This is a genomic window from Pseudomonas sp. P1.31 (assembly GCF_001269815.1).
GTDB lineage: Bacteria > Pseudomonadota > Gammaproteobacteria > Pseudomonadales > Pseudomonadaceae > Aquipseudomonas > Aquipseudomonas rustica.
Genome location: NZ_LHVN01000044.1, coordinates 340,681 through 397,622, shown reverse-complemented (window position 1 = coordinate 397,622; position 56,942 = coordinate 340,681). Strand labels below are relative to the sequence as shown.

Below are 56,942 nucleotides of genomic sequence, written 5' to 3'. Positions count from 1 at the left end.
GACCATTTTCTGGATCTGTGTGGTGATCGGGATCATCGTCTTCGGCGCCATGTTCTGGTCGATGATGGTGCACCGCCGTTCTACCGGGCAGGTCGCCGCAAAATTCCACGAAAGCACCACCGTCGAGATTCTCTGGACCGTCGTACCGTTCCTGATTCTGGTAGCGATGGCCGTGCCGGCGACCGCCACCCTGATCAAGATGTACGACACCAGTGAGCCGGATATCGATATCCAGATCACCGGTTATCAGTGGAAGTGGCACTACAAATACCTGGGTCAGGACGTCGAGTTCTTCAGCAACCTGGCCACCCCCGCCGAGCAAATCCACAACAAGGAAGCCAAGGGCGAGCACTACTTGCTCGAGGTCGATAAGCCGTTGGTGCTGCCGACCGGGGCCAAGGTGCGCTTCCTCGTGACCTCCGCCGACGTTATCCACTCGTGGTGGGTGCCGGCCTTCGCGGTCAAACGCGATGCGATTCCGGGGTTCGTCAACGAGGCGTGGACGCGCATCGACAAGCCCGGCATCTACCGTGGCCAGTGCGCCGAACTGTGCGGCAAGGATCACGGCTTCATGCCGATCGTGGTCGAGGTCAAGGAGAAAGCCGACTACGACAAATGGCTCGCCGAGCGCAAAGCCGAAGCCGCGCAGCTTAAAGAGCTGACCAGCAAGGAATGGACCCTCGACGAACTCAAGGAACGCGGCGACAAGATTTATCACACCACTTGCGTGGCCTGTCACCAGGCCGAAGGTCAGGGCCTGCCGCCAATGTTCCCGGCGCTCAAGGGCTCGAAAATCGCCACCGGACCGAAAGAAGGCCACTTGAGCATCGTCTTCCACGGCAAGCCCGGCACCGCCATGGCGGCGTTCGGCAAGCAGCTGTCGGAAGTCGATATCGCAGCGGTCGTGACCTACGAACGTAACGCCTGGGGCAACAACAAGGGCGACATGGTCACGCCAAAAGAAGTGCTGGAGCTGAAACAGGCGGAAAGCAAATGAGCCGGTCTATCGCGTACTTCGTGAACCGGCCGGGGCAGCGCGCCCCGGCCTGCCCCGCCCACTCACGTACAGGAGACCGGCCATGAGCGCAGTCATCGATGACCATGGTCATGCCGACCACGCCCACGGCCCCGCCAAAGGCCTGATGCGCTGGGTGCTGACCACCAACCACAAGGACATCGGCACGCTATACCTGTGGTTTGCGTTCTGCATGTTCCTGCTCGGCGGTACGTTCGCGATGGTGATACGCGCCGAACTGTTCCAGCCGGGGCTGCAAATCGTCGAGCCGGCGTTCTTCAACCAGATGACCACCATGCACGGTCTGGTGATGGTCTTCGGTGCGGTGATGCCGGCCTTCGTCGGCCTCGCCAACTGGATGATCCCGTTGATGATCGGCGCGCCGGACATGGCCCTGCCGCGGATGAACAACTTCAGCTTCTGGCTGTTGCCGGCGGCGTTTCTGATCCTGGTGTCGACCCTGTTCACCCCCGGTGGCGGGCCGAACTTCGGCTGGACGTTCTACGCGCCGCTGTCGACGACGTACGCGCCGGAAAGCGTGACCTTCTTCATCTTCGCCATCCACTTGATGGGCATCAGCTCGATCATGGGCGCGATCAACGTGATCGCGACCATTCTCAACCTGCGCGCCCCCGGCATGACGCTGATGAAAATGCCGCTGTTCGTCTGGACCTGGCTGATCACCGCATTCCTGCTGATCGCGGTGATGCCGGTACTGGCCGGGTGCGTGACGATGATGCTGATGGACATCCACTTCGGCACCAGTTTCTTCAGTGCCGCCGGTGGCGGTGATCCGGTGTTGTTCCAGCATGTGTTCTGGTTCTTCGGGCATCCCGAGGTGTACATCATGATCCTGCCGGCCTTCGGCGCCGTCAGCTCGATCATCCCGACCTTTTCGCGCAAGCCGCTGTTTGGCTACACCTCGATGGTTTATGCGACGGCGAGCATTGCCTTCCTGTCGTTCATTGTCTGGGCGCACCACATGTTCGTGGTCGGCATTCCGTTGGTGGGCGAGTTATTCTTCATGTACGCGACGCTGCTGATCGCGGTGCCGACCGGGGTGAAAGTGTTCAACTGGGCCAGCACCATGTGGCAAGGCTCGCTGACCTTCGAGACGCCGATGCTGTTTGCCGTGGCGTTCGTGATCCTGTTCTCCATCGGCGGTTTCTCCGGGCTGATGCTGGCCATCGCCCCGGCGGACTTCCAGTATCAGGACACCTACTTTGTCGTCGCGCACTTCCACTACGTGCTGGTGCCGGGGGCGATCTTCGGGATCTTCGCGTCGACCTATTACTGGCTGCCGAAATGGACCGGCCACATGTACGACGAAACCCTCGGCAAGCTGCATTTCTGGCTGTCGTTTGTCGGCATGAACCTGACCTTCTTCCCGATGCACTTTGTCGGATTGGCGGGGATGCCACGACGGATTCCGGACTACAACCTGCAATTCGCCGACTTCAACATGGTCTCGTCGATCGGCGCGTTCATGTTCGGCGCGACGCAGATTTTCTTCCTGTTCATCGTGATCAAAACCATACGCGGCGGCCCGCCAGCACCGGCCAAGCCTTGGGATGGCGCGGAAGGTCTGGAGTGGAGCGTGCCGTCACCGGCGCCGTACCACACCTTCACCACACCGCCGGAAGTGAAATGAATATCCAGCCTTTTGTGAAATTGGTGCAGAGGCACAGATCCCCTGTGGATGCTCACAAATCTTCTTTGGATGCACACAAAGCCCCTGTGGATGTTCAAAGATATTTGTTGGATGCAAATAGAGCCCCTGTGGATGCTCACAGATATTCTCTGGATGCACACAGATCCACTGTGGCGAGGGGATTTATCCCCGATGGGCTGCGAAGCAGCCCCAAAACCTGCAACCAAGGTGTATCAGGCACACCCCATGCGCCGGCTTTACGACTGCTGCGCAGCCGGTCGGGGATAAATCCCCTCACCACAAAGGTATTGCCAGGCAACGGTAATCACCGGGGAGGTGGAAGCCATGGCTGATTCGATCTCGATGAAGAAACTCGTCACCCGCCTCCTCGGTGTCGTGGTAGCGATGTTCGTTTTCGGCTTTGCCCTGGTGCCGATCTACGACGTGATGTGCAAAGCCTTCGGCATCAACGGCAAGACCGGTGGGCAGTACGAGGGTGAGCAAGTGGTCGACACTTCGCGCCAGGTGCGCGTGCAGTTTCTGTCGACCAACAACGTCGACATGCCGTGGGATTTTTATCCCAAACATGACGAACTCACCGCCAATCCCGGCGCAGTCAACGAGATGATCTTCATCGCGCGCAATCCCACCGACAAACCGATGAGTGCGCAAGCCGTGCCGAGCATCGCGCCAAGTAACGCGGCGGCGTATTTCCACAAGACCGAATGCTTTTGCTTTACCCAGCAAGTGCTGCAGCCCGGTCAGCAGATCGAGATGCCGGTGCGCTTCATTGTTGACCGCGACATGCCCAAGGATGTGAAGCACCTGACGCTGTCCTACACGCTGTTCGATATCACCGCCCGACATCCGCCAGTGGCTGTAAACACTGGCGGTTGAGCGTGCCCGATAAGGAGAACAATAAATGGCAACTCATGAGCATTATTACGTTCCGCCGCAAAGCAAATGGCCGATCATTGCGACCTTCGGCATGGCGATCACCGTGTACGGCCTGGCCGTCTGGTTCAACGATCTAAAGGCGGCGCGCCCGGAATCCCACGGCCCGTACATCTTTTTCGTCGGTGGCCTGTTGCTGGCGTACATGCTGTTCGGCTGGTTCGGCGCGGTGATCAAGGAAAGCCGCGCGGGACTCTACAGCGCGCAGCTGGATCGCTCGTTTCGCTGGGGCATGAGTTGGTTCATCTTCTCCGAGGTGATGTTCTTCGTCGCCTTCTTCGGTGCGCTGTTTTACGTGCGCCACGTCTCCGGCCCGGCGCTCGGCGGCGAAGGCACCAAAGGCATCGCGCATATGCTCTGGCCGAACTTCCAGTTCACCTGGCCGCTGCTGCACACACCGGATCCGAAACTGTTCCCGCCACCGAAGGACGTCATCAGCCCGTGGGGCCTGCCGCTGATCAACACGATCCTGCTGGTCAGCTCCAGTGTGACCATCACCATCGCCCACCATGCCTTGAAAAAGGGCCATCGCGGCGCGCTGAAAATCTGGCTGGCGATCACCGTGCTGCTCGGTTGCGCGTTTCTCGGTTTCCAGGCTGAGGAATACATTCACGCCTATCACGAACTGGGGCTGACCCTCGGTTCGGGCATTTATGGCGCGACGTTCTTCATGCTCACCGGTTTCCACGGCGCCCACGTGACCATCGGCACGATCATTCTGTTTGTGATGCTGATGCGGATCATGAAGGGCCACTTCGACAACGAGCACCAGTTCGGCTTCGAAGCGGCGAGCTGGTATTGGCACTTCGTCGACGTGGTGTGGATCGGCCTGTTTATCTTCGTTTACGTACTTTAACAACAGCTGCAAGCCACAACAAAAGCTGCAAGCTGCAAGCTTCGAGCTTCAAGGCAAAGCGGTAAGGCTTTTAACTTGTAGCTTGCCGCTTGCCACTTGCAACTAGTGTCTACCACGGTGCATGCGAGACCAATTGGCCGCTGTAAAAGCCCCAGGCGATCAAGCCGACGGTGGCAGCGGCCAATGCCACCCGAACACTCAAGGCGATGACCAGGCGATTGGAACTGCTGTCGTCCTTGACCAGGAAAAACAGGCCGCTGAACAGGCTGATCACCGTGGCAATCAGCATCAGGACGATCGCTGTTTTGAGCATGGGAAGAACTCCGGGGGACAGGCGATGCAATTGAGTATAGCGAGCGCAACGACTGACTTTGTGGCGCGGCCATGAAGCGCTTTCGTCCGGGCGTGATTCCGACCGTGGTGGTGGCGTTATTGCTGCCGCTATTGGTGTCTTTGGGCTTTTGGCAACTGAGCCGGGGCGCCGAGAAAACCGCCCTGCTCGCCAGTTACGCCGAACGTCGCGCGGCCGAGCCGATGGCCAGCACCGAGTTGCCACACACATCCGATCCGGCCTATCGCCGCGTGCATCTGCACGGCCAGTTCGATGCCGCGCACAGCTTGCTGCTGGATAACCGCCAGCGTAACGGCAAGGTCGGCGTCGAGTTGCTGCAACCGTTTCAGGATCAACGCAGCGGTTTGTGGCTGCTGGTCAATCGCGGCTGGTTGCCGTGGCCGGATCGCCGTGTACCGCCGCAATTCACCACGCCCACTGAGGCGTTGAATATCGATGCCTGGGTCTACGTCGCCCCCGGCGCAACTTTTCAGTTGCACGCTGATCCAGTCAGCAGCACCTGGCCACAAACCATCACCGCCGTCGAACCCGCCAAGCTGTGGCAAACCCTCGACCGCGACGGCTTCGCCTACGAATTACGCGCCGAACCCGGCCCGGCCAGCTACGAGGCCGATTGGCCGGTGGTTGCGATGGGCCCGGAAAAACACCTCGGTTACGCCGTGCAGTGGTTCGCCATGGCCACCGCCCTGCTCGGCCTCTACGTCTATTTGGGCTTGCACAACGCAAAGGAGAAACACCATGGGAACGGCCATGAATCCACCCAGCATGTCTGAGGCGAAACCTGCCGCCAGCCGCCGTCGCGGGCGCGTTCAGCTGCTGCTGATCTTGCTCGGCGTGATCGGCCCGATGGTGCTCGCCACCGGCATGTACAAGTTGCAGTTCTGGGTCCCGGACGGACGCAGCTATCACGGTGAACTGATCGGCAACGGCCAGACCCGCGCCGACCTCGGCGTGCAAGCCGATGAGGAGCGCTGGCAGATCCTGGTCACCGCACCGAAGGATTGCGCAGTGGACTGCCAGCAATTGGTGTATCTGGCGCGGCAGATTCAGATCGGCCTCGGTCGCGATGCCGGCCGCGCCAGCCATGCCCTCGCCGTTGCGCAACCGGTCAGCACTGATTACGACGCCAAGCTCAACCGCGAATATCCACAGCTGCAACGCTATCCGCTGGACGCCGCTGTGTTCAGTAAAACCACGGGCGACAAAGCCACGCCGCAACTGTGGATCATCGACCCGCACGGCAATCTCGTGCTGCGTTACGAGCCGAATGTGAAAGGCAAGGATCTGCTCAACGACCTGCGTCACCTGCTGAAACTGTCGAACATCGGATAAGGGCATCGTCATGGCCAAACCTGGATTTCGCCTCGCGCTGTTTGCCACCCTGCTGGCCCTGATTGTGGTGCTGCTCGGCGCGTATACGCGCCTGACCCACGCCGGCCTCGGCTGTCCGGACTGGCCGGGCTGCTACGGGTTTATCAGCGTGCCGAAAAGCGAAGCGCAACTGGCCCATGCCGAACTGCATTACCCCGATTCGCCGGTGGAGGCGCACAAGGGCTGGAACGAGATGATCCACCGCTACTTCGCCGGCACCCTCGGCCTGCTCATTTCGATTCTGGCCGGGCGCGCGTGGGTTAACCGTCGCCATCCGGGGCAGCCATTGAAGCTGCCACTGTTTCTGCTGGCGGTGGTGTTTGCGCAAGCGGCGTTTGGCATGTGGACGGTGACGCTCAAGCTCTGGCCGCAAGTGGTAACCGGGCATTTGCTTGGCGGTTTTGCGACGTTGAGTCTGCTGTTTTTGCTGACCTTGAGATTGTCCGGCGTGTTGCCGGCGCTGACCGTGCCCAAGCGTTTGCAGTATTGGGCGACGGCGGGATTGTTGTTGGTGATTGGCCAGATCGCGCTGGGTGGCTGGGTCAGCTCCAACTACGCGGCGGTGGCGTGTATCGACTTCCCAACCTGCCACGGGCAGTGGTTGCCACCGGCGGATTTCGCCAACGGCTTTCACCTGACTCAACACATCGGCCCGAATTATCTCGGCGGGCAACTCGACAGCGATGCGCGCACGGCGATTCACCTGACTCACCGTATCGGCGCGTTGCTGGTGACGTTGGTGCTGCTCGGTCTCGCCTGGCAACTAAAAGTGGTTGGCATGACGCGGTTGGCCGGTCTGGTTCTCGTCGCCCTCGCGGCGCAGATCACCCTCGGCATCAGCAACGTGTTGTTCCATCTGCCGCTGCCGGTAGCTGTCGCGCATAACGCCGGCGGAGCCGCGTTGTTGCTGACCATGGTGCTGGTCAATTACCACGCGCGCACCAGTCTGGTTCGAGTCAAACAACCGGTGCTCGCGCGCTGGCGCCTGAGCCCGCGTAAACACTCGGCCGCGCCCATCACTATTAAAGGAGAAACGCCGTGGCGATTCTGATTGGCGAACGTCCGCATCAGGCAATCTGGCGTGATTATCTGGAACTGACCAAACCGAAAGTCGTGGTGCTGATGCTGATCACCTCGCTGGTCGGCATGTTCCTCGCGACCCGCGCCGGGGTGCCATGGACGGTGCTGGTGTTCGGCAATCTGGGGATTGCGCTGTGTGCCGGTGGCGCGGCAGCGGTCAATCATGTGGTTGATCGGCGCATTGATGCGGTGATGGCGCGTACGCATAAACGGCCGTTGGCCGAGGGCCGGGTTTCGCCCGCAGCGGCGCTGACCTTTGCGTTGGTTCTGGCGCTGCTCGGTCAGGCGTTGTTGCTGACCTTCACCAATCCGCTGACGGCGTGGCTAACGCTCGCTTCGCTTCTCGGTTACGCGGTGATCTACACCGGTTTCCTCAAACGTGCGACGCCGCAGAACATCGTCATCGGTGGCCTCGCCGGCGCCGCTCCGCCTCTGCTCGGCTGGACTGCCGCCACCGGCCACGTCAGCGCCGAACCGTTGTTGCTGGTGCTGATCATCTTCGCCTGGACGCCGCCGCACTTCTGGGCGCTGGCGATCCATCGCAAAGAGGAATACGCCAAGGCCGACATCCCGATGCTGCCGGTCACCCACGGCGAGCACTACACCAAAGTGCACATTCTGCTGTACACCTTCGCGCTGCTGGCGGTGAGTCTGCTGCCTTACGTGATCCACATGAGCGGCGTGCTCTACCTGATTTGCGCGCTCGCTCTGGGCGCAAGGTTTCTGCAATGGGCCGTGGTGCTGTACCGTGGCACTCGGCCGCACGCGGCGATCAACACCTTCAAGTACTCTATTTGGTACTTGTTTCTGCTGTTCATCGCCCTGCTCGTAGACCACTACTTACTGTTGAACCTATGACTCGAACCCAGAAAACCGTCTTCATCCTCGTCGCCGTGATCGCGCTGATCCTCGGCCTGACCGTCAACAAAGTGCTGAGCGGCAAGGGCCAGGGCGACCCGACTGCGCTGATCGATGCCGGCATTATTCTGCTGCCGCAGAGCAGGAATCTACCGGACGTAACGATGACCGATCAGGACGGCAAACCGGTGGCGATCAATGAGTTGAAAGGTAAGTGGAGTCTGTTGTTCTTCGGCTACACCTTCTGCCCGGACATCTGCCCGACCACCCTCGCACAGCTGCGCCAGATCAAGAGTGAACTGCCGAAAGACGCCGTGGATAAGTTGCAGATCGTGCTGGTCAGCGTTGACCCGAACCGCGATAACCCGAAGCAGTTGAAGCAATATCTGGGCTACTTTGATCCGCAGTTTGTCGGCCTGACGCCGACTTCGATTGAAGAGCTGCAGAAGGTGGCGAATGCGGTGAGTATTCCGTTTATTCCGGCGGATACCAGTAAGCCGAATTACACGGTGGATCACAGCGGTAACCTCGCGGTGATTGGCCCGGATGGCACCCAGCGTGGGTTTATTCGTGCGCCATTGAACAACGCCAAACTGGTTGCGCAACTCCCGGTCATGCTAAACCGCAAATAAGTCACCAATGGACGCACCGAGAACCCTTTGTGGCGAGGGGATTTATCCCCGATGGACGGCGCAGCCGTCCCAATACCCCTGAATGCAGCAAACCAGTTAGCGCGCAAATGCTGCATTTGGGGCTGCTGCGCAGCCCATCGGGGATAAATCCCCTCACCACAAATTTAGTGCTACCGGAGCGGTATTTCAGACACAAAAAAGGGACGCCAGTGGCGTCCCTTTTTTCGTTGCAGCAATCTAAATCAGAACGCCGGCAGCACCGCGCCTTTGTACTTCTCGGTGATGAATTGCTTCACTTCCGGGCTGTGCAGCGCAGCAGCGAGTTTCTTCATCGCCTCACTGTCCTTGTTGTCCGGGCGGGACACAAGGATGTTCACGTACGGCGAGTCATTACCTTCAATCACCAGCGCATCCTTGGACGGATCGAGCTTGGCTTCCAGCGCGTAGTTGGTATTGATCAGCGCCAGGTCAACCTGAGTCAGCACGCGCGGGATGGTCGCGGCTTCCAGTTCACGGATTTTCAGGTCTTTCGGGTTGGTCGCGATGTCTTTGACGGTCGACAGGATGTTGGTCGGATCCTTCAACGTGATCACGCCAGCCTTGGCCAGCAGCAACAGCGCACGGCCGCCGTTGGTGGCGTCGTTCGGGATCACCACGTTGGCGCCGCTTGGCAGGTCTTTCAGATCTTTGATCTTGCTCGAGTAAGCACCCAGCGGCTCCAGGTGCACACCGGTCACGGCGACCAGATTAGTGCCTTTGGCCTTGTTGAACTCATCGAGGTACGGCTGGTGCTGGAAGAAGTTGGCGTCCAGACGCTTTTCGGCGACCTGTACGTTCGGCTGAATGTAGTCGGTGAAGACCTTGACCTTCAGATCCACGCCTTCTTTGGCCAGGGCTGGCTTCACGAACTCGAGGATTTCTGCGTGCGGCACCGGGGTGGCGGCAACGGTCAGGGTTTCGGCGTGGGCCGAGAATGCTGCAACGGCAGCGAAAGCAGCGATCAGTTTTTTCATTCAGCTAACTCCTTATGAGGCGCCCGTCTGGCGCCTGCCAGCGAATGGCCGGCTCATCTGTTCAATACAAAAACCGCTTATTTGCGCGAGAAATGCACGACCAAACGGTCGCCCACCATCTGCAGCACTTGCACCAGAATCAGCAGCAACACCACGGTGACGATCATCACGTCAGTCTGGAAACGCTGGTAGCCGAAACGGATCGCCAGGTCACCCAGACCACCGGCGCCGACCACACCGGCCATTGCCGTGTAGGAAACCAGTGTAATCGCCGTCACCGTAATCGCTGCATAGATGCCCGGACGGGCTTCTGGCAGCAATGCGTTGAGAATGATCTGCCGCGTGGTCGCGCCCATGGCCTGGGTCGCTTCGATGATGCCGCGATCGACTTCACGCAGCGCGGTTTCCACCAGACGCGCGAAGAACGGCGTGGCACCCACCACCAGCGGCGGAATCGCACCGGCCACGCCCAGCGACGTGCCAGTGATCAGCACGGTGAGCGGGATCATCACGATCAACAGAATAATGAACGGCAGCGAACGCAGGATGTTCACCGCCAACGACATGATCGCGTAGAGAACGCGGTTTTCCAGCAACTGGCGCGGGCTGCAGAGAAACAGCAGCACGCCCAGCGGCAGGCCGAGCAACACGGTGAACAGCAGCGAGCCGCCGAGCATCATCATGGTGTCGTTGGTCGCCAGGCCGATTTCCAGCCAGTCGATGTTCTGGAAGAACAGCTTGATGGCTTCTATCGCGGCGTCGTAGTTCTTGATTGCAGCGTCGAACATTTCCATTAACGCAGCACCTCCATGTGGACATCAGCGGCGGTGAAGCGGGCGAAGGCCGCTTCCATGTCGCCACCGGTGACGGCCAGGGTCAATTGCCCGTAGGGGATGTCTTTGATGCGGTCGATACGACCGGCGAGGATGCTGTAGTCGACCCCGGTTTCCCGGGCGACGGTACCGAGCAACGGTGCGTAGGTCGCTTCGCCCTGGAAGGTCAGACGGACGATACGGCCCGGCACGTGCGCGAAATCATCACGCTGCTCGCCTTCATCGACCTGCTCGTCTTCCTGAACAAAACGCTTGGTGGTCGGGTGCTGCGGATGCAGGAACACATCGGCCACCGAACCTTGCTCGACGATCACGCCAGCGTCCATCACCGCTACTTGATCGCAAACACGACGGATCACGTCCATCTCGTGGGTGATCAGGACGATGGTCAGTTTCAGCTCGCGGTTGATCTCGGCCAGCAATTGCAGCACCGAAGCGGTGGTCTGCGGGTCGAGGGCACTGGTGGCTTCGTCGCACAGCAGAATCTTCGGCTTGGTCGCCAGAGCGCGGGCGATGCCGACGCGCTGCTTCTGGCCGCCGGACAATTGCGCCGGGTACTTCTTGGCGTGGTCAGACAAACCAACGCGCGCCAGCAGTTCAGCCACACGCTGATTGATCTCGCTGGTCGACAACTCACCGGCCAGGGTCAGCGGCAACGCAACGTTGTCGGCGACGGTCTTCGAGGCCAACAGGTTGAAGTGCTGGAAGATCATCCCGACTTGCTGACGGAAACGGCGCAGGCCTTTGGCGTCGAGCGCGGTGACTTCTTCACCGTCGACGAAGATCTTGCCGCCGCTGGAATCTTCCAGGCGATTGATCAGACGCAGCAGAGTACTTTTTCCCGCACCGGAATGGCCGATCAGGCCGTAGACCTGACCGTTCTCAATCGAGAGACTGGTCGGGTGCAGCGCGGGAATATCCTTACCGGCGACGCGGTAAGTCTTGTGGACGTTTTGAAACTCGATCACGTAGCGAACCTTGTGGGGCGCGTTAGAAAAGGATCAGCGGTTAGCCGGGCGCGCATTTTAGCCTGTCCGTATAGAGGTTCTTAGCATTTATTTCGCAATTAACCTTCGATTTGGCAATAACAAGATCAAAGGTCATAAAAAAGGAACGCTCCGAGCGCCTCATCAGTCACTAAGTAAGCGACTTGAAAACCCTGGGTGCCGTGCCCGGGAACCACTCAAGAGTCCCCGGCAAACACGGGGTCAACCGAGGAGTTTACGACTGATGAGCAAGAAGCCTACGTCCGACAAAAGCCAGATGGCCGGAACCGATGCCCCGGATCGAGCCAACACCAACGCCAAACTCGACAGCCTGGAGAAATTTCGCTCCGACGCCACTGGCCAAGCCCTGCGCACCAATCAGGGCGTCAAGATTGCTGACAACCAGAACACCCTGAAGGCCGGCCCGCGCGGGCCATCGCTGCTTGAAGACTTCATCATGCGTGAAAAAATCACGCACTTTGACCATGAACGCATCCCGGAGCGCATCGTCCACGCGCGCGGCACTGGCGCCCATGGTTTCTTTCAGGCTTACGAGAACCATTCGACACTGACCAAGGCCGGTTTCCTACAGGATCCGGGGAAAAAGACGCCGGTGTTTGTGCGCTTTTCCACGGTGCAGGGCCCGCGTGGCTCCGGCGACACCGTACGCGACGTGCGCGGTTTCGCGGTGAAGTTCTTCACCGATGAAGGCAACTTCGACCTGGTCGGCAACAACATGCCGGTCTTCTTCATTCAGGACGCGATCAAGTTTCCCGACTTCGTCCACGCAGTGAAACCCGAGCCGCACAATGAAATCCCTACCGGTGGCTCTGCCCACGACACCTTCTGGGATTTCGTCTCGCTGGTGCCGGAATCGGCGCACATGGTTATCTGGGCGATGTCCGACCGGGCGATCCCGAAAAGCCTGCGCAGCATGCAAGGCTTCGGCGTGCACACCTTCCGGCTGATCAACGCCGAAGGCAAATCGCGCTTCGTCAAATTCCACTGGCGCCCGACTGCCGGCACTTGCTCGCTGGTCTGGGACGAGGCGCAGAAGCTCGCCGGTAAAGACACCGACTACCATCGCCGCGACCTCTGGGAAGCGATCGAGATGGGCGACTACCCTGAATGGGAGCTTGGTGTGCAGATCATCGAGGAGGAAAACGAGCACGACTTCGATTTCGACATCCTCGACCCGACCAAGCTGATCCCCGAAGAAATCGTGCCGATCACGCCGCTGGGCAAAATGACCTTGAACCGTAACCCGGACAACTTCTTCGCCGAGACCGAGCAGGTTGCGTTCTGCCCTGGCCACATCGTGCCGGGCATCGACTTCTCCAATGACCCGCTGCTGCAAGGTCGGTTGTTTTCCTACACCGATACGCAAATCAGCCGACTCGGTGGGCCGAACTTTCATGAGCTGCCGATCAACCGCCCGGTCGCGCCCTTCCACAATGGCCAGCGCGATGCGCAGCACCGTACGGTGATCGACAAGGGTCGTGCCTCTTACGAGCCGAACTCGATTGATGGCGGCTGGCCGAAAGAAACCCCGCCTGCCGCGCAGAACGGTGGTTTTGAAAGTTATCCAGAGCGTATCGACGCGAACAAGATCCGCCAGCGCAGCGAGTCGTTCAGCGATCACTTCTCTCAGGCAACGTTGTTCTTCAACAGCATGAGCGACCACGAGAAAGAGCACATCATCGCGGCCTATAGCTTCGAGCTGGGCAAGGTTGAACGCGAGTTCATCCGCGCGCGCGAGGTGAACGAGATTCTGGCCAACATTGATCTGGAACTGGCCAAACGCGTCGCGGCCAACCTGGGTCTGCCTGCGCCTACCAAAGGCACGGTGGATGCGCGCAAGGTGTCGTTCGATCACTCGCCAGCGCTGAGCCAGGCGAATCTGCTGCCAGAGAACATTAAAACCCGCAAAGTGGCGATTCTTGCTGCCAACGGCGTCGATGGTGCGGCGATTGATGCGATGAAGAAGGCATTGGCGGCGGAAGGTGCGCACGCCAAATTGCTCGGCCCGACTTCGGCGCCGGTGAAAACTGCGGACGGAAAAATGTTGCCTGTGGATGCTTCGATGGAAGGCATGCCGTCGGTGATTTTCGATGCGGTGTTTGTGCCGGGCGGCGCGGCGTCGGTCAAAGCGTTGAGCGGTGACGGCGTGGCGTTGCACTACGTGCTGGAGGCTTACAAGCATTTGAAGGCGATTGCATTGCAGGGTGATGCCAAGCAATTGCAGGATCTGCTGAAACTGGAAGCGGATGCCGGGTTGTTGCAAGGCAAGGATGTACCGGGGCTGACCAAGCCGTTCTTTGCTGCGATTGGGCAGCATCGGGTTTGGGCTCGTGAGCCTAAGGCCAAGGCCATTCCAGCTTAAGATCTTCGTTGGTTGAAAGGACGCTTTCGCGAGCAAGCTCGCTCCCACAAGGGTTCTCCTATAAACACAAATTTTGTGTTCACTGGAGATCCCTGTGGGAGCGAGCTTGCTCGCGAAGCTTTTTAAGGTTTACGCGGACTAAGAACCATCTGCGCCGGCACGGTGCGCACGATCTGCTTCTCGATCTTCAGATCAAAATCCGGGTTGAGCTTCTTGACCCGCTTGGTCAGCAACGTCGACAACCAAGGATAGTCATTCGTCCGTGGTGCCTGAATCGTCACCCCACACTCATAATTCACCACATCGGCGGCGATCGCATCCAGTTGGCGGCGAAGTTTGTGGCTATCGGTGATGTTCAGCGCAACCGTGGTGCTCTCGGCGGTCGGATCGATCACCTTGGCTTTCGGCTTGGCCTCAGCGGCCAGCAGCGCTGCTTCAGCCTTCTCCAGCTCAGCCTTGCGCGCTTCAGTAATCGCGCCGTTGACGCCACCGGTCAGCGCCGGCGCTTTCGGCATCAGCACGCGGGCACGGCTCAGCGCCGTAGCGGCGGCATTCACATCACCCTTCTGCAACACAATCTGGCTGCGACGCAGATACGCTTCGGCCAATTGCCGCTGGTATTGCTCAAGGGATTGATCGTTTGGGGTTTCTTTCTGCAAAGCGGCCAATTGGTCTTCAGCGGTGGCCAGTTCGCTGCTGGCCAGGCTTTGCTCCAGCTGTGCGATGGCCGTAGCCCGCGCATCGGGGGCTTCAACCACCGGTGGAGTACTTTGGCAGGCGCCCAGCAGCACTGAAAATGCGACAAGGAGCAGATAACGGGAGGCGAACGGCTTCATTCCTGCGACTCTCTATTTGCGCAAAAAGCGGCCAAGTCTACACCCCACGACGGGGCAGAACAAAACTCAGCAGAAACAGTGCGGCCGCCGTCACAACGATTGACGGGCCTGCCGGGGTGTCCTTGAACCATGACAAAGCAAGGCCGCCACACACCGCGACCATACCCAGCAGGCTCGCTCCGACCGCCATTTGCTCCGGCGATCGGGCGTGACGCTGTGCCGCAGCCGCCGGAATGATCAGCAGTGAAGTAATCAGCAACACACCGACGATTTTCATCGCCACCGCGATCACCACCGCAATCAACAACATCAGCGCCATGCGCAGACCTGCAACCGGCAGGCCTTCGACCTTGGCCAGCTCTTCATGCACGGTGATCGCCAGCAATGGCCGCCACAATGTCACCAGCAACACCAGCACCGCCGCGCTGCCGCCGAGGATCCACGCCAGATCAATCGGGCTGATCGCCAGCAGGTCGCCGAACAGATAAGCCATCAGGTCGATCCGCACTTCATGCATGAAGCTTAGTACCACCAGGCCGAGAGAGAGCGTGCTGGGTGCGAGAATTCCCAAAAGCGTGTCAGACGCCAGCGGTTGGCGCTGTTGCAAAGTCACCAAAAGCACCGCCAGCAGCAGGCAGCCTACGGTGACCGCGACCGTCGGGCTGACATCCAGCAAAAAGCCCAGCGCCACACCGAGCAACGCGGCATGGGACAGGGTGTCGCCGAAATAGGCCATGCGCCGCCAGACCACGAACGAACCCAGCGGACCTGCAACGATCGCCAGCGCCAGACCTGCAAGCAGGGCATACAACAGAAAATCAGCCATGCTTGCAGTTGTCTCCATGAACGTGAGGTTGGCCAATCACCGGCCCTTTGACCACCGAACCGTGCAGGTCGTGAGCGTGGTCGTGATGGTGGTGATAGACCGCCAGGCTCTGCGCGTTCTTGCCGAACAGCTCGACAAACGCCGGATCGCCGCTGACCTGCTCGGGATGCCCGGAGCAGCAGACGTGACGGTTGAGGCAGACCACCTGGTCGGTGGTGCTCATCACCAGATGCAAATCGTGGGACACCATCAACACGCCGCAACCATGGCGATCGCGCAGACGGGTAATCAGGCTGTACAACTCGGCTTGCCCAGCGACGTCGACGCCTTGCACCGGCTCGTCGAGCACCAGCAATTCCGGCTCGCGCAGCAATGCCCGCGCCAGCAATACGCGCTGCATTTCACCGCCGGAAACACTTTGCACCGGGCTGTCGATGACGTGCTCGGCGCCGACTTCTTTCAACGCGGCCAGCGCACGCGGACGGTCAACGCCCGGCACCAGCCGTAGAAAGCGCAGCACCGACAGCGGCAAGGTCGGATCGACGTGGAGTTTTTGCGGCATATAGCCGACGCGCAGCTTCGGCTTGCGCCAGACGCTGCCGCTGTTCGGCTTCAACAGCCCGAGCACGGCGCGCACCAGCGTGGTCTTGCCGGCGCCGTTGGGGCCGATCAGTGTAACGATCTGCCCCGGCTCGACGCTCAGCTCGATGTTGTCCAGCACAGTCTGCCCGGCAAACGTGACGGCGACCTGTTCCAGACGGATCAGCGCATTGCTCATCAAGCCCCCTGGCAACCGGAGCACAGACCGACGACTTCGACGGTCTGCGCTTCGACGATGAAACCAACGTCTTTGGCGCTGTTGATGATCGCGTCGCTGATCACTTTTTGCTCAAGTTCGATGGCGGCGTGGCATTCGCGGCAAATCAAGAACTGGCCCTGATGCGCGTGCTCCGGATGGACGCAGCCTACGAAGGCGTTCAGCGAAGAGATGCGGTGCACCAGGCCGTTTTCCAGGAGGAAATCCAGCGCGCGATACACGGTTGGCGGCGCGGCGCGACGGCCGTCCTGCTCGCTGAGCACGGCGAGAATGTCGTAGGCGCCCAGCGGCTTGTGGCTTTGCCACACCAATTCCAGCACCCGGCGGCGCAACGCGGTCAGGCGCAAGCCTTTCTGGGCGCACAAGGTATCGGCCTCGGACAAAGCGCTGTGCACGCAATGTGAGTGGTCGTGGGGACGGCTGGCAATCGGTGTAATAGGCATGGGCGGCGACGAGTTTTGATAGAGACGTTATTATGTTACCCGTTCTCGCCTCCTTGAGTGGTCATCGTGTCCCGACTTTTTTCTGTTTTTGTGGCTTTTGTCGCCAGTTTTCTGCTGATCGGTTCGGCTCAGGCCGAGGTCAAAGTCCTCACCAGCATCAAGCCGTTGCAGCTGATTGCAGCGGCCGTGCAGGACGGTGTGGCGATTCCCGAAGTGCTGCTGCCGCCGGGTGCCTCGCCGCACAATTACGCGCTGCGGCCATCCGACGTACGGAAGGTGCAATCGGTCGATCTGCTCTACTGGATCGGCCCGGACATGGAAGGATTCCTGCCGCGCGTGCTGAACGGTCGTACGCTGCCGAGCGTGGCGGTGCAGGATCTGCCGGGGATGAAGCTGCGGCGTTTTGCTGAAGACAGCCACTCCCACGCCGAAGAGGCCGACGAGCATGATCACGATCATCGCCCGGGCACACTGGATGCGCATTTGTGGCTGTCGCCGGTGAATGCGCGAGTGATCGCCGACAAGATGGCCGCAGACCTCAGCGCTGCCGACCCGGCGAATGCCGAGCGCTATCAGAGCAATGCCAAGGCGTTTGATGAGCGTCTGGATGCACTGGATCAGCGTTTGAAGCAGCGTCTGGCCAGCGTTGAAGGCAAGCCGTACTTCGTCTTTCACGAAGCGTTTGATTACTTTGAAGAGGCTTACGGCCTGAAACACACCGGGGTGTTCAGCGTGGCCGCCGAAGTGCAACCGGGCGCGCAGCATGTCGCGGCGATGCGCAAGCGTTTGCAGGAAGTCGGCAAAACCTGTGTGTTCAGCGAGCCGCCGTTGCGTCCGCGTCTGGCGGAGACGCTGGTGGCGGGTTTGCCGGTGAAACTGGCTGAGCTGGATGCGTTGGGCGGGTACACCCCGGCGACGGCTGAGGGGTATGAGCAGGTGTTGGAAAAGTTGGGTAATGATTTGGCCGGGTGCCTGGAATCTCTGTAAACCCATAGAAAAAGATCGCAGCCTTCGGCAGCTCCTACAGGTGATTCCATGTAGGAGCTGCCGAAGGCTGCGATCTTTTGATCTTAAAGCGCGAAAGGCAAAGGTGTATGAACCTGCTGCCGCTGCGCCAAGCGCTGCTCAAATTCCCGCGGATCGTGAATCAACACATCCTGCCCGGCAAACTGCTCAGCCGCGATCAACCGCGACAGCCAGAACCGCACACACGCCACGCGCAGCATCGTTGGCCACAACTCAGCCTCCGCCGCCGTGAACGGCCGTAGCGCCGCATAAGCGCCAAGAAACGCGCGGGCACGCGGGCCATCGATCAAACCTTCTTCGTCCGAACACCAGTCGTTCAAGGCAATCGCCACGTCGTACAGCATCGGCCCTGAGCAGGCGTTGTAGAAGTCGATCAGCCCGGTCAGGTGCGTGCCTTCGAACATCGCGTTATCGCGAAACAAATCCGCATGAATGTTCGCCCGAGGCAACGCGAGAATCTTCTCTTTGCGCTCGCTGATTTCATCCAGCGCCTTTTGCAGCAAGGCCCGTGGCTCATCGCTCAGGTGCGAGAGAAACGCGTTGCCCTCTTCCAGCATCCAGTCGAGGCCACGATCGGTCTTGCGCTTGATCATGCGCTCGCCCTGCGTCGCCAGGTGCAGATGCGCCTGCAATTCGCCGACCTGCACGCAATGCTGGGCATTGGCGACTTTGATGTGTTTGCCCGACAGGCGCGGTTGCAGCAGCGCCGGTTTGCCTTTCAGCTCACGTAACGCCACGCCGTCTGTGGTGCGAAGTGCGTACGGCACCGGCAGATCAGCTTCGTGGAGCACGTCGAGCAGGTCGATGAAGAACGGCATCTCCTGCACCGGGCCGCGCTCGACCAGGGTCAGGACAAATTCGCCCTGCTCCAGGCTGATAAAGAAATTGGTGTTTTCGCTGCCGGCGGCGATCCCCTGGAAATCAAGCAGACGGCCTAGCCCGTAAGGGGCGAGAAAGGTTTCCAGCTCGGGCCGAGCCAGGGGCGTGAACACAGACATGTTTTAACTGCCAGTACGGGCGCCGCCAATTGCGGCGCCGGGTGAATTAAAAACTTACTTCCATTCGAAAATCTTCCATGACGGAATCAGCATATCCGGCTGATCCGAGCGGATGAAGTTGGCATCCGTCCCGTCGGCACGCACCAGAAAGTACGGCGGAAAGCCTTTCTGGGTCACTTTGATCGCATAGAGGAAACCGTTCTGGCGGTACTCCTGAATGGTCTTGTCGCCTTCCGTGCGGATGGTAACTTCCGGCTCCCCTGTCGGTGCATCATCCGCCGCTATCGCGGCCAACGGTGAGGCAGCAATCAGACCGACCAGCAGCAAGCGATTTAACGTACGCATGATAACCTTGTCCCTTTGTCGTCAACGGTCCCGCTATTCTAGCGCCGGACCCGCCGAAAAGGTTGATCCTGCTCATGAGCCAAGCCCCCCTCGTCCTGGTGGACGGTTCGTCTTACCTGTACCGCGCCTTTCACGCGCTGCCACCACTGACCACTTCCAAAGGCCTGCCGACCGGTGCGGTCAAAGGCGTGCTGAACATGCTCAAGAGTCTGCGCAAGCAGTACCCGGATAGCCCGTTCGCCGTGGTGTTCGACGCCAAGGGTGGGACATTTCGCGATGAGATGTACGCCGAATACAAAGCCAATCGCCCAAGCATGCCCGACGACATGCGCGTGCAGATCGAGCCGCTGCACCAGAGCGTGATCGCCCTCGGTTTCCCGCTGCTGTGCGTGGAAGGCGTCGAGGCTGATGACGTGATCGGCACCCTCGCCCGCAGCAGCGCGGCGGCGGATCGTCCGGTGATCATCTCCACTGGCGACAAGGACATGGCGCAACTGGTCGATGGCCACATTACCTTGGTCAACACCATGTCCGGTAGCTCGATGGACGTGGAAGGCGTGAAGGAGAAATTCGGCGTCGCACCGGAGCAGATCATCGATTATCTGGCGCTGATGGGCGATTCGTCCGACAACATTCCAGGCGTTCCGGGCATCGGCCCGAAGACCGCTTCCGGCTTGCTGGTCGGCGTCAACGGTGGCCTCACCGAGTTGTACGCCAATCTCGACATCGTCCCGACCCTGCCGATTCGCGGCGCGAAAACCCTGCCGGCCAAGCTCGAAGAGCACAAGGAGATGGCATTCCTCTCCTATCAACTGGCGACGATCAAGATCGATGTGCCGCTGGACGTCGAACTCGACGATCTGCAAATGGGCGCAGAAGACCCGGCCAAGCTCTACGAGCTGTACTCGCTGCTGGAATTCAAAAGCTGGATCAATGATCTGGATCGCGACGCCAAACGTCTGGAATTGAGCGCGGCCAGCGAGCCTGCGTCGGCTGGCGATCTGTTCAGCGCGCCAGACATCGAAACTCCTGCTGCTCCGACCGAAGCGGCGTACGAAACCATCCTCGATCAGGCACGTTTCGACGTCTGGCTGGAAAAACTCAACAACGCCAAGCTGTTCGCCTTCGACACCGAAACCACCGGCATCGATGCGCAGCAGGCGCAATTGGTCGGCCTGTCGTTCGCCGTGCAGGCCAACGAGGCCGCGTACATTCCGCTGACCCACTCCTACATCGGCGTGCCAGAGCAGCTGGATCGCGACACCGTGCTGCGTGCACTCAAGCCGATTCTGGAAGATCCGAGCAAGCTCAAGGTCGGCCAGCACGCCAAGTTCGACATGAATATCCTGGCCAACTGCGCCATCGGTGGTGATCAGAGCCAAGGCATCACCGTGCGCGGCATCGCCTTCGACACGATGCTTGAGTCCTACGTGCTCAACTCCACCGCGACGCGCCACGACATGGACAGCCTCGCGCAGAAGTATCTGGATCACACCACCGTGAGCTTCCAGGACATCGCCGGCAAAGGCGCCAAGCAGCTGACTTTCGACCAGATCGCGCTGGAACAGGCCGGCCCGTACGCCGCCGAAGACGCCGACATCACCCTGCGTCTGCACCAGACTCTGTTCGAAAAACTCAGCGCGATCCCGAGTCTGGCCAGCGTGCTGACCGACATCGAAATCCCGTTGGTGCCGGTGCTGGCGCGCATCGAACGCCAGGGCGCGTTCGTTGACGCGGAGCTGCTCGGCATCCAAAGCATCGAGTTGGGCAACAAAATGGTCGCGCTGGAGCGCGAAGCGTTCGAGATCGCCGGGGAAGAATTCAACCTCGGCTCGCCAAAGCAGTTGGGCGTGATTCTCTACGAGAAACTCGGTCTGCCAGTGCTGAAGAAGACCGCCAAGGGCCAGCCGTCCACCGCTGAAGAAGTGTTGGCGAAACTCGCCGAAGACGATCACCGCTTGCCGAAGGTGCTGATGGAGCACCGCTCGATGAGCAAGCTGAAAAGCACTTACACCGATCGCCTGCCGGAGCAGATCAACCCGCGTACCGGGCGTATCCACACTTCGTATCATCAGGCGGTAGCGTCGACCGGTCGCTTGTCCTCCAGCGATCCCAACCTGCAGAACATTCCGGTGCGCACCGCTGAAGGTCGTCGTATCCGTCAGGCGTTCGTCGCGCCGAAAGGCTACAAACTGCTGGCGGCGGACTATTCGCAGATCGAGCTGCGGATCATGGCGCACCTGTCCAAGGACGAAGGCCTGATGAACGCCTTCCGCAACAATCTTGACGTGCACACCGCGACCGCTGCCGAAGTGTTCAAGGTCGAACTGCACGAAGTCAGCTCCGATCAGCGCCGTGGCGCCAAGGCGATCAACTTCGGCCTGATCTACGGCATGGGCGCGCAGAAGCTCGGCAAGGACATCGGCGTCGACACCAAGACTGCCAAGGCTTACATCGACACCTACTTCGCCCGCTATCCGGGGGTTCGCGAGTACATGGATCGCACCCGCGCGCAGGCGGCGGATCAGGGTTATGTCGAGACGTTCTTTGGCCGTCGTCTGTATTTGCCGGAGATCAACTCGAACAAGCCGCAGGAACGCGCTGCCGCCGAACGCACGGCGATCAACGCGCCGATGCAGGGCACCGCTGCCGATATCATCAAGAAAGCCATGGTGGCTGTTGATGAATGGCTGGCGACGTCCGGGCTGGACGCTCGCGTCATCCTGCAGGTACACGATGAATTGGTGCTGGAGGTTCGCGAGGATCTGGTCGAGCAGGTCAGCGCCGAAATCCGCGTGCACATGAGCGAAGCGGCGAAACTGGATGTACCGCTGCTGGTCGAAGTGGGTGTGGGCAACAATTGGGATGAGGCTCACTGAGCCAGTTGATGTCGGTCGCCGCGACATAGCGTCGCGGCAAACCCGATAAATCCTGCTTATTTCGAAAAGCGCTTGGGGTTATTCCAAAGCTTTTCGAAAATAATCTGAACTAATCTGGAAGATCACTACTCAGAGTTACTGAATGGCTGGTGAAGCCCTTCAATGCTCCTATGTTGTGTTAAGTGTTGGCAGATATCTGAACCCCGCCCTAGCGGTTCGGAACTTAAACCCCGGAATTTCTCCCTCCCCAATGAAATCCGGGGCTTTTTTTGCCCAAAATTTGTCTGTAGCGCGTTCATGCTGCGTTGAAAGCGCAGCTCAAATGCTCATTTAGTTTCCCTAAACTCCGCTTTTCACTGCCCTTTCGCCTTGCCTGAACACACTACAAACAAATTTCCATATCCCGACTTACTCGGCTGCCGTCTCGGCGCCTTTGTCTGCCAGTTCCATCCAGCCGGCCAATACAGTGTAGGCCTCTTCCAGGCCCATGCGTTTTGGTGCAGAGAAGAGCTGGATGGTGACCAGATCACCCCAGCCTTTGCGAATTTCCGACTGCACTTTGAGCAGGGTGTTTTTGGCTGCGCCGTAGGTCAGTTTGTCGGCCTTGGTCAGCAGGATGTGCATCGGCATGCCGGCCGCAACGGCCCAGTCGAGCATGAGCAGGTCGAAGTCGGTCATTGGATGACGGATGTCCATCATCAAAATCAAACCCTTCAAACTCTCGCGGCCACCGAGGTAAGCCTCAAGGTGACGCTGCCAGTGCATCTTCAGCGGGATCGGTACTTTTGCATAACCGTAGCCCGGCAGGTCGACCAGACGGCGATCTTCGTCTAGCTTGAAGAAGTTCAACAGCTGTGTGCGACCCGGCGTTTTCGAGGTGCGCGCCAGGCTGGCGTGAGTCAATGTGTTCAGTGCGCTGGATTTGCCGGCGTTGGAACGGCCGGCAAACGCGACTTCGAAGCCTTCGTCGTCAGGGCATTGATCGACTTTGGCGGCACTGAGCATGAACGTGGACTGTTGGCACAGGCCGAGGATGGGATTCTTGAGTTGCATGGGATTTCCGATGTGGGCGGCGCCGGGATTGGGCGCGGAACGCGGTGTCGCTTCCGTTTCAGTGACGCCAGTATATAATGCCGCAGATTTTGTGTGTGCTTTGTCCCAGCGAAGGATGAAGTTCACGAGAGCGACAGACTTTGATTGCGCATTAGAACGCAGAACGCTCTCAACCCTGAAAAGGTCGTTTTATGACGAAATGGCTGCTGGCTGCCGGAGTCTTGATGCCGCTTTACAGCGCACAGGCTACACAGGATCCGGAAGCTGTGTACAACCGTGTTTGTGGTGCCTGTCATTCCGGCCAACTACCCATGGCGCCCAAAAGAGGCGATCAGGAAGCTTGGACGCCGAGGTTGGCGAAAGGTATGGAGACGCTGGTGCAACACGTGACCCAGGGTTTCAAGGCGATGCCGCCGCGTGGTTTGTGCATGGACTGCAGTGCCGAGGATTACCAAGCCATCATCCTTTGGATGAGCGAGTAAACCCGGTCCATAACTTAACCCTTAGCCGTAGTTGGATTAGCTGATGAACAAATTGATCGTGAGTCTGCTGTTGACCGTGGGAATCTCAGGCTTCGCCCATGCTGCCGGTGATGCCGCAGCGGGCCAGGCAAAAGCGGCCGTTTGCGGAGCCTGCCATGGCCCGGACGGCAACAGCATGGCGCCAAACTTTCCAAAACTGGCCGGTCAAGGTGAACGCTACCTGACCAAGCAACTGCACGACATCAAATCGGGCAAGCGCACCGTTCTGGAAATGACCGGGCTGCTGACCAACCTGAGCGATCAGGATCTGGCCGACATCGCCGCCTACTTCGCCAGCCAGAAAGGCAGCGTCGGCGCCGCCGATCCGAAGATCGTCGCTCGCGGTGAAGCGCTGTTCCGTGGCGGCAACCTCGCCAAAGGCCTGCCAGCCTGCACCGGTTGCCACTCGCCGAATGGCGCTGGCAACGCCGCTGCCGGCTTCCCGCACCTGGGTGGCCAACACGCTCAATACATCGCCAAGCAGCTGACCGATTTCCGCAAGGAAGAAGGCGGCCGTACCAACGACGGCGACACCATGACCATGCAGACCATCGCCAAGCGCTTGAGCGACGAAGATATCGCAGCGGTCTCCAGCTACATTCAGGGTCTGCACTAAGCGCCGGGGCGAGCGTTGGATGAAGGCTGAAGATCAAAAGATCGCAGCCTTCGGCAGCTCCTACGGGGGGGTTGCGTGATTCATTGCAGGCGTTGATATCTCCGGCAATGTTAACGCTCGATTAATCCGTCGCAGCAAGTATAAAAAGGGTGGCTTTGGCCGCCCTTTTTTGTGGCCGCTGCCGTTACACTACAGAACTCATGCCCGCCAGGATCTGTCTGAAAACAGGTCGCGCGAGGCGACCAAAATTGTCCAGGAGTAAAGCATGCGTAATCTGATCATCAGCGCCGCTCTCGTCGCTGCCAGCCTGTTCGGCGTCACCGCCCAAGCCGCCGAAGCCCCAGCCGCCCCTTACGTGGAACTGGCCAACCCGGTACCGGTTGCAGAGCCTGGCAAGATCGAAGTGGTCGAGCTGTTCTGGTACGGCTGCCCGCACTGCTACGCCTTTGAGCCAGTGATCAACCCGTGGGTTGAAAAACTGCCGTCCGACGTCAACTTCGTACGTATCCCGGCGATGTTCGGCGGCCCGTGGGACGCTCACGGCCAAATGTTCCTGACCCTGGAAGCCATGGGTGTCGAGCACAAGGTTCACGCGGCGGTTTTCGAAGCCATCCAGAAACAACACAAGAAGCTGACCGACAAGAACGACATGGCTGACTTCCTCGCCACTCAAGGCGTGGACAAGGACAAGTTCCTCGCCACTTTCGACTCGTTCGCCATCAAAGGTCAGATCGTAAAAGCTCGCGAACTGGCCAAGAAGTATGAAATCACTGGCGTTCCAACAATGATCGTCAACGGCAAGTACCGCTTTGACATCGGCTCTGCCGGTGGTGCCGAACAAGCGCTGCAACTGGCTGACCAACTGGTCGCCAAAGAGCGAGCGGCAACCAAGGCTGCAGCCAACTAAGCGCCGCCCCCGCCATGCGCCGCTGGAAGTCTGAACGCATCGTTGGCCTGCATGATCCGCAGGTCAACGAGCATCACCTGGAGTCCACGGGCCTGCCCGCAGACCAACGTCTGCGCCTGCTCAGTTTCAATATCCAGGTGGGCATCAGCACCGAGCGCTATCGGCATTACCTGACCCGTAGCTGGCAGCACCTGCTGCCGCACAACGGTCGCTCAGGCAATCTGCAAAAGATCGGCGACTTGCTCGGCGACTTCGATCTGGTCGCCTTGCAGGAAGCCGATGGCGGCAGCCTGCGTTCGGGTTACGTCAATCAGGTCGAACACCTGGCCCAGCTCGGCGCCTTCCCTTACTGGTATCAACAACTCAATCGCAACCTTGGCCGACTGGCCCAGCACAGCAATGGCGTGCTCAGTCGTCTGAAGCCGTCGGCGATTGAAGATCACCCGCTGCCCGGCCCGAAAGGTCGCGGCGCAATTCTGCTGCGTTTCGGCGAAGGCCCGGAAGCGCTGGTGGTGGTGATGATGCATCTGGCCCTCGGCGCGCGAACCCGCAGCCTGCAACTGGCCTATATTCGTGAACTGATCGGTGGCTACAAACACCAGGTGTTGATGGGCGACATGAACACCCACGCCAGCGATCTGCTACAACATTCTCCGTTACGCGATCTCGGCCTGCTGGCCCCGCAGGTGGAAGCGACATTCCCCAGCTGGCGTCCTCAGCGTTGCCTTGATCATATTTTGCTCAGCCCGACCCTGACCCTGGAAAAGGTCGAAGTGCTGGCGCATCCCATTTCCGATCACCTGCCGGTCGCGGTAGAGATTCGTCTGCCGGGTTCGCTCACGGCTGATGCATTGCCCGCGTTGAGTCCTGCCCCTCGCGGAACCCCTGAATGAGCGACGAAGCCCAGCGCTGGAAAGAGAAATACCTCAAAAGCATCGAACAACAGGACAAACTCGAACGCCGCTGGGCCGCCAGGCTCGACCTGCTGCGGCGCGGGCTGGTGCGTAGCACATTGGCGGCTGAAGGCACCGACAAGGTCGTTGATCAGTGCATGAAAGAGATGCGCGACGTGGTGCGCACCGACGACATGGACGCCGGCCTCGCCGCCCTGCTGCCGCGTCTGGAAAAAGCCGTGCTCGACTCCGAGCAACGCCGCGAAACCCGCATCGATCAGGTCAGCACCGCGCTGACAGCGCTGGTGACGCAACTGCAAGCCTTGCCGCTGCCTCGCGAAGTCGCGCAACCGTTGAAAAAATTCGCCAAGCAACTGGATGGCCGCGTCGGTTCGGCGCGGGAGATGCCGTTGCTGCTGAGTGAGCTCAGTGGTTTGCAGGGTAAAGCGTTGAGTCAGCTGGACGCGCCTGCTGAACCTGAGCGGCCGGGATTGTTGCAGCGTCTGTTTGGTGGTCGTGACAGCGATGAAGCGCCGGCAACAGAAGCGCCCGCCCCGGTTCAGGTTGCTCAACCGGTCGCTGCACCCGAGCCGATTGCGCCTACCGCAACCATTGAACCGGTAAAAGCTGCGCCTCCGATCCAGGAAGCCCCTTGCGTTGCGATCACTGAAACACCCGCTACGGCGATTCAGGCAGAACCGGACGTCTTCGCCTTCGTACCGCCAACCGTCGCCAGCGAAGCCGTCAGCGCTCCAGCCGAAGTCATCGCCGTCGAGCCGGAACCGCAGGTCATTGCCGCCCCTGCCCCCCACGTTGCCTTCAACCCCGACGAACTGATCCACCACAGCGATCCGTCCCAGCTGATCCTCGACAGCCTGCCGCTGCCCGAACCCATCGCCCAGGCACTGGCCGCGATCGACCCGGAACAACCCGAGCAAGACATTCTTTTTTCTCTGCCGGACACCCCGGAGCCGTCCTACAGCTCCGTGGCCAAACACATCGAAGACACCCTGATCGGCCTGCTCGACGACCTGACCCTGCCCGAACGCCATCGCCCGCAAGCCGAGGCGATGCGCGAGCGGCTCAAGCACGGTCTGAACTGGTACGAACTGATCCCGATCCTCGATGATCTGGCGACTTTGATGCTGGCGATCACCGACAGCGGCCAGCACGAATTCGAAGCCTATCTGCAACAACTCAACGAACGCCTTGAAGCGTTCCAGAGCAATCTGCAAGCCGCCAGTGACGGCCATGCCGATAACAGCTCGGCGGCGCGGGCGATGGACACGCAAATCCGTGAGCAGGTCGACGGTTTGCAGACCAGCGTGCAGGAGGCGGCGGATCTGGATGACCTCAAGCAAGTGCTGGAGAATCATCTGGAAGGCCTGCTCGGCACCATGGATCAGCACCAGAAGCAGCGCGACGCCCGCGAGCAGGAAGTGGCGACGCGGCTCAAAGGCCTGTCCGAGCGCGTGGCGCACATGGAACAGGAAGCCCAAGGCTTCCGCGAACACCTTGAGGAACAACGCCAGAAAGCCCTGATCGACCCGCTCACCGGTCTGCCCAACCGCGCCGCGTGGAGCGAACGCCTTGAGCATGAAATCAAGCAGTGGCAGCAGCACGGCAACACCCTGAGCCTGGCGATGCTCGATCTCGATCACTTCAAGCGCATCAACGACAACTACGGCCACTTGGCCGGCGACAAGGTGCTGAAGATCATCGCCACTGTGTTGCGCAAACGCCTGCGCGCTTCCGATTTCATTGCCCGTTTTGGCGGTGAAGAGTTTGTGCTGTTGCTGCCGGCTACGCCGCCAGCGCTCGGCGCGAAACTGTTGGAAACGCTGCGCGCAGCGATCGAGGCCTGCCCGTTCCACTTCAAGGGCGAACGCGTGACCATCACCATTTCCATGGGACTGGCATCGTTCAAGGCTGGAGAACACAGCGATCTGGTGCTGAAAAGAGCCGATCAGGCGCTGTACCGGGCGAAAAACGCAGGACGCAATCGGGTCGAGCTCGGCTGAGCAATTTGTTCCATTTTGTTTAAATCCGCCCGCTGACCGTCGAGACGCAAGGCAGTACGTTACACTGTTGCATTACTGTCTTGCGTGTATTGCCCTCAGCCATGAATTTTTTTTCCCTCCTCGCGTCGCTGCTCGTTCTGGCCGGTTGTGCCAGCGCCCCGCGTTACGACACCAGCCACCCTTCGGCCAATTACGACAGCCGCATTCAGTTCGTGATCGTCCATTACACCTCGGCTTCGCTGGAGCGTTCGCTGCAATTGCTGACCCACGGCGAAGTCAGCAGCCATTACCTGATCAGCGATGACAAGAACGCGACCGTCTACAAGCTGATGGATGAAAACCAGCGCGCCTGGCACGCCGGCGAAAGCCAATGGCAGGGCCGCACCTGGCTCAACTCCAGCTCGATCGGCATCGAAATCGTTAACCCGGGCTTCAAAGACACGCCAACCGGCCGCCTCTGGTATCCGTACAGCGAAGCGCAGATCCAAGGGCTGATCGCCCTGCTCAAAGACATCAGCAAACGCAACGGCATCAGCCCGCGCCACATCATCGGCCACAGCGACATCGCGCCGTTGCGCAAACTCGATCCGGGCCCGCTGTTCCCGTGGAAGCGTCTGGCGGCCGAAGGCCTTGGCCTGTGGCCCAATGAACAAGCGGTGGCTCGCCAGGAGGCGCTGTTCAACAGCGGCGAACTGCCAAGCATCAGCTGGTTCCAGGGGCAACTTGCGCACCTTGGTTACGACACACCGCAGACCGGCGAACTCGACGTCGCCACCCGTCACGTCCTCGCCGCATTCCAGATGCACTACCGCCCTTCGCGCTTCGATGGCACCCCGGACGCGCAAACGGCAGCGTTGTTGTTGGTACTTAATCAGACAAAATAATGACGCCCGCCCGACGGTCAGGGCGAAATCGCAATCAGCAGCTATAACTCATTGGTAATTCTTCGGATATTCCATATGGTTGCTAACCGAGAGACGCTGCGAAGCTGGTTTTATCGCCCCTGGTTTTTGGCGACGATCGCGGCTGTCCTCAGTGCCAGCCTGCTGATCGCCGGCGGTATGTTCTTTGCGATGCATCAGGTCGAGCAAAGCGAAAGCCGGGAAATGAACGCGCAAGGCGAACGTTTCCTCGCCCGCCTCGAACAATTGTTCGGCCAGTTGCGTGAAAGTCTCGACGACCTCGAAGCACAGCCGTTGCGCAGTTGTAACGGCGACATGATTGCCACCCTGCAGCAAGTCACCTTCAACTATCGCTTCGTCTATGAAGCCGCCTACAGCGATGGCACCCGAACCTGTTCCAACCGTCCGCGTCAGGAAGGTTTGACGGTTGCTCGCCAACCCGACATCAAAGGCCCGACCTACAGCTATTGGCTGAACACCACCACCGAGCCCGATGAAAACCGTGCGGCGCTTATGCTCGGGCGCGGCAATTTTCGCGTGGCCACTTCGCGCGGACATTTGACCGACATGGTCGACCTGTCGCCCGGCAGCAGCCTGCTGGTGGTGCTCGATCACGGCACGCGGGCAATTCCGGTACTCGGCACAGAGCAGGCCTGGCCGCCAACCGAGCACTGGCCACCGAAAAACCGCGAGGCGCTGCAAGTCACGCAAACTCGCCTTGTCTACCGCATGCCCACCGACAACCCGGAATATCAACTGGTGCTGATCTCGCCGCGCAGCGGCATGCACATTCCCGCCGTCTGGTGGTGGATGGTGCCAGCCTGCCTCTTGCTCGGCGCACTGGCCGGGTTCCTGGTGTTTTTGCTGGTGCGCCAGCGTCAGTCGATAGACGCCGAGCTGCACGGCGCGATTCGCCGTGGCGAGTTGCAGGTGCTCTATCAGCCGATCTTCGACCTCGACAGTCGCAACTGCGTCGGCGCTGAAGCCTTGCTGCGTTGGCGGCGCCCGGACGGCACGCTGACCAGCCCTGACCTGTTTATCCCGATGGCGGAGAACACTGGGCAGATCAGGCAGATGACCGACTTCGTTCTCCAGCGTTTGCTGGAGCAACTCGGTCAGCTCCTGCGCGCCAACCCACAGCTGTACATCTCGGTGAACCTCGCAGCGTGCGATGTGATGGTGCCGCGCATCGGCCAGGTCATGGCGCGCCTGCTGACATTGCATCGGGTGGCCGCGCGGCAGATTGCCTTCGAAGTGACTGAACGTGGTTTGATCGATGTGGTGGTCGCGCGGGAAAATCTGCAAGCCCTGCGCGACGTCGGGCACCAAGTGCTGATCGACGATTTCGGCACCGGCTATTGCAGCCTCGCCTACCTGCAAACCCTGCCGGTGGACTGCCTGAAAATCGACAAAGCCTTTATCGACGCGCTCGGCCATGACGCCGCCAGCAGCGGCGTTGCCCCGCACATCATTCACATGGCGCAGGCACTGGATCTGAAGGTGATTGCCGAAGGCATTGAACTGGAATCGCAAGCCGAGTTGCTCAGCAGCGAAGGAGTGAAATTTGGTCAGGGCTGGCTGTTCGCCCATGCCTTGAGCGCGGTGCAGTTTATCGAACTGATCACCCGAGGCCGACGACTCGCTGGCCGTCGCATGGACGACGAAGCCTAGACTGCCAACGCCATGTAGAACTGCGTGCCCTGCCCCGGCCGCGAATACACGCCCATGCGCCCGCCATGTAACTGCACGATTTCCTTGCACAGCGCCAGACCAAGCCCGGCGCCGCCCTTCTTGCGCCCGACCTGCACGAACGGTTCGAAGATCCGCCCCTGCTGGCCGTAGGCAATCCCTTCGCCGTTGTCTTCGACGCTGATGATCACCCGCTCGCCATGCCGACGGGCCTGCAAACGGATCTGGCCGTCGCGGGCGGTATGGCGCAAGGCGTTGTCGATCAGGTTGTCGAGCACGCGATCGAGTTGCGCCTGATCGGCTTGCAAACGCGGCAACGGGCCTTGCAACTCGACATTGAGGGCAATGCCCTTCGCCGCCGCTGAATCGGCGAACCGCAGCTGCGCCTGCTCGAGCAAATCTTCGATTGAGCATGGTGCCAGCGTGAGTTTCTGCAAACCGTTCTGGTAGCGCGAAAAGTTGAGCAAGTCGTTGATCAACTGCATCAGGCGCTGCATTTCTTCGTTCACGGTGTCGAGCAGATCAGCCTCGCGCGACTCCGGCGGAAATTTCGCCCGTTCGCGGAACAGGCCGAACGCCATGTGCATGCCGGTGACCGGCGTGCGCAATTCGTGGGAAGCGCGCAAGACGAACTCACTGCGCACCCGCTCGAACGCACGCTGCTCGGTGACGTCGTGCAGCACCATCACCGCGCCGAGGATATGCCCTTGGGTGTGGCTGACCGGTGTCAGGCTGTATGTCAGCAGACGCGATTCGCCATCGACCTCGATACTCAAATCTTCCGGTGCGCGCTCCAGCGTGCCGCCGCGCAGCACCAGTTGCAGCTGAGCGTCCAGCTCAGGCCTTCCGAGCGCGGTGCCGAGGCCTTGGCCGAGACGATCGTCCTCCCAGCCCAATTGGCGCTGCGCCACCGGGTTGAGGTGTTCCAGATGGCCTTGGCGGTCGATCATCAACAAGCCGTCGTCGATGCTGTCGAGCACCGCCTGCAAACGTTGCTGACCGGCGAGCAACTCGTCGACGTTGGTCGCTTGATGTTCGCGCAGTGCTTCGGCCATCAGCCCGAAACGCCGGGACAACAGGTTCACTTCCATCGCCGAGGAAATCGGCAGGGTCACTTCAAAGTTGCCCTGCCCGATGTTGTCGGCGGCTTTCGCCAACACTTCGATTGGCGCACCGAAGCGTCGCGCAATGCCGTGAGCGGTGACGAAACCAATGATCAACACCGCCAGCCCGACCAGCCCCAGCAGGCCGGCAACCAGCAACGCCCGTTCGCGGGCGGCGTGTTGCACGGCATTAATGTTGTCCAGCGCATGCTTGTGCTCGGTGATCAAACCGTTGCGCAGCGCATTGAAGCGTTCCCTGAAGTTGGCATTGCTGCTCAACGCGGTCGCCGGGTCACGGGACAGGTCAAACGCCTGCAGAAAACTTATGTAATCCGCTTTGGCCTGGCTGAAACCGTACTGGCGATCATCGTCACCGCGTTCCTGGGCGATGCCTTCATCGAGCAGCTCGAAGTAATGCTGTTTGGACGCTTCGAACGCGGCGTCATCCGGCTTTTCGGCCAACATGAGGATCAGTTGATCACCCAGCGTTTGCCGCATCTTCAGGCCCAGATCAAGGGTGACGAAGTTGTTGCGCAACAGCGCTTCCTGCGAGCCGGCCATCTGCATCACGCTGACCAGCCCGAGCAGAAGCCCGAGCAACGCCACGGTGATCAAGGCGGAAATGCTCAGGAACAACCGTGTGCGCAACTTCATCGCCAGTTTCATCGCCCGGCACTCACAGGTTGTACTGCTTGCGCTTGCGATACAGGGTCGAGGCGTCGATGCCGAGGGTTTTCGCTGCTTGATCCAAGGTGCCGGCGGTGGCGAGAACCGCGCCGATGTGGGCTTTTTCCAACTCATCCAGGCTCAGCGCGGCGCCAACCCGTGGTGCGTTGTTGGCTGGCTGCTCGGCCATGCCGAGGTGGCTGATTTCCACGCGTTCCTGCGGGCAGATGATGCTTGCCCGCTCGACCACGTTGCGCAGTTCACGAATGTTGCCCGGCCAGCGGTAACCCAGCAGTGCTTCACGGGCCTCGTCGCTGAAACCGCGTGCAGGACGCGCGTACTCTTTAACGAAGCGCGCCAGGAAGCGATCGGCCAAGGTCAGGATGTCCTCGGCGCGCTCACGCAGCGGCGGCAAGTGCAGGGTAATGACGTTGAGGCGATAGAGCAGGTCTTCACGGAAGCGACCGTCGCGCACCATGTCTTCCAGATTGAGGTTGGTCGCCGCGAGAATTCGTACATCGGCGCGACGGGTAACCGGATCCCCTACCCGCTCGTATTCCTTGTCTTGAATAAAACGTAGCAATTTTGGTTGCAACGTCAGTGGAAAATCGCCGATCTCGTCGAGAAACAGCGTGCCGCCGTCAGCTTGATTGACGCGACCCAGCGTGCTTTCACTGGCACCGGTAAACGCGCCGCGACTGTGACCGAACAGCTCGCTTTCCATCAATTCCGCGGTCAGCGACGGGCAGTTGATGGTGACGCAGGATTTCTTCTCGCGTTTGCTCCAGCCGTGAATGGCGCGAGCCAGTTCACCTTTACCGGTACCGGACTCGCCGAGGATAAGAATGTTGGCGTCGGTGCCCGCGACCTGACGTGCAGTTTCCAGTACGACTTTCATCGCCGGGCTGTGGGAATCGAGCCCGTCCTTTGGCTTGCGGATCTCGCCTTCGAGGGCTTCGAGGCGCGCCGACAATTGGCGCACTTCCAGTTGTTTGGCGGTGGCCAGACGCAACTGATCAGGGCTGCACGGTTTGACCAGATAGTCGGCAGCACCGGCCTGGATCGCGTCCACAGCGGTATCAACAGCCGAATGCGCGGTGACGATCACCACGCGCATCCACGGCGCCTGAATGCGCATTTGCGCGAGTACATCGAGGCCGTTGTCTTCACCCAGACGCAAATCGAGGAAGCACAAGTCGAAGACCTGGCGTTGCAGCAGCGCGTCGGCCTGAGCGGCGCTGTTGGCCGTGGCCACCGTATAGCCTTCGTCTTCGAGGCAATAACGGAAGGTTCGCAGGATGGCGGATTCATCATCCACCAGCAGAATGCGGCCTTGTTGCTCAGTGGCAGATTCCATTTTTCCTACGCTCCATAAAGATTGGTCTTGGGTTAGTCCCGGAAAAATCGGGCAAGTTGCATGGTTGATTCTGAACGATGCGAGCCATAGGAGGGTAGCTCTCTCCAGCCTTCAGGGCCAATACGTTGATTTTGTTGATTTTTTAAACAAACAGCGATTTGCAGGGGATTCCCTGCGTCCTTTTCTGACATCCAAGACCTCCACTCAATTCCATAAGAATGAATTCTCCTACGAAATAATCGTGCGGTTTGCACGACCGTGGAAGAGCCATCGTGCAGGATGCGTCGCGAAAGATTTTCAGATCGATCGTAACCTATTGTTTTTATTGGTTTTTTAATCAACTAAAAAACTGGCATGCAGTCTGCAATATCTCTATCAGCCCGGGCAGATCAGATCTGCCCTAACCGAATAAGAGAGTGAGGAACCCAGGATGACTCGCCAACGTGCCGCCCAAGTGCGTATCTCGCCACTGCATATCCAGCAAGGTCTGTTTGGCGTACTTGCGCTGCTGATCACCCTGATCGCTTGCCAGCAATACCTGCGCTGGGAAAACGCCCAGCAGCCAGAGGCACCGCTGATCTCGATGCAGCACGCGACACAGAGCCATTTCAGCGCTGTCAGCAGCGCCCAGGAAGACAGCGCGCCGATGCGCATGATGTCAGTCGACCAGGCGGAGCCACTGGATCAGCTGCCACGCGAAGAGCGCTGGGTTTTCTGATCGATCTGATTTTACAAATTCGGGCGCGCAGCGCCGGAACACGCCACACCCCTAAATAGAGAAGTAAGGAGAATCACCATGTTGAGCTGGGCAATTACATTCTTGATCATTGCCATCATCGCTGCAGTACTGGGCTTCGGTGGTATCGCGGGCACCGCCACGGGTATCGCCAAGATTCTCTTTGTCGTGTTCCTGGTGATGTTCATCGCTTCCTTCTTCTTTGGCCGTCGCGGCCGAGGTTAACGATGAATGCTTTAAAAGCATTGGCAGCCGCCCTGCTTCTGGGCGGTAGTGCCATGGCGATGGCGGCCAACGACGGCCAGACGCGGGTCAACGAACTGCTTAGTTCCGACCCGCAGTATCGGGAAACGTGGGAAGGCGTGGTGAAGAAGGAAGAGCGCCTGCCGGAATGGGTGATGAACCTCTCCGGTACACCTGACCAACAGATGAATGCCGTCACCGAAGATGGCGACAAGTACCTGGTCGGGCCGCTCTGCGAATCGCAGGACAAGTGCCTGAACCACCGCTTGATCGTCGCGTTCAGTTTCGACAAGAAAGATGCATACGCCATGCTCGTCGATGTGCCCGAAGGACTGCCGGCCGACAAGTCGCCCACGCGACATGCCACTTACCGCTTCCTCGGCAAACCCGATCAAGGCATGCAGGATCTGCTGATGGAAACCCTGAAGAAAGATCCGAACTGGTATTGAACATGAAGGCAGCAGCCCTGCTGCCTTCCTTTGCACCGAGCCGAGGAGGCTCGGCGCATGACCAAGGGGCCGGGACGTTCTGACTGTTACAGGGTCGGAGTGACCTACGGGTACAGGGAGTGCCTGCGAGAGGGCCGGGTCAGGGCACGTCAAAGCTGCGACGCAGGTTCGCCAACCCCCAGTGGTTCGACGGACTTGCGCTGAGCTTCATCCTCAGCAAAAAACCATCAAAACATTGATCCAGAGCGACCTGCTCATGCTTTTTAGCGACCAGACTGTGCGCGAAAACATTACGCGGTGTTTCCGGGCGACCGTATATCGAGAAAGAAGACTTCTATTCAAGAGGACTTCTAGTCTTCCTGCGTAGGCTTTTTCCTCAAATTTCCGTCTATTTTTCCTGATTAAAAAACCACCAACCCAGGCTGTGATGGCCGGTTCACGGCAGTTATGCCGGCCGAAATGTCGCAATCGAACCGGTTGGGACGCCAGTTTCATTTAAAAAAGCTCATGCCGATTCGGCATAGGGTAGGCGTTTACGGCATTAGACGGCGCAACCTTGCATCGGAATAGTTGCGCCTTTTTTCGCCTGCCGGAGAGCCGTAAATACGCGCTTCGGGGCACCTTATACGGAGGCAGATGCACAGACTTTTCCGCTAAAAAGCGTTCCAGTTCCTGCATGTGCCTGAGTCAAACGCAAGTAAGGGTAAAGATAATGAAGAAGGCAAAACTCAGCCTCGCCTGGCAGATCCTCATCGGTCTGGTTTTGGGGATTGCAATTGGGGCGTTGCTCAACCACTTCAGTGCCGAAAAGGCCTGGTGGATCAGCAATGTCTTGCAACCGGCAGGCGATATCTTTATCCGTCTGATCAAGATGATCGTGATTCCGATCGTCATCTCTTCCCTGATCGTCGGCATTGCTGGCGTGGGCGACGCCAAGAAACTCGGGCGTATCGGCCTGAAAACCATCATCTACTTCGAAATCGTCACGACCATCGCGATCGTTGTCGGCTTGCTGTTGGCCAACGTGTTCCATCCGGGTGCCGGCATCGACATGAGCACGCTGGGCACAGTGGACATCTCCAAGTACCAGGCGACTGCCGCCGAGGTACAGCATGAACACGCGTTCATCGAGACCATCCTTAACCTGATCCCGTCGAACATCTTCGCGGCCATGGCTCGCGGCGAAATGCTGCCGATCATCTTCTTCTCCGTACTGTTCGGTCTCGGTCTGTCGAGCCTGCAGTCGGATCTGCGCGAGCCGCTGGTGAAGATGTTCCAGGGCGTCTCGGAAAGCATGTTCAAAGTCACCCACATGATCATGAACTATGCGCCGATCGGCGTATTCGCTCTGATCGCGGTGACCGTGGCCAACTTCGGTTTCGCCTCGCTGGTGCCGCTGGCGAAACTGGTGATCCTGGTTTACTTCGCCATCGCTTTCTTCGCCTTCGTGGTGTTGGGCCTGATCGCCAAGATGTTCGGTTTCTCGGTGTTCAAGCTGATGCGCATCTTCAAGGATGAGCTGGTGCTGGCCTACTCCACCGCTTCTTCGGAAACCGTGCTGCCGCGCGTGATCGAGAAGATGGAAGCCTACGGCGCACCGAAAGCCATCTGCAGCTTCGTGGTACCGACCGGTTACTCGTTCAACCTCGACGGCTCGACTCTGTATCAGTCGATCGCGGCAATCTTCATCGCGCAGCTGTATGGCATCGACTTGTCGATCAGCCAGCAACTGTTGCTGGTGCTGACCCTGATGGTCACCTCCAAAGGCATCGCCGGTGTACCGGGCGTGTCCTTCGTGGTGCTGCTGGCTACCTTGGGCAGCGTCGGTATTCCGCTGGAAGGTCTGGCGTTCATCGCCGGTGTCGACCGCGTCATGGACATGGCCCGTACCGCACTGAACGTGATCGGTAACGCACTGGCCGTGCTGGTTATCTCGCGCTGGGAAGGCATGTACGACGACGCCAAGGGCGAGCGCTACTGGAACTCCCTGCCACACTGGCGCACCAAGACCAAACTGCCAGCGGGCGAAATCTCCAAGAACTGATTGCTGAACACTGTGGGATTGGCTTTTTGTGGGAGTGGGCTTGCTCACGAATGCGGTGGGTCAGTCAGCAGAGATGTTTCTGACGGGACGCCTTCGCGAGCAAGCCCGCTCCCACAGTGACCGAGTCAGGCTTACAAACAAACCCCGGAGAAATCCGGGGTTTGTCGTTTCTGGCCACGCCGTTATCATTCGCGGCATTCTTCGGGGGATTTGACTGATGCTTAATGGCCTGTGGCTTGGCTTCTTCATCGTGGCAGCCGTGTCGGCGCTGGCGCAGTGGCTGATCGGCGGCAACGCCGGGATCTTTGCGGCGATGGTGGAGAGCATTTTCGCCATGGCCAAGCTCTCGGTCGAAGTCATGGTGCTGCTGTTCGGCACCCTCACCCTGTGGCTGGGCTTCCTGCGCATCGCCGAAAAGGCCGGAATCGTCGACTGGTTGGCGAAAGTCCTCGGCCCGCTGTTTCTGCGGCTGATGCCGGAAGTTCCGGCCGGCCACCCTGCCCTTGGCCTGATCACCCTGAACTTCGCCGCCAACGGTTTGGGCCTCGACAACGCCGCCACGCCCATCGGCCTGAAAGCCATGAAGGCGCTGCAGGAGCTCAATCCCAGCGCCACCATCGCCAGTAACGCGCAAATCCTCTTCCTGGTGCTCAACGCCTCCTCCCTGACCCTGCTGCCGGTGACGATCTTCATGTACCGCGCCCAGCAAGGCGCGCCGGATCCGACGCTGGTGTTCCTGCCGATCCTGCTGGCGACCAGTTGCTCGACGATTGTCGGCTTCCTCTCGGTAGCATTCATGCAGCGCCTGCGGATCTGGGATCCGGTGGTGTTGGCATATCTGATTCCCGGTGCGCTGATCCTCGGCGGCTTTATGGCGTTACTGGGCACGCTGTCGGCGACGGCTTTGGCGGGATTGTCGTCGATCCTCGGCAATCTCACGCTGTTCGGATTGATCATGTTGTTTCTGATCATCGGCGCGTTGAGGAAAGTGAAGGTTTACGAAGCGTTTGTTGAAGGCGCCAAAGAAGGTTTCGACGTTGCGAAGAATCTGCTGCCGTATCTGGTGGCGATGCTCTGCGCGGTGGGCGTGCTGCGTGCTTCCGGGGCGCTGGATTTTGGTCTGGACGGTATTCGACATCTGGTCGAATGGGCCGGTTGGGACACGCGGTTTGTCGATGCGCTGCCGACGGCGATGGTCAAACCGTTCTCCGGCAGTGCGGCACGGGCGATGTTGATCGAGACGATGAAAACCTCGGGCGTCGACAGCTTCCCGGCGTTGGTCGCGGCGACGATTCAGGGCAGTACCGAAACGACGTTCTATGTGCTGGCGGTGTATTTCGGCGCGGTGGGGATCCAGCGCGCAAGGCATGCGGTGGGGTGTGCGTTGCTGGCGGAGTTTGCCGGCGTAGTTGGCGCGATCTTCGTCTGCTACTGGTTCTTCGGCTAACCACTAATCCCATTGTGGGAGCGAGCTTGCTCGCGAATGCGTCCGGTCAGTCAACATCATCGCTGAATGACCCACCGCATTCGCGAGCAAGCTCGCTCCCACAGGGTTTGTGTGTTGGGCTTAGGGTTTTGGGGGCGCGAGTTTCTGGCCTTGGTCGACGGCCCAGGCCACGACTTTCGCGGTCAAGCGATCACTGGCCTGGCCAAACCCGGCGACCACCGCCGGCACCTGCACATCTCTCAGCGGCTGGCGCTCTTCAAAGCGGCGACTGGCGAGAATCCGTTGGTCATAACCGCGCACCAGCAACGCATCAACCCGCACCACGACACTGGCCTGCGTGCCCTGATACTCGGTCTGAAACGCCTGCAAACTCCCGCCCAGTTCCAGATCTGCAGCAAAGTTGCTGTCATCCGTGCTCAGCAACGTCACCCGTCCATCACGCTGAAAGCCGTCGAGCAGGCGATTACGCACCAGCACCGGCGCCGGATCGCTCCAGCGCGAAGCCTTGTAACTGCTGATCACATCGCCCTGCGGAATCACCGCAATGTTCGAGCGGTTCAGCGCTTCGCTGGACTGCAATTTATTCAAGCGTAACGACCAGGTCTGAGCCGCCGCCGAACGGGTCGAGGCGGGCGCCTGTGCGGCTGGCAAGCGATACACATCCGACGGTTCGGACTTGGGCAGGATCGAGCACGCACTGATCAAGGTGAAGCCAACGAGGAGGGCGAGGCGAGTCAACTTCATGGCGTGAATTCCTTGTTCTTGTCACGGCCCAGCAAATAGCCGCTGGGGTTGGCCTCAAGGCGTTGCGAGATGGCGCGCAGCGAGGTCAGCGTCTCACGCAGTTCGCGGATCGCCGGGGCCAGGCCATTGAGGCCCTGCATGCCGTTGTCGAGGGAGTTTTCGTTTTTGTTGAGCAGGGCGCTGATCGTCGTGGTGCTTTGCTCCAGCGACTTCATCGCCTGCTCGGCGCTGCCCAGCGCTTGTTTGCCCTGATCGTTGAGCAAGGCGTTGGCGTTGCGCATCAGCAGCGAAGTTTGCTCAAGCATGCTGCCAGCCTGTTTGCCGACCGTCGCCAGTTGCTGCATCGCCTGTTTGATGTCGCCGCGCTGATCGTTGATCGTCCCGGTGGTCTGCTCAAGGTGGGCGAGGGTTTTGCTGACGCGCTCAACGTTCTCTGGGGAAAACATCTGATTGGCGTTCTGCAGCAGCGCGCTGATGCCGGTCATCAAATCGTTGCTGTCATTGAGCAAACGCGAGATCGGCGAAGGCGAGGCGACGATCAGCGGCAGCTTACCGTCATGCCCACGCAGTTTCGCGCTCTGCGGCGTGCCACCGCTGAGCTGGATGATCGACGTGCCAGTGATCCCGGCCAGCGCCAGTTTCGCCTGGGTGTCTTCTTTGACCGGGGTGTCACCGGCCAGACGAATTCGCGCCAGCACCCGGCGTGGATCCTGCGGATCGAGGCGCAGGCTGATCACGTCGCCGACCTTGATCCCGCTGTACTGCACCGAACTGCCTTTGGACAAACCGCTAACCGCCTCGTTGAAGACGATTTCGTAATCCTTGAATTCGGTGTCGACGCTGGACTTGGCCAGGAACAGACCGAAGAGCAGGGCGCCTGCCACCACAATCACGGTGAACAGGCCGATCAACACATGATGCGCTCGGGTTTCCATGTCAGACCTCGTTGAGCAATTTGGCGGCGTCCAGCGCCGAGCGGCCGCGCGGGCCGTGGAAGTATTCGTGAATCCAGGCGTCGTCGGTCTCCGAAACGACGTCGATCGGGCCGGCGACCAGCACTTTCTTCTGCGCCAGCACCGCCACGCGGTCGGTGATGGTGTAGAGCGTGTCGAGGTCGTGGGTCACCAGAAACACGCTAAGGCCGAGCGCATCGCGCAGGGTCAGGATTAATTGGTCGAATTGCGCCGCACCAATCGGATCGAGGCCGGCGGTGGGTTCATCGAGAAACAGAATGTCCGGATCCAGCGCCAAGGCCCGGGCCAGAGCGGCGCGCTTGATCATGCCGCCGGACAGCGACGAAGGATATTTATCCGCTGCCGACAATGGCAACCCGGCCAGCGCCAGCTTCACGGCGGCCAAGTGTTCGGCGTCGTTGCGGCTGAGGCCAGCGTGTTCAATGAGGGGCAGGGCGACGTTCTCGGTCACCGTCAGCGAGGAAAACAGCGCGCCCTTCTGGAACAAGACGCCGAAGCGTCGTTCAACCATCGAACGCTCGTGCTCCGACAGACTCGGCAGGTTCTTGCCGAACACTTTGACGATACCTTCGCTGGGCCGACGCAGGCCAACAATGCTGCGCAGCAAAACCGATTTGCCGCTGCCGGAACCGCCTACCACGGCGAGGATTTCGCCTTTGTACAAATCCAGATCGAGGTTTTCGTGCACGCTCTGGCTACCGAAGCGATTGCACAGGCCACGGACTTCGATCACCGCCTCCGAGGGCGCGCGGGGTAGACGACTCACCAGCCCATCTCCATGAAGAACAGTGCGGCGACCGCGTCGAGCACGATCACCACGAAAATCGACTGCACCACGGCAGACGTCGTGTGGGCGCCGACCGACTCGGCGCTGCCGCTGACCTTGAAGCCTTCCAGGCAACCAATCGCGGCAATGATGAAGGCGAAGATCGGCGCTTTTACCAAGCCGACCAGAAAGTGCTGCACGCCGATGTCCGACTGCAACAGCGTCAGGAACATCGCCGGCGAGATATCCAGCGACACCGCGCACACCACGCCGCCGCCGATGATCCCGCAGAGCATCGCCAGAAAGGTCAACATCGGCAGCGCCACCAGCATCGCCAGCACGCGCGGCACCACCAGCAGCTCCATCGGGTCGAGGCCGAGGGTGCGGATCGCGTCGATTTCTTCGTTGGCCTTCATCGAGCCGATCTGCGCGGTGAAGGCACTGGCGGTGCGCCCGGCCATGAGGATCGCGGTGAGCAGCACGCCAAATTCACGCAGGAACGAGAAACCGACCAGATCCACGGTAAAAATCGTCGCGCCGAAACTGGCCAGCACCGTCGCGCCGAGGAACGCCACCACCGCGCCGACCAGAAAGGTCAGCAACGCCACGATCGGTGCGGCGTCGAGGCCGGTCTGTTCGATGTGCGCAATCATTGGCGTGATGCGCCAGCGCTTGGGCCGGAACAGGTTGCGAGCGATGGTTTCCAGAATCAGGCCGACGAAGCCGAGCAGTTGCAGGGTGTCCTGCCAGACCGTATCGACCGCACGACCAATGCGCGTGAGCAATTGCACGCTGACGCTGATTTCCGCTTCCTTTATCGGTACGCAGAAGTCGGTCATGGAGCGATACACGGTTTGCAGCAGCGCACGGTCGGCGGTGGAAATCGTGCAATCAGGGTGCTCGGCAGATTTACCGAGGCGCTCGGAGCCGAGCAGCTCGACCAGCAGCGAAGCGCCAGCGGTATCGAGGGCGCCGAGGCTGTTGAGGTCAATCGGGGTGTTGGCGTCGTATTGGCCGTGGAGCTTTTCGCTGAGGGTCTTGAGCTCGGCGTAATGGGCAAGCGTCCAGTCCCCGGTCACGCGCAGGCGGGCAGGGCTGATCGACGTGTCCAGTTGGGCATTGCCGCTGATCGAACTGCTGGTCATAAGCTCCGTGCTTTTCGGCTGATTACGCTGGGATAGGTAATAGCACGAACCGGACTACTTTTCTTTGATCGCTGTGCTGTCGGTGATTTCGAAGCGCAGCACGCCGATCACTTGGCCATCCTCGGTCAACACGCGCACCTGCCATTTGCCCGCAGGGTTGCCGGGGAAATTCTGCTTGTGCGTCCACGCCCGGTAGCCTTCCTTGCGCCCGCCATGGATGTCGAGCGGGATGCGATCGACCTCTTTGCCGTTGAACTGCCAGACGTGATAAATGCGCTCATCGAGCCCGCGTGGCGCGTTGATCGCGGTGTAGGCGTAGAGGCCATCGCCACGAATCTGCTCGGCGCTGACCGTGTCGAGGCTGGCGCCGGGGGTTCGATCCTGCAATTGCGTGCTGATCGCCACGTCGGTCATCCACAGCGTCGCCGGCGGCACCCACGAACGCAGCACCCAACCGACGCCGCCGATGCCGACGGTGATGCACAGAATCGCCAGCGCGTTGCGCACCGTGCGGATCGGGAAGATCGACGCCAGACTCGGGAACGACAACAGCACGGCAATGCCCAGCGCCCACTTGAAACTCTGCGAGGTGGTCAGGTGCATGATCACCGGCAACGCGGTGAGCAGGGCGGCGAACAGGGTCAGGGTGTGCAACGCGAGGAACGCCCAGCGCCGTGGCGCCAGCCATTTGTAGTAGAGCGGATCGACGATCGAGATCAGTGCCGCGACGCTGAGCAGTCCGGTGAAAACCAACTGACCGCTGTTCCACGTCGTGGTGATGAAGAAGAACGGCAGGACGAAAAACAGGCTTTCCTGGTGGATCATTTGCGTTGCGTAACGCAGCAACGGCTGGGGAATTTCGCGTTTGAAGATGCGGGTGAACAGGCCGGTGAGGGTGTTTTCCAGCATCAGCCAGATCCAGCTGAGCAGCATGATCACCGTGATCCAGCTTGCCAGCCCCTGCTGACGATCGACCATGATGAAACTGCCGACCCCGGAGATGAAACCACCGAGCGCAATGACCCCGGGATAGCGCTTCATCAGTTCGAGAATGCGCTGGATCAAGAGCTGTATTTTCGGCATGTCGGGGTTCACAACGCTGTAGGAAAAATCCCGGAAAGGTTACCGCCGCCTAGCCCCTGTGGCGAGGGGATTTATCCCCGTTCGGCGGCGCAGCCGTCGTAAATCCTGCGAATGCGGTTTGCCTGAATGAATGGGGTTGCAGGGTTTGGGGCTGCTTCGCAGCCCATCGGGGATAAATCCCCTCGCCACAAGGACCTCATCATCACAACATGGGTATTCCATGTAGGAGCTGCCGAAGGCTGCGATCTTTTGATCTTCAACCCCGCTTACGATGCAAACGCCAGCCGATCAGGATCAATAGCACCAAGCCCAAGCCACCCGCACTCAACCACAACACCTGATCATCACTGATCAACGGCTTTTCAATCCGCAAATACCCCGGCTGCAACAGCAACTCACGCATGGCCTTATTCGCCGCTTCCAGCGTCACGCCCTGCAGCTCGCGCGCCGGGTTGGCGAAGCGGCCGTCCTCGTAATCGCTCAGGGCACTCCAGTAATAATCCGCCATCGCGCTATTACCCTGCACCGCCCACGCCTGGTGGGCGATGGATGCCTGTTTGATGCGGGCAAAAGTCGCCGGGTCGAGACCGTTTTTCAGCAGGTCGGCCTTGAGGTCTTCGAGCACCTGGATGGCTTCGTCGACGTCATCGCGATCAAGATCAGCGTTCAGGCTCATGAAGCCAACACCACCAAACACTTCACGCTCAGCCCACGGCCCGTACGACAAACCGTGGTTGAGGCGGATCTGCCGGTACAGCGCCCAGTCCAGATAATCCTTGAGGATGTCGAACGTCTCGTCGTACTGATCGTCAATCACCGGCTCCGGCACCAGCCAGTGCAGCTTGGCGCTGTCGCCGATGAAACCACGGGTGAGGGTGCGTTCATGGGCGGCGCTGGTGCGGATGTCCGGCAATGGGCGATGTTCGCTCGGCTCAACCGCTTCGAGTGCGCCCCAGGCGCGTTCGAGATAGGCCGGCAGCAGTTTGTCGAGTTCACCGACGACGATCAGGGTCATGTTGTTCGGCGCGTACCAGGCTTTGCGCACCTTCTCCAGTTGCTCTTGGGTCAGGTGGCCGACCTCGGCGCGTTGCGGGCATTTCAGGCCCAGTTCGACGGCCAGCTGATTGCTCGCGGTGTGGCCGAGATCCTGGCGATCGAGGAAGCGTTGCAGACGCGTGTAATGGCCGCCGTCCTCGCGCTCGACCACGCGTTTGGCGGCGTTGATCGCGTTTTCGTCGATGCGCGTTTGCGTGAGTAGATCGAGCAATAGGTCGAGCACCTTGCGCTGGTTCTTCGCCGGGGCCTCGATGACGAACGTGGTGTCGGCGTTGCTGGTGAAGGCGTTCCAGTCACCGCCCAGTGCCTGCATGCGTTCCTCTAAACCACCTTCGCCCGTGGCGTCGATGCCGCTGAACAGCAGATGCTCGAGCAGGTGCGGCAGCTCTTTGTCGTCGCAATCGAAATCATCGAGGCCGACGCCGACCACCAAGCGGATCGCCACATGCCCGCGTTCCGTGCCGGGTTTGAGCAGCAACTGCAAACCGTTGGGCAGCGCATAGCCTTCGACCTGAAAGCGATCCAGGGCGAAGACGGGCAGGGAACCGAGCAACAGACAGGCGAACAACAGGCAACGCATAACAGGCTTCCATACGGCTGATTTGGAGATCCGTGTCGTCAGTCAGGGCCCCATCGCGAGCAGGCTCACTCCTACATTTGGAATGCGTCCCCCTGTAGGAGTGAGCCTGCTCGCGATAGCGGCCTGAAGGCTGAATCAATGTAACTGACTAAACCCAGCCGTAAAACGTTCAAGGCGAATGCGTGATGTCGGCAATATCATCCGACGCCAGCGCTCCGGTGTCCGCCGTTTCCAGCACCACATACGCACTGCCGCAAAACAGCGAATTCAAACGCTTCATGTCGGCAATCAACTCCAGGTGCAGCGAACTGGTTTCAATACTCTGCACGATCTTGCGTTGCAAACGGCTGACATGCGCGTGGGCCAAACGCCGTTCCTGCGCGCGGAAGCGGCGTTTTTCACGCAGCAATTGGCGAGCACTTTCACGGTCGCCGCTGAGGAATACCGACAGCCCCAAACGCAGGTTGGAGATCAATTGCTGCTGCAGCCCGGCCAGATCCTCCAGACCTTCTTCGGAGAACGAGCGACGCTGCGAGGTTTTCTGCTGCTGGATCTTGCGCAGCATGCGTTCGATCAGATCACTGGCGAGTTTCAGGTTGATCGCCAGTTCGATGATCTCGGCCCAGCGTCGACTGTCTTGCTCGCCGAGGTCTTCGCGCGGCATCTGCGCCAGGTAGAGCTTGATCGCGCTGTACAGCGATTCGATGTCGTCGGTCTGCCGGCGGATTTCCTGAGTGACGGCGGTTTGCTTGCCGCGCAGCACATCGAGGGTGGCGTCGAGCATGTTCTCCAGCAGATCGCCCATGCGCAGGGTTTCCCGCGCGGCGTTGGCCAGCGCCAGACTCGGTGTGACCAGCGCGGTGGCGTCGAGGTGACGCGGTTTGGCGGTGCCGTTGAGCTCCGGCCGCTCCGGCAGCAGCCAGGCGCAGAGTCGCGCCATCGGGCCGACGCTCGGCAACAGAATCAGACAGCGCGCGGTGTTGTAGAGCAGGTGGAAGCCAATGACCATTTCCTGCGGGCTGAAATCGAGGCTGTCGATCCAGTGCACCAGCGGGTCGAGCACCGGGATGATCAGCAGCAGGCCGATCAGTTTGTACAAAAGACTGCCCAGCGCCACTTGCCGGCCAGCGGCGTTCTGCATGCTGGTGCTCATGAATGCCAGCACGCCGCTGCCGATGTTGGCGCCGATCACTAGACCGATCGCTACCGGCAGGCTGATCACCGCTGCGCCGGCCAGCGTCGCGGTGAGCAGCACGGCGGCGAGGCTGGAGTAGGAAATCATCGCGAACAACGCGCCGACCAAGGCGTCGAGGAGGATGTCGCCGGTCAGCGAGGCGAAAATCACCTTCACGCCCTGAGCGTGGGTGATCGGCGCGGCGGCCTCGACGATCAGTTGCAGCGCGAGAATGATCAGCCCGAGACCGATCGACACCCGCCCCATTTGCCCGAGCCGCGTCTGTTTGCGCGACAGAAAGAAAATCACCCCGAGAAAAATCAGCAGCGGCGACAGCCACGACAGGTCGAAGGTCAGCACTCGCGCCATCAGCGCGGTACCGACGTCGGCGCCAAGCATGGTCGCCAGCGCCGGGGTCAGCGCCATCAGGCCCTGACCGACAAAGGAGGTGACGAGCATGGCGGTGGCGTTGCTGCTCTGCACCATGGCGGTCACGAGGATGCCGGCCACGAACGCGAGCCAGCGCTTGGACATGTTCTGGCCAATCACATGGCGCAGATTGGTGCCGTACACCCGCAGGATGCCGGTTCGAACGATGTGCGTGCCCCAGATCAGCAGGGCGACGGCGGAAAGCAGATTGAGCAGGGTGAGCATGCAGACCCCCTGTAATAGCAGTGCCCCAAAGGAGCAAGTTGACGGTACCGCGCGGTTTCTACGTTTTTGATACTTAAGCTGTAGTTGGCTAACGGACTGGGCGCCAGCATTGCACAGCTAAAGTGTTGATTGAAACAAAAGTGTCATGAAAATGGGTTCATCCACCTCTCAGATTTCCAATCCACCAATGATCCTGTGGCGAGGGGATTTATCCCCGATGGGTCGCGCAGCGGCCCCCGTTGTTTAAGCCAAAAGTAGGGGACTGCTGCGCAGTCCATCGGGGATAAATCCCCTCGCCACAGGTTTTTGCGGGTAAAAAAAGTCTGGATATCACCCAAAACAAATGTGGGAGCGAGCTTGCTCGCGAAGGCGGAGTGTCAGCCAACATTGCTGTCGGCTGACACTCCGCCTTCGCGAGCAAGCCCGCTCCCACAAGGGTGTTGCGGGTTACTGGCCCGGGATGTCCTTGCGCAGTTTCACCGGGTCTTGCTGCTTTTTCTTGCGGGCAATCGCGCCGCGCAGCTTGATGTTGATCGCCTCAACCGCCAGCGAGAAGCCCATGGCGAAGTAGACGTAGCCTTTCGGCACATGCACGTCGAACGACTCGGCAATCAGCACAGTACCGACCACTAGCAGGAACGACAGCGCCAGCATCTTCAGCGACGGGTGCTTGTCGATGAACTCGCTGATCTTGCCCGACGCCAGCATCATCACCAGCACCGCCACAACAATCGCCGCGACCATCACCGGTACATGGGAAACCATGCCGACAGCAGTGATCACCGAATCCAGCGAGAAGACGATGTCGATAATCGCAATCTGAATGATGGTGTAGAGGAAGTTGCCGCCCTTGCCGCCGGGGGTGTCCTCGCTTTCGTCTTCACCTTCCAGCGCGTGATACATCTCCTGCGAGCTCTTCCACAGCAGGAACAGACCACCGAAGAACAGGATCAGGTCGCGACCGGAAATGCCCTGGCCGAACACTTCGAACAGGTCGGCGGTGAGGCGCATGACCCAAGTGATCGACAGCAGCAACAGGATCCGCGTGATCATGGCCAGGCCAAGACCGAAGATCCGGGTGCGCTGCTGCATGTGCTTGGGCATGCGGCTGACCAGGATCGAAATCATGATGATGTTATCGATGCCGAGGACGATTTCCAGGGCGGTCAGGGTGAAGAAGGCAACCCAGATTTCGGGGTTGGTCAGCCATTCCATGTGTATTCCTTTAAGCGTGTGTTAAACCAAGACGCCAGCAAGCAGCTGGCGTGTTGGTGAGTTGATGCCGTTACAAAGTGCTGAACAGCGGGAAAGTCCCCAACAGCAATGCCGCCACAAGTATGCACATGCAGACCAGCACTGCCCACTTCAGGGTGAAACGTTGATGGTCACCGAACTCGATACCGGCCAAAGCCACCAGCAAGTAAGTCGACGGCACCAGCGGACTGAGCAAGTGGACGGGCTGACCGACGATCGAGGCACGTGCCATTTCCACCGCGGTGATGCCGTAATGGCTGGCCGCTTCGGACAACACCGGCAACACACCGTAGTAGAACGCGTCGTTCGACATGAAGAACGTGAACGGCATGCTCACCAGCGCCGTGATCACCGCCAGGTACGGGCCGAGGAAATCCGGAATCACTGCCAACAGGCTTTTCGACATGGCGTCGACCATGCCGGTTCCGGAGAGGATACCGGTGAAGATACCCGCAGCGAAAATCAGACTGACCACCGACAGCACACTACCGGCGTGGGCCGCGACACGATCCTTCTGCATTTGCAGGCAAGGGTAGTTGACGATCATCGCGATACTGAACGCCACCATGAACAGCACCGGCAGCGGCAACAGGCCGGCGATCAGCGTGCACATCAACACCAACGTCAGCAGACCGTTGAACCAGATCAGCTTCGGACGACGGGCATCCGGGAACTGCGAGACGCTGATTTCGCTGTGATCCATTTCATCGCCGATCAGATGCAACTCACCGAGGCGCGCACGCTCACGTTTGCCGTAAAAGTAGGCAATGATCAGGATCGCCACCACACCGGCGGCCATGGCCGGAATCATCGGCACGAAAATGTCCGACGGATCGACATGCAGCGCACTGGCCGCACGGGCGGTCGGGCCGCCCCACGGCGTCATATTCATCACGCCGCCAGCGAGAATGATCAGACCGGCCATGATCCGCGGGCTCATGCCGATGCGGCTGTACAGCGGCAGCATGGCGGCCACGCAGATCATGTAAGTGGTCGCGCCGTCACCATCGAGGGAAACCACGAGCGCCAGGACGGCGGTACCGACCGAAACTTTCAGCGGGTCGCCCTTGACCAGTTTGAGGATCTTGCGCACGGCCGGGTCGAACAGGCCGGAGTCGATCATCAGGGCGAAATACAGAATGGCGAACATCAGCATCACGCCGGTCGGCGCCAGCTTGGTGATGCCTTCGAGCATCATCGGGCCGATCTTCGGCGCAAAACCACCGAACAGAGCGAACAGAATCGGGATCACGATCAGAGCGATCAGCGCGGACAGGCGCTTGGTCATGATCAGGAACATGAACGTGATGACCATGGCGAAGCCAAGGAAAGTCAGCATGGGAATACTCCAGGCGTAGCGCGGCTAGTGAGGTGAGCGGATCGGCGAGGGATCAGCGCAGAACGGCAAGCACGAGGCGTACGGGCGGAGTTACAGCGAGGAGGCGGGCTATAGAGGACATCAGAATCACCATTGTTGTTGTTAATTGGGCCGCGCGAGCGAGACATCACACGCATTGGCCAACCGGTCTGTTGCCGGAAGTGGAGGCGATCCTAATCGCGGAAGCTTTCAGCTACCTTTCGCTGGTGAAAGCTTTGAATGAACGGTCAACCGGTCGTCGGATGCGAACTTGAGTCAATAAACACGGGAAGGAGGGCGTTCAACATGAGCCAATTGCACAGCGGCGGCTGCCATTGCGGAAACATTCGTTATCAGTTCAGCGGGCCGTTGCATGACATCGCTCACTGCCATTGTTCAATCTGCCGCAAGGTCAGCGGCGGGATTGTCACGACGTGGATCACCGTGCCGGCGGCAAATTTCCAATGGCTCGCCGGGACGCCGTCGCGGTATGACTCGTCGCCAAGTTGCGCGCGGTATTTTTGCCCGACCTGTGGCGCGCAACTGGCGTTGGTCACATTGCTCAGCCCCGAGAGCATCGACGTGACCATCGCCACGCTGGATCAGCCAGAGCTGGCGCCGGCCGAACGGCATATCTGGACGGACAGCCAATTGCCGTGGCTGCATCTGGACGAACATCTACCGGGTGAAGCCGAAGAAACGCTTTGATTAGAAAACAGACAGATTCAGCGGGCGAATCGCGCCCATCCAGATCGCGTGTTCCGTGTGGTCGAGCAAGTCATTCCCCGTGTCCGGGTGCAGAAACACCACCAGGCCTTTGCGATTCAGCGCCAGCCACGGCAGCACATCGGCAATCAGCCCGGGGCCGAAGGCCAGTTGGCAGCTCCAGTCCGGGTGCGGGCCGACCGGGCGTTCGTGGACGCGGCCCATTTTCAACGGAAACAACTGCGCGGCCTGCTCGCACAATGTCCGCGCTTGCTCAATGGTGCTGGCGTCGAAATAGACGTGGGCGTGATAACCCTTGATCGCTTGCATCTGAAAGCCTCTGAATCGATTCGAACCCTCGGCGTTACCCGTATGTCACACGCCATACAAGGGATAACAAAAGGGATCAGCCATGAAAAATGCCGAAACCCCGGCGGTTAAAGTGGTGGTCTATGGTGCCATGAGTAGCCTGGGCGGTGCGTTGATGGCTGAGTTGCTGCGTCGCCAGCACGAAGTCATCGCCATCCTCGACGACCTCACCGCGCTTGCGCCGCGTCCGGGTCTACGTACGAAAAGCGGTGATCTGTTCGATTCCGAGCGGGTTAATCAAAGTGTGGCAGGCAGTTCGGCGGTCATCTGTTTATTGGATGCGCCGGGGTTGCCGTTCAGTAGCGACCACGTTGAACGCTCAGTGGTGCTCGGGCCGGTGGAGCAGGTACTTGCCGTAGATGCTTTGGTCGATGGCCTGCAAGCGGCGAATGTTTCGCGACTGTTTTTGGTAGGAGAGTTCTCGGTGCTCGACGAACCGGAACTGGACGATCGCCTGCAACGCCACGCCGCCGAGGAAATCCGTGAAGCGCTGCAAAGCAGCCCGCTGCAGTGGACGCTGGTCAATGCGCCGCATGGCGTGGCCGGGCTGACGATTGAGCATTTCAGTCAGGTTGGCGGCAATCTGGAACCGGGATTGGCTGAGCCGCTGGAAAGACTGAATCGCGTGGCGGTGGGCATTGCTGATGAGCTGCGGCTGAATTTGCATGTGGGTCAGCATGTGAACTTTGTCGCCGCCGATGGCATAACGGATCAATAGCCAGGATCGCGTTAAAGTTCGCAGTTCTTCATTGGGACGACCGATCGCTCCGCGGTCGGCGTTCCCGTCGGACTTGCCCATAACTTCGGAACCGTCGAGTAGTGCAGCATAACCATCAAGCCTCCCACAGCCGCGCAGATCCACCATAAAACAAAACCGCCATAAGCGCCGTATAACCATGTTCCCAAGCCAGGGCCATATAACGAATGCCCAAGCCAGGCGGCGCTGAATATGCCCAGATACTTTCCTCTTTGGCGCCCGTGCGAGCGGTTCATGACCGATAGTGTCCAGACGGGTATCAGCAATAACTCGGCAGCGGTGAGAATCAGCATCGTCAACACAGCCCAGATGATATGGCTGCCCATGTTCAAAACAAGAAATGCTCCACTGAGTAGCAGACCTCCAAGACGCGAGGCGATAACCACGCCATGGCGTTCGATCATTCGACTCACGGGTAATTGCAGCACTACTACGAGCAAAGCGTTCATTGAAAACAGATACGCGATCCAATGTGCACCAGCCTCGGTGTGTTCACTGATAAAAATCCCGAAAGTGCCGTACATCTGATCGAAGATGCCCAACGCCAATAACTGACCAAGTATGAAGACAAGAAAAAAGCCATCTCGCCAAGGGGAGCTTCCTCCGTCCGAGGCATTGGCGTTGTCCACCGTCTGTAAATCCGCCGACCGCCACAATTTCGCGGAGTGTCTAAGGGCGAAACCGAGCAAGAAAAAGCTGCCGAACAGGTTCAGCAACCCCTGAAGAAAAAACACGTATTCGTAGCCAAAACCGACCAGCACCCCCGCCATAATTCCGGCGAGCGCTACGCCCATATTGAATACAACTCGATGCAGTCCCTGCACACGCACTTGTAGCGCTTGCGGGCTGCCCTCCATCACCAGACGCAAATTGGCTGGCCGGAATGCACCGTCAAAGATGCCCACGAGAGGAACCACGACAAGTAACAGTCCGAGGGGTGGCATCAACGCCAGTGAGGCAGCGAATACGCCACTTAACATAAGCGAAATACCCGTGGCCCATTGCGAATTCAGGCGCTCCGAAAGAACCCCTCCAACGTAGGCGCCAACAATGCATCCACCGCCATAGGCCGCCATAAGCCAGGCGATGGTAGAGAACGAATACCCGTAAACCTCAAGGAAGTACAACGGCAAAAACAATTTGACGATACCGCCGGCACTATTGAGCAAAGTCGCTAGCAGCTGAAGTTGTACTACTCGAGGCAGGGTTCGGATCATTGGATTTGCCGTTATTAAGGTAGCGAGTTATTTAGAGTGCCTTCATGGCGATGTATCGATAAACGTACCGATGAAAATCAGAGCACTCCGTAGTACTTCTCCCCTCGCTACGACCTTCAACGATAAATGTGATTTTTTATGGAGTGAACTAATCGGCTTATCCCACTCGCTAAAGAAGAAGGTTCATGTTCAATGAAGTCACTAGACCGCAATAGACGGTAGAGATAACCCGCTTAGCGATTCGGCGCTGCTCGCCTGCTCCTCCATCAACCAATCCACAAACTGCTGAATCAACACCCCACGCCGTTTGCGCTGCGGCAATACCACGTAATACCCCAGCCGCGACAGCGTCGTTTCAGCAATCGGCCGACACAACAAACCCTGACTCAGCAAGTTATCCACAAGGTGCCGCCAGCCAATCGCCACGCCTTGCCCGCCAATCGCCGCTTGGATCAACAGCGTGTAATTGTCGAAACGCAACTGCCCCGGCGCCGGCGGCGTGGAGATGCCTAACTCGCGAAACAAGCCGCTCCAGTCAAACCAGTTACTGCTGTTTTCGCCACGCAGGTGCAGCAGCGGCAACTCAAGCAACGCCTGAGCGGGCAAGGGCAGGGCGCGTTCCTTGAGCAATTGCGGGCTGCACACCGGGAATACTTCTTCACTGAACAACCAATGGCTCTCGCCCTGCTTGAAGCGCCCGTCGCCAAACAGGATCGCCACGTCGATGTCGGTGCGCAGCATGTTGTGGTTGCGTTCGCTGGTGACCAGGCTGACGTCGACGTGGGGATTGGCCTCATGGAAGCGGTGCAGACGCGGCATCAGCCAGTACGCGGCGAAGGCGAAATCGGTGGCAACTTGCAGCACTTCATGTTGTTGCTGTGCGCTGATTGCGCTCAATCCTGCGTCGATATTCTGCAAACCCAAGCTAACTTGCTCGAAAAGGATCGCACCGACTTCGGTTAACTCGATGCCTCGGTAGATGCGATCAAACAGCCGCGTGCCGAGCTGTTCCTCCAGCCGCTTGATCTGCTGACTGATCGCCGGTTGCGTGGTGCCCAACTCGACCGCCGCCGCAGTAAAACTGCGATGACGAGCGGCGGCTTCGAAGGCGCGCAGCAGGTCGAGCGACAGATCGCCCAAAGCATCATACATAAGCTGTGCTTATCCTAGTCATTGCCCGGTACGGGCTTTACCCGACACAGCATGGACTCCATGCTCGATCGCAGCAATGTCGCATAAATATTCACTATGGAATGCCGCGATCACATGAAGCGCAAGAATATTCTTTTCATCATGGCCGATCAGATGGCCGCGCCAATGTTGCCGTTCTACGGCCCTTCGTCGATCAAACTGCCAAATCTTTCCCGCCTCGCCGCCCAAGGCGTGGTGTTCGATGCCGCTTATTGCAACAGCCCGTTGTGCGCGCCGTCGCGTTTCACCCTGGTCAGTGGCCAGTTGCCGAGCAAGATCGGCGCTTACGACAACGCTGCCGATTTCCCTGCCGATGTGCCGACCTACGCCCACTACTTGCGCCGTCTCGGCTACCGTACGGCGCTGTCGGGCAAGATGCATTTCTGCGGCCCGGATCAGTTGCACGGGTATGAAGAGCGCCTGACCAGCGACATTTATCCGGCCGATTACGGTTGGTCAGTGAACTGGGATGAGCCGGACGTGCGGCCGACCTGGTATCACAACATGTCCTCGGTATTGCAGGCCGGGCCGTGCGTGCGCACCAACCAACTCGATTTCGATGAAGAGGTGGTGTTCAAGGCGCAGCAGTACCTGTTCGATCATATCCGCGAAGATGGCGGTCAGCCGTTTTGCCTGACGGTATCGATGACTCACCCACACGATCCGTACACGATTCCCAAGGCGTTCTGGGATTTATACGACGATGCCGATATCCCTTTGCCTACAACCCCGGGTCAACACGAGCTCGATCCGCACTCGCAGCGCCTGCTCAAGGTTTATGACCTTTGGGATAAACCGCTGCCTGTGGATAAGATCCGCGATGCGCGTCGGGCATATTTCGGGGCATGCAGTTATATAGACGCCAACGTCGGCAAACTTCTGCAAACCCTCGAAGAAACGGGGCTGATCGATGACACCATCATTGTGTTCTCGGGCGACCACGGCGATATGCTCGGCGAGAAAGGCCTCTGGTACAAAATGCACTGGTACGAAATGGCCGCCCGCGTGCCGCTGTTGATCAGTGCGCCGGGCCAATTCGCTTCGGGCCGGGTCAGCGCTGCCGTGTCGACTGCCGATTTGCTGCCAACCTTCGTTGAACTGGCCGGCGGCACCCTGGAGCCGGGCTTGCCACTGGATGGCCGCTCGCTGGTCTCGCATCTGCAAGGGCAGGGCGGTCACGACGAAGTGTTCGGCGAATACATGGCCGAAGGCACCGTCAGCCCGTTGATGATGATCCGTCGCGGCGCCTACAAATTTATCTACAGTGAAAGCGACCCTTGCCTACTCTTCGACGTAAGCAACGACCCGCGCGAACTGGAAGAACTCAGTCAATCGCCGCAACATCGCCAGCTGTTCGACGATTTTCTCGCCGAAGCGCGGGCCAAATGGGACATTCCGGCGATTCACCAAGAGGTGCTCGCCAGCCAGCGCCGCCGCCGTTTTGTCGCCGACGCACTAACGATCGGCAAGCTGAAGAGCTGGGACCACCAGCCGCTGGTTGACGCCAGTCAGCAGTACATGCGCAACCACATCGACCTCGATGATCTGGAACGCAAAGCACGTTATCCACAACCCTGCCAAAACCAATAATGTTAAGGGGAAGTCCATGCGTAAGTTATCCACAGTTGTGACGGTTGGCCTGCTCGCGCTGAGCAGCGCTGCGGCCTTCGCCGAGCAGAGTTGCGACACGGTGAAAATGGCCGACCCGGGCTGGAGCGACATCGCCGCGACCAACGCGATCACCGGGTTTCTGCTGGACGGCATGGGCTACAAGGCCAAAGTCGACACCCTCGCGGTGCCGATCACCTTTGGCGGGTTGAAGGACGGCCAGGTGGATGTCTTCCTCGGTAATTGGATGCCGGCGCAGCAGGGCTTCTACGACAAGTTCGTCGCTACCGGTGACGTCACGCAATTGGCGAAAAACCTCGACGGCACCGAATTCACCCTCGCCGTGCCGGACTACGTGTGGGACGCGGGTGTGCATAACTTTGCCGATCTGAATAAGTATGCCGACAAGTTTGATCGCAAGATTTACGGCATCGGCTCGGGTGCGCCGGCGAACATCTCGTTGCAGGAAATCATCAAGAAGAACGACTTCGACATGGGGCAGTGGAAGCTGATCGAGTCCAGCGAACAGGCGATGCTGGCCGAAGTGTCGCGGGCGGTGAAGAAACAGAAATTCGTCACCTTCCTTGGCTGGACGCCGCACCCGATGAACGTGCAGTTGAAGATGCATTACCTGAAAGGAGGCGAGAAGTACTTTGGCGACACCGGCAGCGTGTTTACGTTGACGCGTAAGGGCTATGCCGAGGCATGTCCGAATGTGGGTAAATTGCTGACCAATCTGTCGTTCACGCAGGAGATGGAGAACAGCATCATGGCTGAGGTGGTGAACAAGAAGATCACTAATGCCGCGGCGGCGAAGGCGTGGATCAAGGCGAATCCGGCGGTGTTGGACAAGTGGCTGGACGGGGTGAAGACGGTAGACGGGAAGGATGCGTTGGCGGCAGTAAAAGCGAAGCTTTGATTTGTGGGGTGATCGTTCCCACGCTCCGCGTGGGAATGCAGCCCGGGACGCTCCGCGTCCCATTCAAAGCCGAACGCGGAGCGTCCGTTGAGGCGTTCCCACGCAGAGCGTGGGAACGATCAGCGTAACGGGCTGATACCCTAGCTAAAAATTTCAACCGCGAGGATCCATGGCCTTCCCCAGCCGCCACTCTCTCTTCCCCTTCCTCACCTGGCTCCCGCGGCAATCCCGCGCCAGCGTAGGACGGGATCTGATCGTCGGCCTCAGCGGCGCAATTCTCGCGTTACCCCAGTCGATTGCCTACGCACTGATTGCCGGTCTCCCACCCGAATACGGTCTCTACGCTGCGATCATTCCGGTGTTGATCGCCTGCCTGTGGGGCTCATCGTGGCACCTGATCTGCGGACCGACCGCCGCTATTTCCATCGTGCTGTTCGCCAGCGTCAGCCCTTTGGCCGTGCCGGCGTCGCAGGACTACATCACCCTCATTCTTCTACTGACCTTCCTCGCCGGAATTTTCCAGTGGCTGCTCGGCCTGCTGCGCTTCGGCGCGCTGGTGAATTTCGTCTCGCATTCAGTGGTGCTCGG

The 56,942-nt window shown here is 59.5% G+C and carries 54 protein-coding genes (2 of these 54 only partly in view); 29 read left to right on the top strand and 25 right to left on the bottom strand.

The window, feature by feature from the left end; all coding sequences use genetic code 11:
- The 4 genes from coxB to AD669_RS27775 form a co-directional block, all read left to right on the top strand.
- Nucleotides 1-997: the 3' portion of a cytochrome c oxidase subunit II gene (gene coxB, locus AD669_RS27790; protein ID WP_053125439.1), read on the top strand. The gene continues 131 nt to the left of window position 1, outside the view; 997 of the gene's 1,128 nt are visible here — the last part of the coding sequence; its start codon lies beyond the left edge, outside the window; the stop codon is at nt 995-997.
- Nucleotides 998-1,079: 82 nt separating this feature from the next.
- The gene (gene ctaD, locus AD669_RS27785; protein ID WP_016986466.1) at nt 1,080-2,666 is read left to right on the top strand and encodes a cytochrome c oxidase subunit I; all 1,587 of its coding nucleotides are present in this window, start codon (nt 1,080-1,082) and stop codon (nt 2,664-2,666) included.
- 345 nt (nt 2,667-3,011) lie between these two features.
- Complete coding sequence (locus AD669_RS27780) at nt 3,012-3,563, top strand: cytochrome c oxidase assembly protein (RefSeq protein ID WP_053125438.1); 552 nt, start codon at nt 3,012-3,014, stop codon at nt 3,561-3,563.
- Nucleotides 3,564-3,588: 25 nt separating this feature from the next.
- Nucleotides 3,589-4,476, top strand: coding sequence for a cytochrome c oxidase subunit 3 (locus AD669_RS27775; protein ID WP_053125435.1), 888 nt, complete (start codon nt 3,589-3,591; stop codon nt 4,474-4,476).
- A 109-nt stretch (nt 4,477-4,585) separates the two neighbouring features.
- Here AD669_RS27775 and AD669_RS27770 read toward each other — a convergent pair whose 3' ends face one another.
- A complete protein-coding gene (locus tag AD669_RS27770) occupies nt 4,586-4,789 on the bottom strand; it encodes a twin transmembrane helix small protein (RefSeq protein ID WP_007911731.1) in 204 nt (67 codons plus the stop codon).
- A gap of 71 nt (nt 4,790-4,860) precedes the next feature.
- Between AD669_RS27770 and AD669_RS27765 the strand changes: the two genes are divergently transcribed.
- The 5 genes from AD669_RS27765 to AD669_RS27745 are packed head-to-tail and all read left to right on the top strand — an operon-like array spanning nt 4,861 to nt 8,769.
- The gene (locus tag AD669_RS27765) at nt 4,861-5,601 is read left to right on the top strand and encodes an SURF1 family protein (RefSeq protein ID WP_053125433.1); all 741 of its coding nucleotides are present in this window, start codon (nt 4,861-4,863) and stop codon (nt 5,599-5,601) included.
- Nucleotides 5,567-6,160, top strand: a complete 594-nt coding sequence (locus tag AD669_RS27760) for a hypothetical protein (protein ID WP_053125430.1) — start codon at nt 5,567-5,569, stop codon at nt 6,158-6,160. Before AD669_RS27765 ends, AD669_RS27760 begins: the two co-directional genes overlap by 35 nt.
- 10 nt (nt 6,161-6,170) lie before the next feature.
- Nucleotides 6,171-7,250, top strand: coding sequence for a heme A synthase (locus AD669_RS27755; RefSeq protein ID WP_053125428.1), 1,080 nt, complete (start codon nt 6,171-6,173; stop codon nt 7,248-7,250).
- Entirely contained in the window at nt 7,238-8,137 is a 900-nt protein-coding gene (gene cyoE / locus AD669_RS27750) for a heme o synthase (protein ID WP_038365028.1), read from the top strand. Before AD669_RS27755 ends, cyoE begins: the two co-directional genes overlap by 13 nt.
- The gene (locus AD669_RS27745; protein WP_007911741.1) at nt 8,134-8,769 is read left to right on the top strand and encodes an SCO family protein; all 636 of its coding nucleotides are present in this window, start codon (nt 8,134-8,136) and stop codon (nt 8,767-8,769) included. The genes cyoE and AD669_RS27745 overlap by 4 nt, the downstream gene beginning before the upstream one ends.
- A 242-nt stretch (nt 8,770-9,011) precedes the next feature.
- Here AD669_RS27745 and AD669_RS27740 read toward each other — a convergent pair whose 3' ends face one another.
- The 3 genes from AD669_RS27740 to AD669_RS27730 all read right to left on the bottom strand — a co-directional run bounded on the left by AD669_RS27740 (nt 9,012) and on the right by AD669_RS27730 (nt 11,583).
- Nucleotides 9,012-9,782: a MetQ/NlpA family ABC transporter substrate-binding protein gene (locus tag AD669_RS27740; RefSeq protein WP_053125426.1), complete on the bottom strand. Its 771-nt coding sequence runs from the start codon at nt 9,780-9,782 to the stop codon at nt 9,012-9,014.
- 77 nt (nt 9,783-9,859) lie between these two features.
- The gene (locus AD669_RS27735) at nt 9,860-10,570 is read right to left on the bottom strand and encodes a methionine ABC transporter permease (RefSeq protein WP_172680176.1); all 711 of its coding nucleotides are present in this window, start codon (nt 10,568-10,570) and stop codon (nt 9,860-9,862) included.
- Between the two features lie 5 nt (nt 10,571-10,575).
- Nucleotides 10,576-11,583: a methionine ABC transporter ATP-binding protein gene (locus AD669_RS27730; RefSeq protein WP_007911748.1), complete on the bottom strand. Its 1,008-nt coding sequence runs from the start codon at nt 11,581-11,583 to the stop codon at nt 10,576-10,578.
- Nucleotides 11,584-11,842: 259 nt separating this feature from the next.
- Between AD669_RS27730 and katE the strand changes: the two genes are divergently transcribed.
- Nucleotides 11,843-13,984: a catalase HPII gene (katE, locus tag AD669_RS27725; RefSeq protein WP_053125424.1), complete on the top strand. Its 2,142-nt coding sequence runs from the start codon at nt 11,843-11,845 to the stop codon at nt 13,982-13,984.
- A gap of 122 nt (nt 13,985-14,106) precedes the next feature.
- Here the strand turns inward: katE and AD669_RS27720 are convergent, their stop codons facing one another.
- Genes AD669_RS27720 through AD669_RS27705 form a run of 4 tightly spaced genes read right to left on the bottom strand, consistent with a single transcriptional unit; the run spans nt 14,107 to nt 16,906 of the window.
- Complete coding sequence (locus tag AD669_RS27720; RefSeq protein WP_053125422.1) at nt 14,107-14,820, bottom strand: PA5502 family lipoprotein; 714 nt, start codon at nt 14,818-14,820, stop codon at nt 14,107-14,109.
- Between the two features lie 37 nt (nt 14,821-14,857).
- On the bottom strand, nt 14,858-15,646 hold the full coding sequence (znuB, locus tag AD669_RS27715) for a zinc ABC transporter permease subunit ZnuB (RefSeq protein ID WP_053125417.1): 789 nt from the start codon (nt 15,644-15,646) through the stop codon (nt 14,858-14,860).
- Nucleotides 15,639-16,424 carry a zinc ABC transporter ATP-binding protein ZnuC gene (gene znuC, locus AD669_RS27710; RefSeq protein WP_053125416.1) on the bottom strand — a complete coding sequence of 262 codons (786 nt, stop codon included), beginning with the start codon at nt 16,422-16,424 and terminating at the stop codon, nt 15,639-15,641. The genes znuB and znuC overlap by 8 nt, the downstream gene beginning before the upstream one ends.
- A complete protein-coding gene (locus tag AD669_RS27705; protein ID WP_053125415.1) occupies nt 16,424-16,906 on the bottom strand; it encodes a Fur family transcriptional regulator in 483 nt (160 codons plus the stop codon). Before AD669_RS27705 ends, znuC begins: the two co-directional genes overlap by 1 nt.
- Nucleotides 16,907-16,972: 66 nt before the next feature.
- Between AD669_RS27705 and AD669_RS27700 the strand changes: the two genes are divergently transcribed.
- On the top strand, nt 16,973-17,893 hold the full coding sequence (locus AD669_RS27700) for a zinc ABC transporter substrate-binding protein ZnuA (RefSeq protein ID WP_082341510.1): 921 nt from the start codon (nt 16,973-16,975) through the stop codon (nt 17,891-17,893).
- An 83-nt stretch (nt 17,894-17,976) separates the two neighbouring features.
- On the opposite strand, the gene AD669_RS27695 is transcribed toward AD669_RS27700, so the two are convergent.
- Together AD669_RS27695 and AD669_RS27690 are read right to left on the bottom strand one after the other, a co-directional pair.
- A complete protein-coding gene (locus AD669_RS27695; protein WP_053125411.1) occupies nt 17,977-18,930 on the bottom strand; it encodes a homoserine kinase in 954 nt (317 codons plus the stop codon).
- 54 nt (nt 18,931-18,984) lie between these two features.
- Nucleotides 18,985-19,275, bottom strand: a complete 291-nt coding sequence (locus tag AD669_RS27690; RefSeq protein WP_053125408.1) for a DUF2782 domain-containing protein — start codon at nt 19,273-19,275, stop codon at nt 18,985-18,987.
- Between the two features lie 74 nt (nt 19,276-19,349).
- Between AD669_RS27690 and polA the strand changes: the two genes are divergently transcribed.
- Complete coding sequence (gene polA / locus AD669_RS27685; RefSeq protein ID WP_053125407.1) at nt 19,350-22,154, top strand: DNA polymerase I; 2,805 nt, start codon at nt 19,350-19,352, stop codon at nt 22,152-22,154.
- Between the two features lie 408 nt (nt 22,155-22,562).
- On the opposite strand, the gene yihA is transcribed toward polA, so the two are convergent.
- Complete coding sequence (yihA, locus tag AD669_RS27680; protein WP_053125400.1) at nt 22,563-23,207, bottom strand: ribosome biogenesis GTP-binding protein YihA/YsxC; 645 nt, start codon at nt 23,205-23,207, stop codon at nt 22,563-22,565.
- A 191-nt stretch (nt 23,208-23,398) separates the two neighbouring features.
- On the opposite strand from yihA, the gene AD669_RS27675 reads away from it, so the two are divergent.
- The 7 genes from AD669_RS27675 (at nt 23,399) to AD669_RS27645 (ending at nt 30,738) form a co-directional block, all read left to right on the top strand.
- Nucleotides 23,399-23,689, top strand: coding sequence for a cytochrome c5 family protein (locus AD669_RS27675; RefSeq protein WP_053125398.1), 291 nt, complete (start codon nt 23,399-23,401; stop codon nt 23,687-23,689).
- 43 nt (nt 23,690-23,732) lie between these two features.
- Nucleotides 23,733-24,344, top strand: a complete 612-nt coding sequence (locus tag AD669_RS27670) for a cytochrome c (RefSeq protein WP_008081240.1) — start codon at nt 23,733-23,735, stop codon at nt 24,342-24,344.
- A gap of 265 nt (nt 24,345-24,609) precedes the next feature.
- Complete coding sequence (locus AD669_RS27665) at nt 24,610-25,251, top strand: thiol:disulfide interchange protein DsbA/DsbL (RefSeq protein WP_053125396.1); 642 nt, start codon at nt 24,610-24,612, stop codon at nt 25,249-25,251.
- Between the two features lie 14 nt (nt 25,252-25,265).
- On the top strand, nt 25,266-26,144 hold the full coding sequence (locus AD669_RS27660; RefSeq protein WP_053125394.1) for an endonuclease/exonuclease/phosphatase family protein: 879 nt from the start codon (nt 25,266-25,268) through the stop codon (nt 26,142-26,144).
- Nucleotides 26,141-28,165: a diguanylate cyclase gene (locus AD669_RS27655; protein WP_053125392.1), complete on the top strand. Its 2,025-nt coding sequence runs from the start codon at nt 26,141-26,143 to the stop codon at nt 28,163-28,165. The genes AD669_RS27660 and AD669_RS27655 overlap by 4 nt, the downstream gene beginning before the upstream one ends.
- Nucleotides 28,166-28,266: 101 nt before the next feature.
- The gene (locus AD669_RS27650; RefSeq protein ID WP_053125391.1) at nt 28,267-29,049 is read left to right on the top strand and encodes an N-acetylmuramoyl-L-alanine amidase; all 783 of its coding nucleotides are present in this window, start codon (nt 28,267-28,269) and stop codon (nt 29,047-29,049) included.
- 75 nt (nt 29,050-29,124) lie between these two features.
- Nucleotides 29,125-30,738: an EAL domain-containing protein gene (locus AD669_RS27645; RefSeq protein WP_053125390.1), complete on the top strand. Its 1,614-nt coding sequence runs from the start codon at nt 29,125-29,127 to the stop codon at nt 30,736-30,738.
- Here AD669_RS27645 and AD669_RS27640 read toward each other — a convergent pair.
- Nucleotides 30,735-32,525: a KinB sensor domain-containing domain gene (locus tag AD669_RS27640; protein WP_053125389.1), complete on the bottom strand. Its 1,791-nt coding sequence runs from the start codon at nt 32,523-32,525 to the stop codon at nt 30,735-30,737. The genes AD669_RS27645 and AD669_RS27640 overlap by 4 nt on opposite strands.
- Nucleotides 32,526-32,535: 10 nt before the next feature.
- Nucleotides 32,536-33,882: a sigma-54-dependent response regulator transcription factor AlgB gene (gene algB, locus AD669_RS27635; RefSeq protein ID WP_053125387.1), complete on the bottom strand. Its 1,347-nt coding sequence runs from the start codon at nt 33,880-33,882 to the stop codon at nt 32,536-32,538.
- Between the two features lie 430 nt (nt 33,883-34,312).
- Here algB and AD669_RS27630 point away from each other — a divergent pair, with 430 nt between their 5' ends.
- From AD669_RS27630 to AD669_RS27615, 5 genes are all read left to right on the top strand, one after another.
- The gene (locus AD669_RS27630) at nt 34,313-34,600 is read left to right on the top strand and encodes a hypothetical protein (RefSeq protein WP_053125385.1); all 288 of its coding nucleotides are present in this window, start codon (nt 34,313-34,315) and stop codon (nt 34,598-34,600) included.
- Between the two features lie 78 nt (nt 34,601-34,678).
- Nucleotides 34,679-34,843, top strand: a complete 165-nt coding sequence (locus tag AD669_RS28370) for a DUF1328 domain-containing protein (protein WP_003177151.1) — start codon at nt 34,679-34,681, stop codon at nt 34,841-34,843.
- Between the two features lie 2 nt (nt 34,844-34,845).
- Entirely contained in the window at nt 34,846-35,310 is a 465-nt protein-coding gene (locus tag AD669_RS27625) for an inhibitor of vertebrate lysozyme family protein (protein WP_053125383.1), read from the top strand.
- A 712-nt stretch (nt 35,311-36,022) separates the two neighbouring features.
- The gene (gltP, locus tag AD669_RS27620) at nt 36,023-37,354 is read left to right on the top strand and encodes a glutamate/aspartate:proton symporter GltP (protein ID WP_053125381.1); all 1,332 of its coding nucleotides are present in this window, start codon (nt 36,023-36,025) and stop codon (nt 37,352-37,354) included.
- Nucleotides 37,355-37,571: 217 nt separating this feature from the next.
- Nucleotides 37,572-38,801 carry a nucleoside recognition domain-containing protein gene (locus AD669_RS27615; protein ID WP_053125379.1) on the top strand — a complete coding sequence of 410 codons (1,230 nt, stop codon included), beginning with the start codon at nt 37,572-37,574 and terminating at the stop codon, nt 38,799-38,801.
- Nucleotides 38,802-38,921: 120 nt separating this feature from the next.
- On the opposite strand, the gene AD669_RS27610 is transcribed toward AD669_RS27615, so the two are convergent.
- The 9 genes from AD669_RS27610 to AD669_RS27570 form a co-directional block, all read right to left on the bottom strand.
- Nucleotides 38,922-39,545, bottom strand: coding sequence for an ABC-type transport auxiliary lipoprotein family protein (locus tag AD669_RS27610; RefSeq protein ID WP_053125377.1), 624 nt, complete (start codon nt 39,543-39,545; stop codon nt 38,922-38,924).
- The gene (locus AD669_RS27605) at nt 39,542-40,480 is read right to left on the bottom strand and encodes an MlaD family protein (RefSeq protein WP_053125375.1); all 939 of its coding nucleotides are present in this window, start codon (nt 40,478-40,480) and stop codon (nt 39,542-39,544) included. The genes AD669_RS27610 and AD669_RS27605 overlap by 4 nt, the downstream gene beginning before the upstream one ends.
- Before the next feature lies 1 nt (nt 40,481).
- On the bottom strand, nt 40,482-41,285 hold the full coding sequence (locus AD669_RS27600; protein WP_053125373.1) for an ABC transporter ATP-binding protein: 804 nt from the start codon (nt 41,283-41,285) through the stop codon (nt 40,482-40,484).
- Entirely contained in the window at nt 41,282-42,430 is a 1,149-nt protein-coding gene (locus tag AD669_RS27595) for an ABC transporter permease (RefSeq protein WP_053125372.1), read from the bottom strand. Before AD669_RS27595 ends, AD669_RS27600 begins: the two co-directional genes overlap by 4 nt.
- Nucleotides 42,431-42,484: 54 nt before the next feature.
- Nucleotides 42,485-43,513, bottom strand: a complete 1,029-nt coding sequence (locus tag AD669_RS27590; RefSeq protein ID WP_053125370.1) for a DUF5924 family protein — start codon at nt 43,511-43,513, stop codon at nt 42,485-42,487.
- 256 nt (nt 43,514-43,769) lie between these two features.
- Nucleotides 43,770-45,149, bottom strand: coding sequence for a pitrilysin family protein (locus AD669_RS27585; RefSeq protein WP_053125368.1), 1,380 nt, complete (start codon nt 45,147-45,149; stop codon nt 43,770-43,772).
- Nucleotides 45,150-45,318: 169 nt separating this feature from the next.
- A complete protein-coding gene (locus tag AD669_RS27580) occupies nt 45,319-46,977 on the bottom strand; it encodes a Na/Pi cotransporter family protein (protein WP_053125366.1) in 1,659 nt (552 codons plus the stop codon).
- A 447-nt stretch (nt 46,978-47,424) separates the two neighbouring features.
- A complete protein-coding gene (locus tag AD669_RS27575) occupies nt 47,425-48,192 on the bottom strand; it encodes a TerC family protein (protein WP_053125361.1) in 768 nt (255 codons plus the stop codon).
- A gap of 70 nt (nt 48,193-48,262) precedes the next feature.
- The gene (locus AD669_RS27570; protein ID WP_053125357.1) at nt 48,263-49,570 is read right to left on the bottom strand and encodes a CitMHS family transporter; all 1,308 of its coding nucleotides are present in this window, start codon (nt 49,568-49,570) and stop codon (nt 48,263-48,265) included.
- Nucleotides 49,571-49,894: 324 nt separating this feature from the next.
- Here AD669_RS27570 and AD669_RS27565 point away from each other — a divergent pair, with 324 nt between their 5' ends.
- On the top strand, nt 49,895-50,296 hold the full coding sequence (locus tag AD669_RS27565; RefSeq protein ID WP_053125355.1) for a GFA family protein: 402 nt from the start codon (nt 49,895-49,897) through the stop codon (nt 50,294-50,296).
- Here the strand turns inward: AD669_RS27565 and AD669_RS27560 are convergent, their stop codons facing one another.
- A complete protein-coding gene (locus AD669_RS27560) occupies nt 50,297-50,623 on the bottom strand; it encodes a DOPA 4,5-dioxygenase family protein (RefSeq protein WP_053125353.1) in 327 nt (108 codons plus the stop codon).
- An 82-nt stretch (nt 50,624-50,705) separates the two neighbouring features.
- Between AD669_RS27560 and AD669_RS27555 the strand changes: the two genes are divergently transcribed.
- Complete coding sequence (locus tag AD669_RS27555; protein WP_053125351.1) at nt 50,706-51,380, top strand: NAD(P)-dependent oxidoreductase; 675 nt, start codon at nt 50,706-50,708, stop codon at nt 51,378-51,380.
- Nucleotides 51,381-51,391: 11 nt separating this feature from the next.
- Here the strand turns inward: AD669_RS27555 and AD669_RS27550 are convergent, their stop codons facing one another.
- Nucleotides 51,392-52,636 (bottom strand): MFS transporter, encoded by a 1,245-nt coding sequence (locus AD669_RS27550; RefSeq protein ID WP_053125349.1) that lies wholly within the window; start codon nt 52,634-52,636, stop codon nt 51,392-51,394.
- Nucleotides 52,637-52,837: 201 nt separating this feature from the next.
- Nucleotides 52,838-53,788 carry a LysR family transcriptional regulator gene (locus tag AD669_RS27545; protein WP_053125347.1) on the bottom strand — a complete coding sequence of 317 codons (951 nt, stop codon included), beginning with the start codon at nt 53,786-53,788 and terminating at the stop codon, nt 52,838-52,840.
- Nucleotides 53,789-53,902: 114 nt separating this feature from the next.
- On the opposite strand from AD669_RS27545, the gene betC reads away from it, so the two are divergent.
- From betC to AD669_RS27530, 3 genes are all read left to right on the top strand, one after another.
- Complete coding sequence (gene betC / locus AD669_RS27540; RefSeq protein ID WP_053125345.1) at nt 53,903-55,417, top strand: choline-sulfatase; 1,515 nt, start codon at nt 53,903-53,905, stop codon at nt 55,415-55,417.
- Nucleotides 55,418-55,433: 16 nt separating this feature from the next.
- The gene (choX, locus tag AD669_RS27535) at nt 55,434-56,354 is read left to right on the top strand and encodes a choline ABC transporter substrate-binding protein (RefSeq protein ID WP_053125342.1); all 921 of its coding nucleotides are present in this window, start codon (nt 55,434-55,436) and stop codon (nt 56,352-56,354) included.
- A 169-nt stretch (nt 56,355-56,523) separates the two neighbouring features.
- Nucleotides 56,524-56,942, top strand: the start of a protein-coding gene (locus tag AD669_RS27530) for a SulP family inorganic anion transporter (protein WP_053125340.1). Its footprint extends 1,150 nt past the window's final position; only the first 419 of its 1,569 coding nucleotides appear in the window; the start codon lies at nt 56,524-56,526; the stop codon falls past the right edge of the window.

Excerpts from the sequence above, each read along its gene's own strand:
- AD669_RS27550 (WP_053125349.1), bottom strand. The coding sequence starts at position 52,636 with ATGATCCGAACCCTGCCTCGAGTAGTACAACTTCAGCTGCTAGCGACT.
- AD669_RS27765 (WP_053125433.1), top strand. The coding sequence starts at position 4,861 with ATGAAGCGCTTTCGTCCGGGCGTGATTCCGACCGTGGTGGTGGCGTTA.
- AD669_RS27565 (WP_053125355.1), top strand. The coding sequence starts at position 49,895 with ATGAGCCAATTGCACAGCGGCGGCTGCCATTGCGGAAACATTCGTTAT.
- AD669_RS27775 (WP_053125435.1), top strand. The coding sequence starts at position 3,589 with ATGGCAACTCATGAGCATTATTACGTTCCGCCGCAAAGCAAATGGCCG.
- AD669_RS27570 (WP_053125357.1), bottom strand. The coding sequence starts at position 49,570 with ATGCTGACTTTCCTTGGCTTCGCCATGGTCATCACGTTCATGTTCCTG.
- AD669_RS27670 (WP_008081240.1), top strand. The coding sequence starts at position 23,733 with ATGAACAAATTGATCGTGAGTCTGCTGTTGACCGTGGGAATCTCAGGC.
- AD669_RS27735 (WP_172680176.1), bottom strand. The coding sequence starts at position 10,570 with ATGTTCGACGCTGCAATCAAGAACTACGACGCCGCGATAGAAGCCATC.
- AD669_RS27675 (WP_053125398.1), top strand. The coding sequence starts at position 23,399 with ATGACGAAATGGCTGCTGGCTGCCGGAGTCTTGATGCCGCTTTACAGC.
- AD669_RS27720 (WP_053125422.1), bottom strand. The coding sequence starts at position 14,820 with ATGAAGCCGTTCGCCTCCCGTTATCTGCTCCTTGTCGCATTTTCAGTG.
- AD669_RS27760 (WP_053125430.1), top strand. The coding sequence starts at position 5,567 with ATGGGAACGGCCATGAATCCACCCAGCATGTCTGAGGCGAAACCTGCC.
- AD669_RS27640 (WP_053125389.1), bottom strand. The coding sequence starts at position 32,525 with ATGAAACTGGCGATGAAGTTGCGCACACGGTTGTTCCTGAGCATTTCC.
- znuB (WP_053125417.1), bottom strand. The coding sequence starts at position 15,646 with ATGGCTGATTTTCTGTTGTATGCCCTGCTTGCAGGTCTGGCGCTGGCG.
- AD669_RS27695 (WP_053125411.1), bottom strand. The coding sequence starts at position 18,930 with ATGTCTGTGTTCACGCCCCTGGCTCGGCCCGAGCTGGAAACCTTTCTC.
- AD669_RS27545 (WP_053125347.1), bottom strand. The coding sequence starts at position 53,788 with ATGTATGATGCTTTGGGCGATCTGTCGCTCGACCTGCTGCGCGCCTTC.
- AD669_RS27595 (WP_053125372.1), bottom strand. The coding sequence starts at position 42,430 with ATGACCAGCAGTTCGATCAGCGGCAATGCCCAACTGGACACGTCGATC.
- AD669_RS27705 (WP_053125415.1), bottom strand. The coding sequence starts at position 16,906 with ATGCCTATTACACCGATTGCCAGCCGTCCCCACGACCACTCACATTGC.
- AD669_RS27780 (WP_053125438.1), top strand. The coding sequence starts at position 3,012 with ATGGCTGATTCGATCTCGATGAAGAAACTCGTCACCCGCCTCCTCGGT.
- AD669_RS27665 (WP_053125396.1), top strand. The coding sequence starts at position 24,610 with ATGCGTAATCTGATCATCAGCGCCGCTCTCGTCGCTGCCAGCCTGTTC.
- algB (WP_053125387.1), bottom strand. The coding sequence starts at position 33,882 with ATGGAATCTGCCACTGAGCAACAAGGCCGCATTCTGCTGGTGGATGAT.
- AD669_RS27605 (WP_053125375.1), bottom strand. The coding sequence starts at position 40,480 with ATGGAAACCCGAGCGCATCATGTGTTGATCGGCCTGTTCACCGTGATT.
- ctaD (WP_016986466.1), top strand. The coding sequence starts at position 1,080 with ATGAGCGCAGTCATCGATGACCATGGTCATGCCGACCACGCCCACGGC.
- AD669_RS27740 (WP_053125426.1), bottom strand. The coding sequence starts at position 9,782 with ATGAAAAAACTGATCGCTGCTTTCGCTGCCGTTGCAGCATTCTCGGCC.
- choX (WP_053125342.1), top strand. The coding sequence starts at position 55,434 with ATGCGTAAGTTATCCACAGTTGTGACGGTTGGCCTGCTCGCGCTGAGC.
- AD669_RS27745 (WP_007911741.1), top strand. The coding sequence starts at position 8,134 with ATGACTCGAACCCAGAAAACCGTCTTCATCCTCGTCGCCGTGATCGCG.
- AD669_RS27625 (WP_053125383.1), top strand. The coding sequence starts at position 34,846 with ATGAATGCTTTAAAAGCATTGGCAGCCGCCCTGCTTCTGGGCGGTAGT.
- AD669_RS27580 (WP_053125366.1), bottom strand. The coding sequence starts at position 46,977 with ATGCTCACCCTGCTCAATCTGCTTTCCGCCGTCGCCCTGCTGATCTGG.
- yihA (WP_053125400.1), bottom strand. The coding sequence starts at position 23,207 with ATGCAACTCAAGAATCCCATCCTCGGCCTGTGCCAACAGTCCACGTTC.
- AD669_RS27650 (WP_053125391.1), top strand. The coding sequence starts at position 28,267 with ATGAATTTTTTTTCCCTCCTCGCGTCGCTGCTCGTTCTGGCCGGTTGT.
- gltP (WP_053125381.1), top strand. The coding sequence starts at position 36,023 with ATGAAGAAGGCAAAACTCAGCCTCGCCTGGCAGATCCTCATCGGTCTG.
- AD669_RS27660 (WP_053125394.1), top strand. The coding sequence starts at position 25,266 with ATGCGCCGCTGGAAGTCTGAACGCATCGTTGGCCTGCATGATCCGCAG.
- polA (WP_053125407.1), top strand. The coding sequence starts at position 19,350 with ATGAGCCAAGCCCCCCTCGTCCTGGTGGACGGTTCGTCTTACCTGTAC.
- AD669_RS27645 (WP_053125390.1), top strand. The coding sequence starts at position 29,125 with ATGGTTGCTAACCGAGAGACGCTGCGAAGCTGGTTTTATCGCCCCTGG.
- AD669_RS27615 (WP_053125379.1), top strand. The coding sequence starts at position 37,572 with ATGCTTAATGGCCTGTGGCTTGGCTTCTTCATCGTGGCAGCCGTGTCG.
- betC (WP_053125345.1), top strand. The coding sequence starts at position 53,903 with ATGAAGCGCAAGAATATTCTTTTCATCATGGCCGATCAGATGGCCGCG.
- AD669_RS27690 (WP_053125408.1), bottom strand. The coding sequence starts at position 19,275 with ATGCGTACGTTAAATCGCTTGCTGCTGGTCGGTCTGATTGCTGCCTCA.
- AD669_RS27655 (WP_053125392.1), top strand. The coding sequence starts at position 26,141 with ATGAGCGACGAAGCCCAGCGCTGGAAAGAGAAATACCTCAAAAGCATC.
- AD669_RS27590 (WP_053125370.1), bottom strand. The coding sequence starts at position 43,513 with ATGCCGAAAATACAGCTCTTGATCCAGCGCATTCTCGAACTGATGAAG.
- AD669_RS27755 (WP_053125428.1), top strand. The coding sequence starts at position 6,171 with ATGGCCAAACCTGGATTTCGCCTCGCGCTGTTTGCCACCCTGCTGGCC.
- AD669_RS28370 (WP_003177151.1), top strand. The coding sequence starts at position 34,679 with ATGTTGAGCTGGGCAATTACATTCTTGATCATTGCCATCATCGCTGCA.
- znuC (WP_053125416.1), bottom strand. The coding sequence starts at position 16,424 with ATGAGCAATGCGCTGATCCGTCTGGAACAGGTCGCCGTCACGTTTGCC.
- AD669_RS27575 (WP_053125361.1), bottom strand. The coding sequence starts at position 48,192 with ATGGAATGGCTGACCAACCCCGAAATCTGGGTTGCCTTCTTCACCCTG.
- AD669_RS27560 (WP_053125353.1), bottom strand. The coding sequence starts at position 50,623 with ATGCAAGCGATCAAGGGTTATCACGCCCACGTCTATTTCGACGCCAGC.
- AD669_RS27585 (WP_053125368.1), bottom strand. The coding sequence starts at position 45,149 with ATGCGTTGCCTGTTGTTCGCCTGTCTGTTGCTCGGTTCCCTGCCCGTC.
- AD669_RS27630 (WP_053125385.1), top strand. The coding sequence starts at position 34,313 with ATGACTCGCCAACGTGCCGCCCAAGTGCGTATCTCGCCACTGCATATC.
- AD669_RS27555 (WP_053125351.1), top strand. The coding sequence starts at position 50,706 with ATGAAAAATGCCGAAACCCCGGCGGTTAAAGTGGTGGTCTATGGTGCC.
- AD669_RS27610 (WP_053125377.1), bottom strand. The coding sequence starts at position 39,545 with ATGAAGTTGACTCGCCTCGCCCTCCTCGTTGGCTTCACCTTGATCAGT.
- AD669_RS27770 (WP_007911731.1), bottom strand. The coding sequence starts at position 4,789 with ATGCTCAAAACAGCGATCGTCCTGATGCTGATTGCCACGGTGATCAGC.